This window comes from Modicisalibacter tunisiensis (assembly GCF_020148005.1).
Lineage (GTDB): Bacteria > Pseudomonadota > Gammaproteobacteria > Pseudomonadales > Halomonadaceae > Modicisalibacter > Modicisalibacter tunisiensis.
Genome location: NZ_JAGXFD010000001.1, coordinates 801,212 through 858,882 on the forward strand (window position 1 = coordinate 801,212; position 57,671 = coordinate 858,882).

General features: G+C 67.6%; 47 protein-coding genes, 1 tRNA gene and 1 pseudogene (2 of these 49 running past the window's edge). 21 read left to right on the forward strand and 28 right to left on the reverse strand.

Going from position 1 to position 57,671, the window contains the following annotated elements; genetic code table 11:
• Together KGQ91_RS03695 and KGQ91_RS03700 are read right to left on the reverse strand one after the other, a co-directional pair.
• On the reverse strand, positions 1-411 hold the start of the coding sequence (locus tag KGQ91_RS03695) for an alkaline phosphatase family protein (protein WP_224420295.1). Its footprint begins 414 nt before the window's first position; only the first 411 of its 825 coding nucleotides appear in the window; its start codon is at positions 409-411; its stop codon lies off the left edge, out of view.
• A 55-nt stretch (positions 412-466) separates the two neighbouring features.
• A complete protein-coding gene (locus KGQ91_RS03700) occupies positions 467-1,546 on the reverse strand; it encodes an ABC transporter substrate-binding protein (RefSeq protein WP_224420296.1) in 1,080 nt (359 codons plus the stop codon).
• A 279-nt stretch (positions 1,547-1,825) separates the two neighbouring features.
• Between KGQ91_RS03700 and KGQ91_RS03705 the strand changes: the two genes are divergently transcribed.
• Positions 1,826-2,593, forward strand: a complete 768-nt coding sequence (locus KGQ91_RS03705; RefSeq protein WP_224421370.1) for a UTRA domain-containing protein — start codon at positions 1,826-1,828, stop codon at positions 2,591-2,593.
• Between the two features lie 151 nt (positions 2,594-2,744).
• On the opposite strand, the gene KGQ91_RS03710 is transcribed toward KGQ91_RS03705, so the two are convergent.
• Both KGQ91_RS03710 and KGQ91_RS03715 read right to left on the reverse strand, forming a co-directional pair.
• The gene (locus tag KGQ91_RS03710; RefSeq protein ID WP_224420297.1) at positions 2,745-4,088 is read right to left on the reverse strand and encodes a YjiH family protein; all 1,344 of its coding nucleotides are present in this window, start codon (positions 4,086-4,088) and stop codon (positions 2,745-2,747) included.
• A gap of 104 nt (positions 4,089-4,192) precedes the next feature.
• Positions 4,193-4,990 (reverse strand): annotated as a pseudogene (locus KGQ91_RS03715) (electron transfer flavoprotein subunit alpha/FixB family protein); the annotation flags it as partial.
• An 84-nt stretch (positions 4,991-5,074) separates the two neighbouring features.
• Here KGQ91_RS03715 and KGQ91_RS03720 point away from each other — a divergent pair.
• From KGQ91_RS03720 to KGQ91_RS03745, 6 genes are all read left to right on the forward strand, one after another.
• Positions 5,075-5,383 (forward strand): F0F1 ATP synthase subunit gamma, encoded by a 309-nt coding sequence (locus KGQ91_RS03720; protein ID WP_224420298.1) that lies wholly within the window; start codon positions 5,075-5,077, stop codon positions 5,381-5,383.
• A gap of 94 nt (positions 5,384-5,477) precedes the next feature.
• The gene (locus KGQ91_RS03725; protein ID WP_224420299.1) at positions 5,478-6,650 is read left to right on the forward strand and encodes a glycosyltransferase family 9 protein; all 1,173 of its coding nucleotides are present in this window, start codon (positions 5,478-5,480) and stop codon (positions 6,648-6,650) included.
• Positions 6,651-6,757: 107 nt separating this feature from the next.
• Positions 6,758-7,156: a SirB2 family protein gene (locus KGQ91_RS03730; protein WP_224420300.1), complete on the forward strand. Its 399-nt coding sequence runs from the start codon at positions 6,758-6,760 to the stop codon at positions 7,154-7,156.
• A gap of 97 nt (positions 7,157-7,253) precedes the next feature.
• The gene (locus KGQ91_RS03735) at positions 7,254-7,802 is read left to right on the forward strand and encodes a phosphatase PAP2 family protein (protein ID WP_224420301.1); all 549 of its coding nucleotides are present in this window, start codon (positions 7,254-7,256) and stop codon (positions 7,800-7,802) included.
• Positions 7,803-7,838: 36 nt separating this feature from the next.
• On the forward strand, positions 7,839-9,890 hold the full coding sequence (locus tag KGQ91_RS03740) for a bifunctional DedA family/phosphatase PAP2 family protein (protein WP_224420302.1): 2,052 nt from the start codon (positions 7,839-7,841) through the stop codon (positions 9,888-9,890).
• On the forward strand, positions 9,875-10,246 hold the full coding sequence (locus tag KGQ91_RS03745; RefSeq protein ID WP_224420303.1) for a YkvA family protein: 372 nt from the start codon (positions 9,875-9,877) through the stop codon (positions 10,244-10,246). Before KGQ91_RS03740 ends, KGQ91_RS03745 begins: the two co-directional genes overlap by 16 nt.
• 27 nt (positions 10,247-10,273) lie before the next feature.
• Here the strand turns inward: KGQ91_RS03745 and KGQ91_RS03750 are convergent, their stop codons facing one another.
• From KGQ91_RS03750 to ltnD, 14 genes are all read right to left on the reverse strand, one after another.
• Complete coding sequence (locus tag KGQ91_RS03750) at positions 10,274-11,596, reverse strand: erythromycin esterase family protein (protein WP_224420304.1); 1,323 nt, start codon at positions 11,594-11,596, stop codon at positions 10,274-10,276.
• A gap of 164 nt (positions 11,597-11,760) precedes the next feature.
• Entirely contained in the window at positions 11,761-14,490 is a 2,730-nt protein-coding gene (locus KGQ91_RS03755) for a cation-translocating P-type ATPase (protein ID WP_224420305.1), read from the reverse strand.
• 15 nt (positions 14,491-14,505) lie between these two features.
• Positions 14,506-15,024: a porin family protein gene (locus KGQ91_RS03760; RefSeq protein ID WP_224416226.1), complete on the reverse strand. Its 519-nt coding sequence runs from the start codon at positions 15,022-15,024 to the stop codon at positions 14,506-14,508.
• Between the two features lie 95 nt (positions 15,025-15,119).
• Positions 15,120-17,027: a heavy metal translocating P-type ATPase gene (locus tag KGQ91_RS03765; RefSeq protein ID WP_224416225.1), complete on the reverse strand. Its 1,908-nt coding sequence runs from the start codon at positions 17,025-17,027 to the stop codon at positions 15,120-15,122.
• Positions 17,028-17,136: 109 nt separating this feature from the next.
• Entirely contained in the window at positions 17,137-18,027 is an 891-nt protein-coding gene (locus KGQ91_RS03770; protein WP_224420306.1) for an NAD(P)-dependent oxidoreductase, read from the reverse strand.
• Positions 18,028-18,054: 27 nt separating this feature from the next.
• A complete protein-coding gene (locus KGQ91_RS03775; protein WP_224420307.1) occupies positions 18,055-19,515 on the reverse strand; it encodes an aldehyde dehydrogenase family protein in 1,461 nt (486 codons plus the stop codon).
• 31 nt (positions 19,516-19,546) lie between these two features.
• The gene (locus KGQ91_RS03780; protein WP_224420308.1) at positions 19,547-20,821 is read right to left on the reverse strand and encodes a TRAP transporter large permease; all 1,275 of its coding nucleotides are present in this window, start codon (positions 20,819-20,821) and stop codon (positions 19,547-19,549) included.
• Positions 20,818-21,417, reverse strand: a complete 600-nt coding sequence (locus tag KGQ91_RS03785) for a TRAP transporter small permease (protein WP_163650242.1) — start codon at positions 21,415-21,417, stop codon at positions 20,818-20,820. Before KGQ91_RS03785 ends, KGQ91_RS03780 begins: the two co-directional genes overlap by 4 nt.
• A gap of 56 nt (positions 21,418-21,473) precedes the next feature.
• Positions 21,474-22,487, reverse strand: a complete 1,014-nt coding sequence (locus KGQ91_RS03790; RefSeq protein ID WP_163650241.1) for a TRAP transporter substrate-binding protein — start codon at positions 22,485-22,487, stop codon at positions 21,474-21,476.
• Between the two features lie 104 nt (positions 22,488-22,591).
• The gene (gene denD / locus KGQ91_RS03795; RefSeq protein WP_224416219.1) at positions 22,592-23,554 is read right to left on the reverse strand and encodes a D-erythronate dehydrogenase; all 963 of its coding nucleotides are present in this window, start codon (positions 23,552-23,554) and stop codon (positions 22,592-22,594) included.
• A gap of 34 nt (positions 23,555-23,588) precedes the next feature.
• Positions 23,589-24,401: a 2-oxo-tetronate isomerase gene (gene otnI, locus KGQ91_RS03800; protein WP_224416218.1), complete on the reverse strand. Its 813-nt coding sequence runs from the start codon at positions 24,399-24,401 to the stop codon at positions 23,589-23,591.
• Positions 24,402-24,431: 30 nt separating this feature from the next.
• Positions 24,432-25,079 carry a 3-oxo-tetronate 4-phosphate decarboxylase gene (gene otnC / locus KGQ91_RS03805; RefSeq protein WP_224416217.1) on the reverse strand — a complete coding sequence of 216 codons (648 nt, stop codon included), beginning with the start codon at positions 25,077-25,079 and terminating at the stop codon, positions 24,432-24,434.
• Positions 25,076-26,356: a 3-oxo-tetronate kinase gene (gene otnK / locus KGQ91_RS03810; RefSeq protein ID WP_224420309.1), complete on the reverse strand. Its 1,281-nt coding sequence runs from the start codon at positions 26,354-26,356 to the stop codon at positions 25,076-25,078. The genes otnC and otnK overlap by 4 nt, the downstream gene beginning before the upstream one ends.
• A complete protein-coding gene (ltnD, locus tag KGQ91_RS03815) occupies positions 26,353-27,366 on the reverse strand; it encodes an L-threonate dehydrogenase (RefSeq protein WP_338140526.1) in 1,014 nt (337 codons plus the stop codon). The genes otnK and ltnD overlap by 4 nt, the downstream gene beginning before the upstream one ends.
• A 116-nt stretch (positions 27,367-27,482) precedes the next feature.
• On the opposite strand from ltnD, the gene KGQ91_RS03820 reads away from it, so the two are divergent.
• Entirely contained in the window at positions 27,483-28,511 is a 1,029-nt protein-coding gene (locus KGQ91_RS03820; RefSeq protein WP_224420311.1) for a LacI family DNA-binding transcriptional regulator, read from the forward strand.
• Between the two features lie 6 nt (positions 28,512-28,517).
• Here the strand turns inward: KGQ91_RS03820 and KGQ91_RS03825 are convergent, their stop codons facing one another.
• The 5 genes from KGQ91_RS03825 to ugpB form a co-directional block, all read right to left on the reverse strand.
• Positions 28,518-29,264, reverse strand: coding sequence for a glycerophosphodiester phosphodiesterase family protein (locus KGQ91_RS03825; RefSeq protein ID WP_224420312.1), 747 nt, complete (start codon positions 29,262-29,264; stop codon positions 28,518-28,520).
• A gap of 2 nt (positions 29,265-29,266) precedes the next feature.
• Positions 29,267-30,385, reverse strand: coding sequence for a sn-glycerol-3-phosphate import ATP-binding protein UgpC (locus KGQ91_RS03830; RefSeq protein WP_224416212.1), 1,119 nt, complete (start codon positions 30,383-30,385; stop codon positions 29,267-29,269).
• 107 nt (positions 30,386-30,492) lie between these two features.
• A complete protein-coding gene (gene ugpE, locus KGQ91_RS03835) occupies positions 30,493-31,338 on the reverse strand; it encodes a sn-glycerol-3-phosphate ABC transporter permease UgpE (protein ID WP_163650234.1) in 846 nt (281 codons plus the stop codon).
• Positions 31,338-32,213, reverse strand: a complete 876-nt coding sequence (ugpA, locus tag KGQ91_RS03840) for a sn-glycerol-3-phosphate ABC transporter permease UgpA (protein WP_224416211.1) — start codon at positions 32,211-32,213, stop codon at positions 31,338-31,340. Before ugpA ends, ugpE begins: the two co-directional genes overlap by 1 nt.
• Before the next feature lie 67 nt (positions 32,214-32,280).
• A complete protein-coding gene (gene ugpB / locus KGQ91_RS03845) occupies positions 32,281-33,627 on the reverse strand; it encodes a sn-glycerol-3-phosphate ABC transporter substrate-binding protein UgpB (protein WP_163650232.1) in 1,347 nt (448 codons plus the stop codon).
• Between the two features lie 309 nt (positions 33,628-33,936).
• Between ugpB and hmgA the strand changes: the two genes are divergently transcribed.
• From hmgA to KGQ91_RS03875, 6 genes are all read left to right on the forward strand, one after another.
• Positions 33,937-35,244, forward strand: coding sequence for a homogentisate 1,2-dioxygenase (gene hmgA / locus KGQ91_RS03850; protein WP_224416210.1), 1,308 nt, complete (start codon positions 33,937-33,939; stop codon positions 35,242-35,244).
• Between the two features lie 34 nt (positions 35,245-35,278).
• Positions 35,279-36,298: a fumarylacetoacetate hydrolase family protein gene (locus KGQ91_RS03855; RefSeq protein WP_224416209.1), complete on the forward strand. Its 1,020-nt coding sequence runs from the start codon at positions 35,279-35,281 to the stop codon at positions 36,296-36,298.
• 226 nt (positions 36,299-36,524) lie between these two features.
• Complete coding sequence (locus tag KGQ91_RS03860; protein WP_224416208.1) at positions 36,525-36,869, forward strand: ArsR/SmtB family transcription factor; 345 nt, start codon at positions 36,525-36,527, stop codon at positions 36,867-36,869.
• Complete coding sequence (gene arsC, locus KGQ91_RS03865) at positions 36,866-37,276, forward strand: arsenate reductase (glutaredoxin) (RefSeq protein ID WP_224416207.1); 411 nt, start codon at positions 36,866-36,868, stop codon at positions 37,274-37,276. The genes KGQ91_RS03860 and arsC overlap by 4 nt, the downstream gene beginning before the upstream one ends.
• Positions 37,277-37,292: 16 nt before the next feature.
• Positions 37,293-38,603: an arsenic transporter gene (locus KGQ91_RS03870; RefSeq protein ID WP_224416206.1), complete on the forward strand. Its 1,311-nt coding sequence runs from the start codon at positions 37,293-37,295 to the stop codon at positions 38,601-38,603.
• Between the two features lie 153 nt (positions 38,604-38,756).
• Positions 38,757-40,406 (forward strand): methyl-accepting chemotaxis protein, encoded by a 1,650-nt coding sequence (locus KGQ91_RS03875; protein WP_224416205.1) that lies wholly within the window; start codon positions 38,757-38,759, stop codon positions 40,404-40,406.
• A 102-nt stretch (positions 40,407-40,508) separates the two neighbouring features.
• Here the strand turns inward: KGQ91_RS03875 and KGQ91_RS03880 are convergent, their stop codons facing one another.
• A complete protein-coding gene (locus tag KGQ91_RS03880; protein WP_224416204.1) occupies positions 40,509-40,781 on the reverse strand; it encodes a BrnA antitoxin family protein in 273 nt (90 codons plus the stop codon).
• Positions 40,759-41,151, reverse strand: coding sequence for a BrnT family toxin (locus tag KGQ91_RS03885; protein ID WP_224416203.1), 393 nt, complete (start codon positions 41,149-41,151; stop codon positions 40,759-40,761). The genes KGQ91_RS03880 and KGQ91_RS03885 overlap by 23 nt, the downstream gene beginning before the upstream one ends.
• Before the next feature lie 214 nt (positions 41,152-41,365).
• Here KGQ91_RS03885 and KGQ91_RS03890 point away from each other — a divergent pair, with 214 nt between their 5' ends.
• From KGQ91_RS03890 to KGQ91_RS03920, 7 genes are all read left to right on the forward strand, one after another.
• Positions 41,366-43,345, forward strand: a complete 1,980-nt coding sequence (locus KGQ91_RS03890; protein WP_224416202.1) for a type I restriction-modification system subunit M — start codon at positions 41,366-41,368, stop codon at positions 43,343-43,345.
• A 136-nt stretch (positions 43,346-43,481) separates the two neighbouring features.
• Positions 43,482-44,462, forward strand: coding sequence for an Abi family protein (locus KGQ91_RS03895; protein WP_224416201.1), 981 nt, complete (start codon positions 43,482-43,484; stop codon positions 44,460-44,462).
• Positions 44,459-45,910 carry a restriction endonuclease subunit S gene (locus KGQ91_RS03900; RefSeq protein ID WP_224416200.1) on the forward strand — a complete coding sequence of 484 codons (1,452 nt, stop codon included), beginning with the start codon at positions 44,459-44,461 and terminating at the stop codon, positions 45,908-45,910. The genes KGQ91_RS03895 and KGQ91_RS03900 overlap by 4 nt, the downstream gene beginning before the upstream one ends.
• The gene (locus tag KGQ91_RS03905; protein ID WP_224416199.1) at positions 45,907-46,899 is read left to right on the forward strand and encodes a GIY-YIG nuclease family protein; all 993 of its coding nucleotides are present in this window, start codon (positions 45,907-45,909) and stop codon (positions 46,897-46,899) included. Before KGQ91_RS03900 ends, KGQ91_RS03905 begins: the two co-directional genes overlap by 4 nt.
• Before the next feature lie 64 nt (positions 46,900-46,963).
• Positions 46,964-47,863 carry an Abi family protein gene (locus KGQ91_RS03910; protein ID WP_224416198.1) on the forward strand — a complete coding sequence of 300 codons (900 nt, stop codon included), beginning with the start codon at positions 46,964-46,966 and terminating at the stop codon, positions 47,861-47,863.
• Positions 47,864-47,926: 63 nt separating this feature from the next.
• Positions 47,927-51,151: a type I restriction endonuclease subunit R gene (locus KGQ91_RS03915; RefSeq protein WP_224416197.1), complete on the forward strand. Its 3,225-nt coding sequence runs from the start codon at positions 47,927-47,929 to the stop codon at positions 51,149-51,151.
• A 65-nt stretch (positions 51,152-51,216) separates the two neighbouring features.
• Positions 51,217-56,028 (forward strand): DUF3320 domain-containing protein, encoded by a 4,812-nt coding sequence (locus tag KGQ91_RS03920; protein WP_224416196.1) that lies wholly within the window; start codon positions 51,217-51,219, stop codon positions 56,026-56,028.
• Positions 56,029-56,386: 358 nt separating this feature from the next.
• On the opposite strand, the gene KGQ91_RS03925 is transcribed toward KGQ91_RS03920, so the two are convergent.
• The 3 genes from KGQ91_RS03925 to KGQ91_RS03935 all read right to left on the reverse strand — a co-directional run.
• Positions 56,387-56,463, reverse strand: a tRNA-Arg gene (locus tag KGQ91_RS03925).
• An 85-nt stretch (positions 56,464-56,548) separates the two neighbouring features.
• Complete coding sequence (locus KGQ91_RS03930; RefSeq protein WP_163650225.1) at positions 56,549-57,301, reverse strand: GntR family transcriptional regulator; 753 nt, start codon at positions 57,299-57,301, stop codon at positions 56,549-56,551.
• Positions 57,302-57,433: 132 nt separating this feature from the next.
• Positions 57,434-57,671, reverse strand: partial view of a urate hydroxylase PuuD gene (locus KGQ91_RS03935; protein WP_224416195.1) — the end only. The gene runs 1,055 nt beyond the window's last position; the window shows 238 of its 1,293 coding nt (coding positions 1,056-1,293); the start codon falls outside the window, past its right edge; the stop codon is at positions 57,434-57,436.

The window sequence follows — 57,671 nt, forward strand, 5'->3', positions numbered from 1 at the left end:
GTGGTCATCGGGATAGTGGTCCTGCCAGTAGAACAGCCCGGCCTGAATGGCACTTTCGGGATCCTGATGGAAACGATGGCGTGCCGGCACGAAGGGGGCTTCCAGATAGAGTTCGCTGACCCAGTGATAGGCCGCCGCGGCGGTCCGTCGCCCCTGGCGAACCGCCAGATCGAACAGGCTGGTGCCGGTGGAACGGCGCACCACCTGGTTATGCACCACACCGGAGTCCACCGGGCGGTCCCCCGTCAGCAGGCACTCATAGAGCGGACGCGACATGGCGGGCAGTTCACAATCCAGCGTGTGATAGCTGCCACGGCCCGCCTCACACAGGGCATGCAGGTGGCCCATGGCGTGCTGACCCACGGCATGGTTGAGGCCATCTAGCACCACGAGTATGACGCGATGAGACATGCAAACCTCCTTGCCGCCTCACGGGGAGGCCGCAATCGATGAGAAAGCGGAAGGGTTACTGCTGGTGAATCAGTACCTGAGACTGCCACTGGCGCGGCAGCTGGCGGGCACTCTGTTCCCAAGCCTCGAAATCTTCCACCGGCCGGGCCTTGGCGTATTGCTCGTTGGGCAGCAGCTTGGCGGCGATCTCCTCGGGGAGGGTCAGGTGCTGAGCGCGGATCGGCCGGGCATAGCCTTCTGCCAGGTTGAACTGGCCCTCATCGGAAAGGATGAACTCGCGTGCCAGCTTGGCGGCGTTGGGGTGCGGGGCATGCTTGTTGATGATGGTGGCATAGCCGGAGGTGACCGAGGCATCGGAGGGGATCACCACCTCGAAGGCGTCACGATCGATCTGGTCGCGATAGTTGAGGGCGTTGAAGTCCCACAGCAGGGCCACCTCGACCTCGCCTTTCTCGAGGTTGGCGATGCTGGGATCCGCCAGCGAAAGACGCCCTTGGCGTGCCAGCTCGGCAAACAGCTCCAGCCCCGGGGCCAGATCGCTTTCATCGCCACCGTTGGCAAAGGCCGCCGCCAGCACGGAGCTGTTGGCCTGAGCCGCCTGACCCACAGCGCCTAATGACACGCTGTACTCTCCCTCGGCCAGATCGGCGAAGCTGCGCGGGCGCTCCTCTTCCGGTACCAGCTGCTTGTTGGTCATGAAGGCGATGGTGCCGGTATAGCCGAGCATCCAGTGGCCGTCGTCGTCCTTGGCCCAGTCCGGGATCTCGTCCCAGGTGGTCGGCTTGTAGGGCTGAGTGACGCCCTCCGCCACGGCGATCGGGCCGAAGCTGATGCCCACGTCACCGATGTCGGCGGTCGCGTTCTCGCCTTCCGCCTTGAACTTGGCGATCTCCTCGGCGGAACTCATGTCCGTATCCATGTGCTCCAGGCCGTAATGCTCCTTGAGGTCCGCCCAGGTGTCCTTCCAGTTGGCCCAGGTATCCGGCATGCCGACGCTGTCGACACGGCCCTCCTCCTGGGCGGCAGCGATCAGATCTGACAGATCGGAGGATGCCTGCGCCTGGCCGGCGAACAGCGTGGTGCCCAGGGCAGCGGTCAGAGTGAGGCGAAGCAGCGTCGAACGTGTCGGATTCACGGTGTGGCTCCATGCAGGTGGTCAGGATGAAACCGTCATCTGGTCTAGTTCAGAAGCGGCTGACAGGAGGCACACTAGGCCGACAAGGTGACAGTGGCGTGTCGGTAACATGGCAAATGGATTGCCTGCCGCCGTTCTCGACAAACGTTGGCATCGTTGGTATTCCATGGAACTGCTGTCATCGTGACGACATGGAAGTTTCGCTAGGCTGACACGCAGCATGCCGTTTATAACGGCCGACAACTGAACTAGACCAGAAACGAGACACCATTGACCACGATGCCACCGCCCTCTCCGACGTCAGCACACAGTCCCCCCCCACCCAGCCTGACGCCACCGGCGCATCGACTGCGCCATGCGCTGCTCGACATGTTGGCCGACAAGGCCGTCGGTCACGGAACGCGGCTACCCTCGGAACGGCAGATGATGGCGAGCTTCGGTACTACCCGCATTACCCTGCGAGAAGCGCTGACGCTGCTGGAAGCCGAGGGGCGCATCTATCGGGAGAATCGTCGTGGCTGGTTCGTCTCCCCGCCACGCCTGCGCTATGACCTGCTGGCCTGCCTGCCTTTCCGGGAGATGGTGGAGTCTCAGCAGCGCCGGGCCGACACATACGTATTGGAGGCAACTCGGCGCCCAGCGTCTGCCAGAATTGCTGCCCGCCTGGGGATCATGGAGGCCACACCGGTCTACCATATCGTCAGAGCCCGTCACGTCGATGGTCGCCCCGTACTGCATGTGGAGCACCACCTGCGTACGGATTGCTTCCCGGGGATTCTCGACCACGACCTCGAGAGCCGTTCGCTGACCGAGCTCTATCGTAGCCACTACGGGATCCGCGTTAGTCGCGTGAGCTTCGAGCTCTGCTCCACGGTGCTGGATGAGCGCGCCGCCGATGCTCTACGCGCCGCAGCAGGCGGTCCGGCTCAGCGTGTGACGCGCATCAACTACGACCAGAACGGGCGGGCCATTGATTGCGATGATGAGCTCTGGCGGCACGATGCCATCGAGCTCACGCTATCGGCAGCACCGCAGAGTGGGTCATAAGTGGAGGATTCTGGTTGGTCAATCCGCAACATCGAAGAGCCATCAAATACCATCACCTCAGTTGCCATCACTCATTTCCTATGCTGCTTTTAGTAAATGACGCGGCAGAGTGAACTGCCCTTCCGCGTCATTCCATTGATAAAGCCCTAAATCAGAAGATCAGATGCGTGGCCAACGCCACCAGAGGGATAGCCAACAGAGTGCGGACCAGGAAGATCACCACCAGATCCTTGACGGACAGCGGAATACTGGACTCCAGCATGGCGTTTGCACTCTCGGTAAAGAAGATGATCTGAACCGTGGACAAGGTGCAGACAAAGAAGATCGCCATGGGGCTGACATCGGCACCGGAGATGATGATGGCCGGCAAAGCGATTTCGGCGATGGACACCAGGACCGTAGGCGCAATCGCATGGGCATCCGGCAGCTGCATCAGCTGAATCAGCGGTTCGACCACGACGCCCAGATAGTCGAACACCGGTGTATAAGTGGCCAGCAACAGGGCCAGGGTGGCGATGGACAGGATGAAAGCCACGATCTTTTGGGCAAAGGTGATAGCCTCCCAGAACCCCTGGTAAAGAGCCTCCGGCCGCGTCTGTGCCGCCCGGGCAGCCGCCGCCGAGCAGGCGCGCGCCAGGATATGGCCTTCCGCATCATCACGCAGATCGTCCGCGGTCTGTTCACGCCCCTCATAATAATGATCCTGCTTGCGTGACAGCGGCGGAATGCGTACCACGACAGCAGCCAGGGTGAAATTGATCAAAAAGGAGACGAGGATCATGTGGGGGAGATACTCCATGATCCCGCCGATCGAGGCCAGCAAAGCGAAGAAGCCAAGGCTACAGATACTGAAATTGGTCGCGATACTGGCTGACTCCCGCTCGGTGTAGTACCCCCCCTTGTACAGCTTGTTGGTGATGAAGATCCCCACCGCCGGGGCGGCCACGAAGGAGGCAACGGCATCCACAGCGGAGCGTCCCGGCAGGCGATACAGCGGGCGCATCAGCGGCTCCATCAGGGTGCCGATGAATTCCAGGAAGCCGAACTCAGTCAGAAAAAGCACCAAGAAACCAGCAATGGCGACGGTGAGAAAGACGCTGCCTCCGAGGTACAAGGCTAGACCGCCCACATCATCGTGCAGCAGCCAGTCGGGGCCGATACCGAATACCAGCAGCGTGGCAAAGAAAGCCGCCAGCAGAAAAGCCAGGCCACTCATCACCCCATCCTTGCGATGATAACGACGCAGGGCGGCGTTGCCGGATACTCTGGATACCAGCCAGGTCAGGCACAGAAGGCCGATAATGCCCAGCGTGAGGTAATCGATCGAACCGCCGAGCAGCCCCTTGACATAATCGATGATCATGACCAGAGGTATCTTGCTCTCGCCTTCCCCCACCGGAAGTGGAACGAAGAAGATACCGAGTCCAATGAGGCTGCCAAAAACCGCCTTCAGGGCACCCGCGGCACCGGGCTGAAACACTTCTACTTTGTTCATTGTAATTCTCCAATTGGCAGGTAGTGGGTCGCGACAAGAGACTCGACTACAAGGCCCGACCTGATACAAATACCGGAACCGGTAATAAGCTCGTGAGCTTTCGCCTATAATTGTTGTTCGAGTTCGGGTACGGCCTCGAAGAGATCGGCGACCAATCCATAGTCAGCCACCTGGAAGATCGGCGCCTCCTCGTCCTTGTTGATGGCCACGATCACCTTGGAGTCCTTCATGCCGGCCAGGTGCTGGATGGCACCCGAGATGCCCACGGCGATGTAGAGGTCCGGGGCGACGATCTTGCCGGTCTGGCCCACCTGCATGTCGTTGGGAACGAAGCCGGCGTCCACCGCGGCACGCGAGGCACCGATGGCCGCCCCCAGCTTGTCGGCGATGCCATCCAGCAGCTTGAAGTTTTCGCCGTTACCCATGCCGCGACCACCGGAGATTACCACCTTGGCCGCCCCCAGCTCGGGGCGGTCGGACTGGGCTAGCTCCTCCTTGAGGAAGGTGGACTGGGCGTTGTCGGCCACAAAATCCACCGCCTCAATGGCGGCGCTGCCACCCTCGGCCACCGCATCGAAGCCGGTGGAGCGCACGGTGATCACCTTGAGGGCGTCCTCGCTCTGGACCGTGGCGATGGCGTTGCCGGCGTAGATCGGGCGTTTGAAGGTATCCGGAGATTCGACGGCGATGATCTCGGAGATCTGCGCCACGTCCTTGAGCGCGGCAACCCGGGGCAGCACGTTCTTGCCGGTGGTGGAGGCCGCGGCCAGCACGTGGCTGTAGTCGCCGGCAAGCTCCGCGAGCAGCGCCGCGGTGGGCTCGGCCAGCAGGTGGGCATAGGCGGCATTGTCGGCCACGCGCACCTTGCTGACGCCGTCGAGCTTGGCGGCGGCCTCGGCGAGGCCATCCATGCCCGGCTCGGCGACACGCCGCTGACGGTCAGCCTGCTGCACGCCCGCCCGGGCGACACCGGCGAGCCGCCCCCGGTGACCCGCCGCACCCTGCTGCCCTTCGACTACTCCCGCTTCCCCGTCTCCCGACGCCGCGCGCCCCCGGCCACCCATCTGGATGCCACGACGCTGGTCGAGGCGCTGGCCGACGAGTACCTGCACGCCGAGCTCCACGAGGCAATCCTGCTGGCCTTCGTCGCCGAGAACGAGGCGCGCCTGTCGGCGATGATCGCCGCCCAGAGCCACCTCGACACGCGCCGCGAGACGCTGCTCGGCGACTATCACCGTGCCCGCCAGGAGGCGATCACCGAGGAGATCATCACCCTGGCCGCCTCGCGGCTGTAACCGACTGTTTTCCCGTGCAGCAAAACGCAGCCATTAAGCGACCGTTAAGACACGCTCTCGATAGTGGCCACGTCCCGTTCCCGAGTGGCCCGTCATGTACCTGCTTACCCGCCTACGCCGTCACACCGCCATGCGCCAGCTGGGCAAGCGCCTGGAGAAGCGCGCCAAGGCCTGGCTCTACCGCCGGCTCGCCGTGTCATCCGCTGCGCCTCCCGCGACGCCGCAGACCCTGGAGGGCGTCCGGCGGGTGCTGCTGGTGCGCCCCAACTTCCGCATCGGCAATGCCCTGATCAGCGCCCGGCTGATCCAGGCGCTGGCCGCGGGGCGGCCCGACCTCGAGATCGACTACCTGGCCACCGATACCACCGTCGCCCTGTTCGCGGGCATGCCGCTGACCCACTGTCACGCCCTCGGCCGGGACATGCTGCTTCGCCCGTGGAAACTCGCCGCGCTGTGGCGCACGCTGCGCCGGCGCCGCTACGACCTGGCCATCCAGGTGGCGGACACCTCCCTGACCGGCCGGCTCTGCCTGAAGGCCGCCAGGGCCCGGCGAACCCTGGGCGCCGACTCGCGCCTGGCCGGGCTCTACGATCAGGTCTACCGCCTGCCGCCCGGCCACAATCACGTCTACGACGTGGCGGCGGCCATCGCGCGCACCCTGGGACTGGCGTGCGAGGCGCGACCCTGGATGACGATCTCGGATGCCGAGCGTACCCGGGCGACGACCGGGCTCCGGCAACTGGCCGACCGGCCGTTCGAGGTCGGCGTGTTCGTGGGCGGGCACCTGAACAAGCGCCTGCCGCTGGATTTCTGGCGGGCGCTGTGCGACGAACTCAACGCGCGCGGCCGGCGCTTCGTGCTGCTGATCGGCCCGGAGGAAGCCGCGATGCGCCCGGCCCTGGAGGCCCGCTGCGGCCGGCATGGCCGCGTGGCCCCCGCCATGACTCTGCGTGACTTCGCCGCCACCCTGACGCAGCTGCCGCGCCTGATCACCCCGGACACCGGCCCCATGCACATGGCGGTCGCGCTCGACGTCCCCGTGACCGCCGTGCTCAACACCGCGATGTCCCGCAAGTTCGCCCCCCGCGGCCGGGCCGACCGGGTGCTGCTGTCGCCCGCCCCGGCGGCAGTCGTGGCGTCGCTGGACGGCACGACGCCGTGCAACCCCGACTTGCGGCCCGCCACCTTCACTCGCACGCCACGCGAAACCGTCGAGCCGTCACGGCAGGCGCCGCCCTTCGGCTCGGCAATGTGGGCGCCGCGATAGCGCGGATCGCGCGATGGGACACGACGCGGGCAGTGCGCGTTCGGGTCGCAGGCCGGTCCCCCGCGGTTGACGTACCATGGGCTCGGGTCGGCAAGCGAGCTCCGGGCATGGATTATCTGTTTCTCAAGCACCTGCACATCGCCGCGGCCACGCTCAGCGTGACGCTGTTCCTGCTGCGCGCCGCCTGGTCGGTCACGGCCTCACCGGCACGCCAGCGCCGCTGGGTCAGGGTGGTGCCGCACGTCATCGACACGCTGCTGCTGCTCTCGGGCGTCACGCTGATGGTCACGCTGCGGGCCTGGCCGAGCGAGACCCCCTGGCTGGCGGCCAAGCTGATCGCCCTGGCGGGCTACATCGGGCTGGGCAGCCTGGCCATCCGCCGTGGGCGCACGCCGATCATCCGCGCCGTGGCGGCGCTGGCCGCGCTGGCGGTCTTCCTGTACATCGCGGGAGCGGCCGTCATGCACGATCCGTACTCCTGGCTGGCCGGGCTGTCGCCGGGCTGACAACCGACGCGGGGCATCAGGAAGGCGGCGCTTAAGCCGACCTTAAGGCATTGCGGTCAGCGTAGCGGCACAGTCATCGCCGTCACCGGAGTCGCCCGTGTCACCCGATATCGCCCTGCTGCATGCCATCAACGGCCTGGCCGGCCAGTTTCCCGCCCTCGATACCCTGATGATCGCCGTCACCCGATTCGGCGTGCCGCTGATGGTGCTGGCCGTGGTGCCGCTGTGGTGGGCCCGCTCGCAGCGCGACCGGGCGCGTCATCTGGCGGCCTCGGCGGGCCTGGCGTTTCTCGGCGGGCTGGCGCTCAACCAGCTGGTCCTGCTGTTCGTGCAGCGCGCCCGCCCCTACACCGAGGGCCTGTCGCATCTGCTGATCGCGCCGAGCGCGGACCCGTCGTTTCCCTCCGACCATGCCACCGCCGTCACCGCCATCGCCGCGACCTTCCTGCTGCAACGCCGCTTCCGCGCCGGCGGCGCCTTCGCGCTGGCCGCCCTGCTGGTGATGCTCTCGCGCGTCTACGTCGGCACCCACTACCCGAGCGACGTCCTCGGCGGGCTGGTGACGGGCAGTCTGGCGGCGCTGGTGGTCAGGGGGCTCTATACTCGCGAGGGCTGGCTCAACCGCCGTCTGGTGCGCCTGCTGTAAACTGCCCCCAAACTCCCCGGCCGGAGCCGCTACCCGATGCTGGAATCCCTCGTCACCGACATCACGCAACTGTCGGCGCAGCACAGTGCCATCGCCTATGCCATCGTGGGCCTGTCCGCCATGGCGGAGGCGCTGCCGGTCGCCGGCACCCTGGTGCCGGGCTCGATGCTGATCGTCGGCATCAGTGCCCTGGTCAGCACCGGGTCGCTGGGCACCGTGCCGCTGATCCTCTCCGCCCTGGCGGGCGCGATCGCCGGCGACGGCGTCTCCTTCTGGCTCGGTTACCGCTACGAGGCGCGCATCGCCGGCGTCTGGCCGCTGAGCCGCTATCCGCAATGGGTGGGGCGGGCCGAGGCGTTCTTCCGACGCCACGGCGGCAAGGGCGTGTTCCTGGCGCGCTTCGTGCAGGGCCCCCGCGCCTTCGTGCCGCTGGCGGCGGGCATGAGCGGCATGCCGCCGGGGCGCTTCTATGTCGTCAACATCGCCTCGGCGATCGTCTGGGCTTCCACCCACGTGCTGGCCGGGGTACTGCTCGGCGAGTCGCTTCACGTGGTCGCCCAGGTCGCCGGGCGCCTGGTGCTGCTGCTGGTGCTGGTGGCGCTGCTGGTCTGGCTCGTCGTCTGGCTGACCCGCCGCGTGGTGCTGACTCACGGGCTTCAGGCATTGCAGGCCGGCATGACGCGCCTGGAAGACTGGTGTGCACCCCGGGCGACGACGGCGCAGCGCGGCGTGGCGCGTCTGCTGGCCACCGTGCAGGGCGAGGGGCTGATGCTGACCCTCGCCATTGCGGTGCTTCTGGGTTGCCTGTGGATATTCCTGGGCCTCCTCGAGGACCTGCTCACCGGCGACCCCCTGGTGCAGGCCAACCAGGCGGTCTTCCATGCCCTGCAGGCCCTGCGCACCCACTGGGGCGACACCCTGATGCTGGCGATCACCGAGCTGGGCGACGGCATCGTGACCACCACCCTCACCATCACGGTCGCCGCCTGGCTGCTGCTCCGCCGTGCCTGGCCCAGCGCCCTCTACTGGCTGGCCGCGGTGGGCGGCGCGGCGCTGTTCACGCCGCTGATCAAGGGGCTGGTCCGCTGGCCGCGCCCCACCGCCGGGCTCTACAGCGGCTGGGAGACCTTCTCGTTCCCCAGCGGTCACGCCACCATCAATACCGTGATATACGGTTTCCTGGCCTATCTCGTCGCCCGCGCCCTGCCCGCCCGGCGGCGCGGCTGGGTGGTCGGCGCCGCGGCCCTGACGGTGACCCTGATCGCCGTCTCGCGCCTCTACCTGGGCGCCCACTGGCTGGCCGACGTCAGCGCCGGCATCGCCATCGGCACCGCCTGGGTGATCCTGCTGGCGATCAGCCACCAGCGGCGTCATGCGCCGCTGCGCGAGGCCCGCGGGCTGTCGCTGGTGGTGCTGCTGACCCTGGCCGTGGTCTGGCCGTATCACCTTCATGGGCAGCTGGCCGCCGATCGTGACCGCTACGTGCCCCACCCCACGGTCCAGCAGCTGGCCTGGCAGGACTGGTCTCAGGCGGCCTATCGGCAATTGCCGACACACCGCATCGACCTGGGCGGCGAGGGCGAGGAGCCCATGGTCCTGCAATGGGCGGGAGACCTGGCGGGCCTGCGCCAGCGCCTGAGCGAGGCCGGCTGGCAGGTCGATGTGCCCTGGACCCCGACCAGCGCCCTGCACTGGCTGAGCCCCAGCCATGCCGCCGCGGGGCTGCCGACGCTGCCGCGCCTCAACGACGGCCAGCCTTCCGCCCTGCGCGCCACGCATCCGATCGCCGGCACACCGAACCGCCGCCAGGTCCTGCATGCCTGGCCCACGGATTTCACCCTGACCGGCTCCTGCCAGGCCTCGCCACAGCCGCTGTGGGTCGCCTCGCTGCGGATCCAGAAGCGCCGCGACCTGCTCGGTCTGCTGGCCGTGGAGCGCGACGTCACCAGCGTCAACGACGCGCAGGCCGTGCTCAAGCAGGCCATACAGGCGCCGGATGCGCCCACACGCTTTTTGAGCCCGTCCGCCGCCACCCCGCTGCTGCTGGCCGCCCCCGCGAGTCTCGCCCCGCCATGTGGCAACGGCTGAAGGCCTGGGCCGGCGCCCTCAAGCGCGAGGTCGCCGCCCTCTACCTGGCGACGCGTGACCCGCGCACCCCGGCGGCGGCCCGCTGGCTGGCCCTGGCGGTGATCGCCTACGCGCTGTCGCCCATCGACCTGATTCCCGACTTCATCCCCGTGCTGGGCTATCTGGACGATCTGCTGCTGCTGCCGCTGGGGATCTGGCTGTGCCTGCACCTGATCCCCGACGCGGTCATGCAGGACTGCCGGCGGCAGGCGGCGACGCGCCCGCCCGCCGCACTCGGCCGACGTGGCGCGATTCTGGTGATCGCGCTCTACGGCGCGCTGGTCGCGGCCGGCGTCGGGTGGTGGCTCACGCCCTGACGCGCCGGGCCTCTGACAGGCCCTGCCTCACACCCCGAAGGGGTAGGTCTCGGGCATGCCCTCCCGGTGCCAGGGCCCGCTGCGGTCGAGCGGGTCGACGGCGGTGGTCTCGTCGAGGTGGAACAGCGCATCGAACTGGGCCGGCAGCGAGGCTCGGAAGTAGTGGCTGCCGCGCTCCGTCTCGGGCCGGTAGATCACGCCGATCGCCCGCTCCAGCAGCCGTGAGCGCAGCGGTTCGGCCCGCTCGCCGGTGAGCGGCAGGTAAAAGCGGTCGAGGCCGCTGTCGTGGAACAGCCGCTCGTAGCTGTCCGGGCGTGACGGCCGCACCCAGCGATGCTCCACCGGGGCCTCCCAGTCCCGCGCCGCCGCGACGTAGCCGGTGTGGGTGGTGAAGCCCACCGACAGCACCCGCCGCGCGCCGAAGCGCTGGCGCACCAGCTGGCCTACGTTGTGCTGCGAGCGCGCCCAGCCCATCTCGGTGCCGCGCGCATCGCCGACGTGCGAGTTGTGCGCCCAGACCACGATCCGCCCCTGGCCGCCCTGACGGCGCAGGTGGTCGTGCAGCTCGGCCAGGGTCTCGGCCATGTGGCTGTCGCGCAGGTTCCAGGTATCTACCCGGCTGCCGAACATGCCCCGGTAGTAGGCCTCGGCATTGACCACCACCCGCGCGTTCTGCTCGGCGTGGAACTGGGCATCCGCCGCCCGACGACCGTCGGCGCGCAGGTAGTCCTCGCTCCGGCGCACCAGCTCGGTCAGCAGCGCCACGGCGTCGGCCTCGCAGGAGGGGCTCAGCCCGAAGGCCGCCTGGCGCCCGTAATGGAAGGGGTCGCCATGGTGGTCGAGGCAGGCGTAGCCGCGACGGGCGAGTTCGGCCTGCTCGGGGTCGATGCGGGTCAGGTAGGCGATCACCGCCTCGGCCGAACGATGCAGGCTGTAGAGGTCCAGCCCGTGGAAGCCGACCCGCTCGGCCTCGGGCCGGACGGCGTTGTGGTTGCGCAACCAGGTGATGAACTCGAGCATGACGTCGTTGCGCCACATCCACTGGGGAAAGCGCTGGAAGTCGTCGAAGGCGCTGGCCAGGGTATCGTCGCTCTCGCCGCGGGCGAAGCGGTCGAGCCGCCACGCATCGGGCCAGTCGGCCTCGACCAGCACCGCCTCGAAGCCGCATTCCTCAATCAGCCGGCGGGTGATGGCATCGCGCAGGGCGTAGAACTCCGCCGTGCCGTGGGAGGCCTCGCCGAGCAGCACGAACGGCCGCTCGCCCACCGCCTCGAGCAGGGCATCGTAGTCGCTGTCGCGCTCGTCGAGGCGGCGGCCCAGCTGGCGGACACAGGAAAGCGGCGTCGTCATGATCGGACCCTCCCGAATAGCATCGCCACTCACGAAGTCTAGCTTGTAACGCGGCGGCCCGGTGGCGCCTTCATCGCGACTGAAGTCGCTCCCACACCGGTCAGCCTGACCGGTAGTCTTGTGGGAGGGGATTCATCCCCGACGGCGGCGGTCCGGTGGCGGGGTCAGCCGTCATTGCGGGCGTTGACGCGCCGCACCAGCCACTTCTCCAGCTCCAGCACCCCCAGCGCCGCCACCGCCACACCCGCCAGCCACGCCAGGTCGTCCGCGCCCAGCGGCCGGGTCTCGAACAGCCGCTGCATGACCGGCAGGTAGGTGAAGGCCAGCTGCGCCAGGGCGACCACCGCCAGTCCCGCCAGCACCGCCCGGGTGCCCATCACGCCGTGCCAGGTCAGGGCGGTGGTATGACTGATGCGCACCGAGAAGAGATAGACCACCTCCAGGGCGATCAGGGTGTTGACCACCAGCGTGCGCGCCAGGGCCAGGTCGGCATGCCGCGCCAGGGCGAGGAAGAACATGCCCAGCGCCACCCCCGTGAACAGCAGCGACACGAACACCACCCGCCACACCAGCAGCCGGGTCAGCAGCCCCTGATGGCGGGGGCGCGGCGGGCGAGTCATGACGCCGGGCTCGGCGGGCTCGAAGGCCAGCACCAGGCCCAGCGTCACCGCCGTGACCAGGTTGATCCAGAGGATCTGCACCGCCGACATCGGCAGGGTGAGGCCGAACAGCAGCGCGGCGATCACGGTCATCACCTCGCCGCCGTTGGTGGGCAGCGTCCAGGCCACCACCTTGCGGATGTTGTCGTGTACCACGCGACCCTCGCGCACCGCGGCGACGATCGAGGCGAAGTTGTCGTCGAGCAGCACCATCCGGGCGGCTTCCTTGGCGGCGTCGGTGCCCTTGTGGCCCATGCCGATGCCGACGTCGGCCTGCTTCAGCGCCGGGGCGTCGTTGACCCCGTCACCGGTCATCGCCACCACGGCGTCGCCGGCCTGCAGCGCCTGGACGATGCGCAGCTTGTGGGCCGGCGTGGTGCGCGCGAAGACCTGGACCGCCCCCACCCGCCCGGCGAGCGCCTCGGCCGAGAGCGTCTCGATCTCCTGGCCGGTCAGCGCCCGGGGCTGCTCGGCCAGCCCCAGATCCCGGGCGATGGCCAGGGCCGTGGCCACATGGTCGCCGGTGATCATCTTGACGTCGATGCCGGCCCGGCGACACTCGGCCACCGCCGCCACCGCCTCGTCGCGGGGCGGGTCGATGAAGCCGGCCACGCCGAGGAAGACCAGGCCGTCACCCAGCTCGCGGAAGGGCGAGCCCGGTCGTTCGAGCGGCTTGGCGGCGAAGCCCAGTACCCGTTCGCCGGCCCCGGCGATCGCCTCGATCCGCGCCGCCCAGACGTCGGGATCGAGCGGGCCGTCGCCGTCCGCGCGGGCCTCCCGCCGGCAGAGCGTCAGCAGCGCGTCCGGCGCACCCTTGATGAACAGCCAGTGCCGGCCGTCGGGTGCCTGGTTGACGGTGGCCATGAAGCGGTGCTCGGCGCCGAAGGGGATCTCGTCGAGCCGCGGCCAGTCGGCGCGCAGCGCCTCGGGGTCCTGGCCGGCCTTGTGGGCGAGCATCAGCAGCGCGCCTTCCATCGGATCGCCGACCACCTGCCAGTCGCCGTCGCGGGCCACCAGATCGGCATCGCTGCACAGCACCCCGGCACGGATCAGCAGCGACCAGTCCGCCCCGGCCTCCCCCACCGCCGGCTCGAGCCTGCCCTCGGGGCGATAGCCGCGCCCCGTCACCGTCGCCCGGGCCACGGCGCTCTCCAGCCGACACACGGTCATCTCGTTGCGCGTCAGGGTGCCGGTCTTGTCGGAGGCGATCACCGAGACCGCGCCGAGGGTCTCCACCGCCGGCAGGCGGCGGATCGCCGCATGACGACGCGCCATGCGTCGCACGCCGATGGCCAGGGTGATCGAGATCACCGCCGGCAGCCCCTCGGGCACCGCGCCCACCAGGATGGCGACCACCGCGATCAGCGCCTGCGTCCAGGGATAACCGCGCCAGAGCACGGCGAACAGGAACACCAGCGCCGCGCTGGGCAGCGCCACCCACAGGAAACGCCGGGCGAAGCGATCGAGCTGGTCGAGCAGCGGCGTGGTGGCGACCCGCACGTCGCGCAGCAGGGCGCTGATGCGCCCCACCTCGGAGGCCATGCCGGTGGCCACCACCACGCCGTTGCCGCGCCCCGCCACCACCCAGGTCGCGGCATAGGCCATGCAGTGGCGATCGCCCAGCGCCGCGTCCGCCATCACCGCCCCCGTCTGCTTCTCGGCGACGGCCGACTCGCCAGTGAGGATCGCCTCGTCGATCAGCAGCCCCTGGGCGGTAACCAGCCGCAGGTCCGCCGGCACCCGGTCCCCCGCCTCCAGCAGCACCACATCGCCGGGCACCAGCTCGGCGACCGGCACCGTGAGGCGCCGCCCCGCTCGCACCACCCGCGCCTGCGGCGGGGCCAGCTCGCGGATGGCGCGCAGCGCCGTCTCCGCCCGCCCCTCCTGGATGAAGCCGACCAGCGCATTGATCACCACCACGGCCAGGATGACGGCGGCGTCGACGACGTAGCCGAGCCCCCCGGCCGCCAGCGCCGCGGCCAGCAGCAGGTAGATCAGGGCATTGTGGAACTGGGCGAGAAGGCGTCGCCAGGTCGGCGTGCGCGCGGCCTCCGGCAGCACGTTGGCGCCGTGGGAAGCCAGCCGGTGTGCCGCCTCCTCGGGACTCAGGCCCGCCGACCGGCTGTCGAGCCGCTGCAGCACGCGCTCGGCACTCTCGACGTGCGCCCGCTGCGCCACCGCCTCGGGCTCGGCCGAGTGCGGTGCGGGGAAAGACACGCTCTCGGGTCGCGTCACGCGCTCGACTCCGCCCTAGAAGTGATAGGTCAGGCCGAAACTGACGGCATCGAAGGTGATGTCGTTGTCATCGGCGTAGCGCATGTAATCGGCGCCGATGGCGAGATTGGGCACGATGCCCATCTCCGCACCCAGCCCGCCGGACAGCCCGGTTTCGCTGTTGTCGCCGGCGAAGGTGCCCGACACATGCGCCATGCCGCCCAGAGCGTAGAGATGGATGACGTCGCTGACCGGCAGCATCAGCTTGACGTAGGCGCCGGCCAGCCAGTCCAGCTCGCTGGGTTCCCGGCCATCGTCCTCGCGCCCCCCGCCGCCCAGCTGGACCTCGACACCCAGGTAGTCATTGGCCAGCCAGCCGCCGCGCAGGCGCAGTCCCAGGCTGGAGTCGCTGTCACCTCCCGCCGGATCGTAGGTCCAGAACAGCGTATCGAGGCCCGCATAACCGGCCGGCAAGACACCGTGATAGGCCAGCGCCGGGGTCGCCGGGGCGACGAGCAGCAACAGAGAGAACAGCGTGCGCGAAACGGCAGTCATGAGTCGGACCTCGCAGCGGGATGTCGGTTCGGGCCGGGGGCCGCCCTCCCCTGCGAAGATAGGCCGGGTGCCCGGGACCGGCGAGCCAACCTGACTCAGCCTTGATCGAGCGCAGGTTTCGGGGTCACCTCGTCCGCCAGATCGCGGGAGACCCAGGCCACCCGCAGCGCGTTGGCCACCGCCGCGACGTCGATCAGCTCCTGGACCAGCGCCCCGGCCACCGGCGGCAGGTAGCCCAGCGCGGCCACGCCGACGGCGACCAGGCTCAGCGCCATGCCGCCGACCGCGCTCTGCAGCGCGATGCGCCGCAGCCGGTCGCCGATGTGCAGCACCTCGTCGGCGCGCTGCAGGGCGCTGTCGAGGATCACCACGCTCGCCGCCTCGGCGGTCACGGCGCTGCCCTGGCCGAACGCCACGCCCACGGTCGCCGCCGCCAGGGCCGGAGCATCGTTGATGCCATCGCCCATGAACAGCACGCCGTCGTGGGCGGCGAGCTCGCGGACCAGCGCCAGCTTGGTTTCCGGGCTCTGCCCCGCGCGCACCTCGTCGATTCCCACCTGGTCGGCCAGGTAGCGCACCTCGCTCTCGCGATCCCCCGACACCAGCAGCACCCGCCGGAAGCCGTGGCGCGGCCCCAGATGGGCGATGAACGCTGGCCCCTCGCGCCGCGGCTCGTCGCGGAAACGGCAGGTCGCCGCATAGGCGCCGTCGATGCACACCACGCACTCCAGACCGCCCTGTCCCGGCGGCAGCGGCGCCTCGGGAACGCGCGCGAGCAGCTGGCCGCGGCCGGTCACCGTGACGCGCCGGCCGTCGACGCACCCTTCCAGCCCCTCGCCGGGGGACTCGCGAATCTCGCGGGTCTCCTGCAGGGGAATGTGCTCCGACCGGGCGGCGGCGAGCACCGCCCCGGCCAGCGGATGGCGCGAGTAGCGCTCGAGACTCGCCAGGACGCCGAGCACCGCCTCGCGGGACTGGCCGGGGGCCGGGTCGATGTCGGTCAGGCGGGGTTCGCCGTAGGTCAGGGTCCCGGTCTTGTCGAAGACCGCCACGCGACAGGTGGCGATGCGTTCCAGCGCCGCCGGGTCGCGGATGATGATGCCGCGCCGGGCGGCCAGCGAGATCGCGCCGATGATCGCCACCGGGATGGCGATGATCAGCGGGCAGGGCGTGGCCACCACCAGCACGCTCAAAAAGCGCACCGGGTCCTGGCTGGCCAGGCCCGCCGCCGCGGCGACGAGGACCGCCAGCGGGGTATAGATGGCACCAATGCGATCGCCCAGGCGGCGCAGGCGCGGACGATGCTGCTCGGCATCGCGCATGACCTGCATGATCTGCGCATAGCGCGAGTCCGCGGCACGCCGGTCGGCGCGGATCGTCAGCACGCCCTCGCCGTTGAGCGCCCCGGACAGTACCGCCGAACCGGGTACCTTGGGCAGCAGGAAGGGCTCGCCGGTGAGATAGGCCTCGTTCATGGTGCTGCGCCCCTCGAGTACCGTGCCGTCCACCGGGCAGGCCTCGTGGGGATGCACCTCGAGCCGGTCGCCGACGGCGATCTCGGCCAGCGGGACGTCCGCCGTTCCCGTCTCACCGCAGCGGTGGGCCACCGCCGGCAGCCGCCGCGCCAGCGCCTCCAGGGCGAAGGAGGCACGCCGCACCGCCCAGCTCTCCAGCGCCTGGCCGCCCGCCAGCATCAGCACCACCAGGGCGCCGGCCAGCAGCTCGCCCAGCGCGTAGGCGACGACGATCGACAATCCCGCCAGCACGTCGGCGCCCAGCTGCCCCGCGCGCAGACGCACCAGCAGCTCCGCCAGCAGCGGCAGTCCGGCGATCAGGGCCAGCCACAGCGGCAGCGCCGGCCAGGTCAGCGGCCCGTGGAGCGAGCGATCGCCCACCGCCAGCCGCAGGCCCAGCGAGACGGCGATCGCCCCCAGCACCAGGGCAGCGATGAGTGCGTGGCGCCGCCAGGGGCCTCTCGCGGCGGGAATTGGTTCGGATGGCATCGACGCTCTCCCGGGGTGAACGGCCGAGCGGGGCTTTGCGGCTCGGTCTTCCCAGATATAGAGCGCCGTGGCGGAAAAGGCACGCCGCCGCAGCGGCGCGAGATCAGAATTACGGCGAGTTGCCGGGGGCGAGCAGCGTGATCAGCTCGGGCACCAGGCGCTCGCCGTGGCCGGCCTCGTTGATGCGCCGATACAGCGACTCGATGGCCCCGGCCACCTCGCGCTCGGCGCCGAGGTCGGCGGCCATGGCGTTGTAGTAGCCGATGTCCTTGAAGGTGTTGGCGAGGCTGAAGCGGAAGCCCGAGGCATCCTCGGCGCTGATGAACGGCCGCAGGCGCTCGAGCACCACGCCCGCGCCGCCGCCGTTGCCCAGCACCTCGAGCAGCGCCGCGGCGTCGATGCCTCCCGCCCGGGCCGCGGCCGCCGCCTCGGCCAGCACCGCGCTGAAGCCCAGCGACACGTAGTTGTGCAGCAGCTTGAGGGTGTGCCCCGAGCCCACCGGGCCGCCGTGGGTGATGTTCTCCGCGAAGTCCTCGAGCAGCGGCCGGACCTCGTCGAACAGCGCCTCGGGCGCGCCGACGATCAGGTTCAGCCGCCCTTCGGCGGCCTCCTTGGGGGTGCGCGTCATCGCCGCGTCCATGAAGCGCCCGCCCGCGGCGGCCACCCGCTCGGCGACCGCCTCGGTGGAACTGGGGATCGCCGTGGAGCAGTCAATGACCACGGTCCCTTCATCGAGCCCCTCGAGCACGCCGTCGGCCTCGAACAGCACGCTTTCCACCTGCGGGGTGCCGGTGACGCAGAGGATCACCACCTCGGCGCCCCGGGCCACCTCGCGGGGGGTAGCCATGGGCGTCGCCCCGGCGGCCAGCAGGTCGTCGACCGGCTGGTTGCCGGGGTGCTCGAGAAAGCGCAGCGTGTGGCCGTGGCGCAGCAGGTTGGCGGCGATGCCGTGGCCCATCAGGCCGATGCCGATCATGCCGATCGTGCGGGGCGTGCTCATGGTGTCGTCCTCGTGTCTCGCTGTCCGTCAGCCGTGGCGGATCGCCACGGTCTTGATCTGGGTGAAGCTCCGGAGCCCCTCGAAGCCCTTCTCGCGGCCGTGGCCGGAGCGGCCGACGCCGCCGAAGGGCAGTTCCACCCCGCCGGCCGCGCCGTAGTCGTTGATGAACACCTGGCCGCTGCGGATGCGCTTGGCGAGCCGCAGCTGGCGCCCACCGTCGCGGGTCCAGATGCCCGCGCACAGGCCGTACTCGGTGGCGTTGGCCAGGCGCACGGCCTCCGCCTCGCCGGAAAAGCGCTGCACCGCCAGCACCGGGCCGAACAGCTCCTCGTGCAGCACCGCATGGTCGTCGGGAATGTCGACCAGCACCCGCGGCACCACGAAGTGCCCGCCGGCGGGCGCGCCCTCGGCCAGCTGCCCCTGCGCCAGGGTGCGGATGCCGTCGGCATGGGCCGCGTCGAGCCGGCGCTCCAGCTGCTCGCGCTGGCGGGCGTTGATCAGCGGCCCGCAGTCCGGGTCGCGCTCCCCGGCGTCGCAGCGCAGGGCGGCGAAGCGCTCGGCGAGCCGCGCCAGCACGGCGTCGTGGCAGGCGTCCTCGACCAGCAGGCGGCTGCCCGCCGAGCAGGTCTGTCCGGCATTCTGGATGATCCCGCGCACCACCGCGTCCAGCGCGCTGTCGAGGTCGGCGTCGGCGAACACCACCTGGGGCGACTTGCCGCCCAGCTCCAGGGTCACCGGCACGTGGTTGACCGCCGCCGCCTGGGTGACCCGGGTGCCGGTGGCCGGCGAGCCGGTGAACGACAGGTGCTGGATGCCGGGATGCGCGGCCAGCGCGGCCCCCGCCTCGCTCCCCAGGCCGGTCACCACGTTGAGCGCCCCGGGCGGCAGGCCGCAGTCCACGGCGAGACGCGCCAGGCGCAGCACGCTCAGGCAGGCGTCCTCGGCGGGCTTGAGCACCACGGTGTTGCCCGCGGCCAGGGCGGCGGCCACGCAGCGCCCGAAGATCTGCGCCGGGTAGTTCCAGGGCGTGATCTGCGCGCACACGCCGAACGGCTCGCGCAGGGTCATCACCGCGTAGTCGGCGGCGAACGGAATCGTCTCGCCGTGCAGCTTGTCGGCCGCCCCGGCGTAGAAGTGGAAGTAGCGGGCGCAGGCGGCGATGTCGCCGCGGGCCTGGCGCAGCGGCTTGCCGGTGTCGGCGCATTCCAGCATGGCCAGCGCCTCGGCGTCGGCCTCGATGGCGCGGGCGAAGGTTTCCAGCCATTCGCCGCGGCGCCGCGCCGTCCAGGCCTGCCAGTCGCCCAGCTCGCCGTCGAAGGCCTGCCGGGCGGCGGCGACGGCGCAGTCGACGTGCTCGGCCTCGCAGCGGGCGATGGTGGCGAGGGACTCGCCCCGGGCGGGCGCCTCCACGCTCAGGGTCTGCGGCGTGGCGACCCAATCGCCGCCGATCAGGGCCCGGGGTGGTGGCAGGGCGTCGTTGAGTGTCATGAACGTTTCTCCTCGTCGGGGCACGCCGGGCTCAATACAGCAGCTCGACCAGGCCCATGGAAATCCAGGGCAGATAGGTGATCGCCAGCAGACAGGCCAGCACCACCAGCACGAAGCGCAGCAGCCAGGGCAGCAGCTGGTCGATGGAGAGCTTGGCCACCGCACAGGCGGCGAACAGGTTGACCCCCAGCGGTGGCGTGAACATGCCCAGCGCCAGGTTGACGACGATGATCAGGCCGAAGTGCACCGGGTCGATGCCGTACTGCACGGCGATCGGCGTGAAGATCGGCGCCAGTACCAGGATCGCCGCCGAGGTCTCGATGAACATGCCGACCACCAGCAGCATGACGTTGACCGCCAGCAGGAAGGCGATGGGGCTGTCGAAGACCTGGGTCACCCAGCCGGCCACCTCGCGGGGCAGCCCGGTGCGGCTGATCAGGAAGCTGAACAGCGCCGCCGCGGCAATGATCAGCATGACCGCCGCGGTGGAGACCACGCTGTGGCGCAGGATCGGCCAGAGCTCGGCCAGGCTCAGCTCGCGATACACCAGCCCGCCGACGATCAGCGCGTAGACCACCGCCACCGCCGAGGCCTCGGTGGGCGTAAAGACGCCGCCGTAGATGCCGCCGATCACCACCACCGGCATCAGCAGCGCCACCCAGGCGCGCTTGAGGGCGACGGGGAAGGCGCTGCGCTCCTCGCGGTCGCGCAGGCCGTAGCCGCGGATCTTGCAGAAGATGTACAGGAACAGCAGCAGGGAGCCGCCGATCAGCAGCCCCGGCCCGATGCCGGCGATGAACAGCTTGCCGATCGAGGTGTCGGTGCTCACACCGTAGAGGATCAGCGGGATCGAGGGCGGGATCAGTACCCCCAGTTCGGCCGAGGAGGCCTGGATCGCCGCGGCCAGCGGACGCGGGTAGTCGTGCTTGACCATCGCCGGAATCAGGATCGAGCCGATGGCGAAGGTGGTCGCCACGCTCGAGCCCGACACCGCGGCGAACAGCATGCAGGTCAGCACGCAGGTCATCGCCAGGCCGCCCTGCAGCCCGCCGACCACCGACTTGGCCAGGTCCACCAGGCGCCGCGAGATGCCCCCGGCGGCCATCAGGTTGCCGGCCAGGATGAAGAAGGGAATCGCCATCAGCGGAAACTTGTCGATGCCCACGAACATCTGCTGGGGCACCAGCAGCAGCGGCAACCGCGAGAAGAACTCGATGCCGATGACCGACGCCAGCACGATGGACACGGCGATCGGCACGCCGAGCGCGAAGAACAGGATCAGGGAAAGACCGATGGCCGCATTCATGAGCGCGCCTCCTTGTCGTGGAGGGAAGCGGCATCGGAGGCCGCGGCGGTGGGAGCGGGGGGAACACTGGTCGCCTCGGTGGCATCATCCGCCTCGGCACCGGCGGTCACGCCCACGGCCTCGCGGCCGCTCCACTGCGCCGCCAGGCGCGCCAGCACCGAGAGCAGCGCCAGGGCCGAGCCCACCGGCATGGCCGCATAGGCCCAGGCGATCGAGATGCCCAGCCCCGAGAGCATCTGGGTGCGCACGCGCCAGGTCATCGCCGCGCCGTACTGGATCAGCACCCACAGCGCCACCACGCAGCACAGCGCGATGAGCGTCTCGATCCAGATCAGCCGGCGCTGCGGCAGCAGCTTGTAGATGACTTCCACGGACATCATGAAGCCGCCGCGAAAGCCCGCCGCCGCGCCCAGGAACACGCACCAGATCATCGCCGAACGCGAGATCACCTCGGACCACGTCGAGGGCGCATCGAACACGAAGCGTGTCAGTACCTGATAGAAGCCCAGCAGCACCGACACGATCAGCATGGCGACCGCCCCGATCATCGCCACGCGGGTCGTCCAGCGCTCCAGGCCCAGGAATCGCTCTAGCATAATCGTCACCTTGTCGACACGAGAGGCCCGGCGCCCGCGGGCGCCGGGCCGTCACCTCAGCTGGCCTGGTAGCACTGGCTGCCGTGGATGCGATCGAGCATCTCGCTGCCATACTCGTCGGTGTAGATCTTGTAGGCCGGCTGGACGGCCTCCTGGAAGGGTGCCTTGTCGATGTCGGTCTCGACCTGCATGCCCTTGTCACGCAGCAGCTTGACGCCTTCCTTCTCGAGACGGGTGACCTCGTCGCGGGTCGCCTTGGCCGAGGCCTCGGCGGCCTGCTTGAACCAGCCGCGCTCCTCCTCGGAGAGGCCGTCGAGCAGCACCGGCGAGCCCAGCACCACCGCCGGCGAGTAGACGTGGCCGGTCAGCGAGAGGTGGTTCTGAACCTCCCAGAACTTGGTGGCGACGATCACCGTGATGGGGTTTTCCTGACCGTCGACGGTGCCCTGCTGCAGCGCAGTGAACAGTTCGGGGAAGGCCATCGGTGTGGGATGCGCGCCCATCGCCTTGAAGGCCGCCATGTGGACCTTGTTCTCCATGGTGCGGATCTTCAGTCCCTTGACGTCTTCCGGCGTCTTGACCGCACGCTTGCTGTTGGTCAGGTGGCGGAAGCCGTTCTCGGACCAGGCCAGCCCCACCAGATTGTGCTCGCCCATCTTGTCCAGCAGGTCCTGGCCGATGGGGCCGTCCAGCACGCAGCGCGCCTGCTTGTAGTCCTTGAACAGGAACGGCAGGTCGAGCACGTAGGTCTGGGGCACGAAGTTGCCCAGCGGCCCGGTCGAGGTGATCACCACGTCCACGGTGCCGATCTGCAGGCCTTCGATCATCGCCCGCTCGCCGCCCAGCGAGCCGGAGGGGTGCTCCTCGACCTGGAACTCGCCGTCGCTCAGGCGTTCGAGGGTTTCCTTGAAGGCATCGGCGCCCACCGAGTAGTGGGAGCTGTCGGACAGCGTGTGGCCCAGGGTGATGGTCTGCGCGGCCTCGGCATTGACGGCGGTCAGCGACAGCAGCGAGGCGGTGACACCGGCCACGGCGGCGGCCAGCGAGCGGCGTGAGAGGGTCTTGCTCATTGTTATGTCCTCGATAGGCTTTGACGGTCAGGCTTTGCCTGAAAACTGGCTGCACTCGCCAACTTTTCGGACAAACCCTGGGAGTGGCCCCGAACAGCTCGGGGTCAGCCACGCTCGTCCAGGAAGGCCTGGACGATCTCGTGGAAGTCGGTATCGCCCCGAAAGCCCAGGGCCTCGGCGCGACGGTTGTTGAAACGGGCCGGCCAGCTGGCAACGATGGCCTCGATGCGCGGATCGGGCTCGTGGCGCACGCGCGCAAGCGCCGCCTCGCCACCGCGTTCGCGCAGCACCTCGAGCATGGCGGCGACACTCACCGTGATGCCCGGCAGCATGAAGGCCCGATAGGGGGCCAGCGCCTCGCCGGGCAGCGTCGCGCCGTGCAGCAGCGCGTCGATGACCCGCCGCGGCGACATCACGAACAGCTCGAGATCGGTGGGCACCGGGCAGATCGCCGCCTCGCCGTTGAGCGGCTCGCGCAGGATGCTGGAGGCGAAGCTCGAGGCCGCGGCGTTCGGCCGGCCGGGACGAATGACGATGGTCGGCAGGCGCAGCACGCAGCCGTCGACCAGCCCGCGGCGGCTGTAGTCGTTGATCAACAGCTCGCACATCGCCTTCTGTGCGCCGTAGGAACTCTGCGGCGTCAGCGCCGTCATGTCGTCGAGCACCGCCGGCAGCTCGCCGCCGTAGACCGCCACCGAGCTGGCCATGATCAGGCGGGTGCTCGACAGCCCGGCCTGCCGGCAGCCCTCCAGCAGGGCGCGGGTGGCATCGAAGTTGACGTGCAGGCCCAGGTCGAGGTCCGCCTCGGCGGCCGAGCTGACCACCGCGGCGAGGTGATAGATCACCGCGGGGGCGTCGGCGAGCACGTCGTCGAGCGCCCCGGGGCGGGCGATGTCCAGCGCCCGGCAGTCCAGGGTCACGCCCTCGCGCTCTTCCAGGGTCGGCGCGACCTGATCGACGAGGGTCAGGCGCGTCAGGGGCCGGCCGTTGAGGCTCCCCTGCTCGAGCAGGGCCGCGCTCAGGCGCTGGCCCAGAAAGCCGGCGGCGCCGGTGATCAGAACGTGCATCGTGGTACCTCGATTCCTCGTGTTGTCGTTGTCGTCAGTCGACGTTCGGGGCGCCGGTGGTCAGCCCGTAGGCCGCGCCCCAGCCCAGCCCGGCGCGGGTCTCGCCCGCCGGACGGTACTCGCAGCCGATCCAGCCGTCGTAGCCCAGCGCCTCGAGCCGGTCGAACAGGGCCGGATAGTGAATCTCGCCGACATCCGGCTCGTGGCGACCGGGCACCCCGGCGATCTGCACGTGGCCGATCCGCGGGAACTGGGCCTCCAGCGCGGCGGTGAGGTTCCCCTCGCTCATCTGGCAGTGATAGAGGTCGAACTGGACGCGCAGGTTGGCCGCGCCGACCTGTTCGAGAACCTCACGGGCCTGGGCCTGACGGTTCAGGAAGTAGCCCGGCATGTCGTGCTCGTTGATCGGCTCGATGAGCAGGGTGCGCCCCGCCTTGGCCAGTTCGGCGGCGGCATGGCGCAGGTTGGCGATATAGGTCGCCCGGTGTGCCTCGCGGGTCGCCGCATCGGCCTCCGCCGGCACCACGCCGGCCATGGCGTGCAGGCGCGGGCAGTCCAGCGCCTCGGCGTAGCGCAGCGCCTCGTCGATGCTGTCGCGGAACTCCGCCTCGCGCCCGGGCAAACTGGCCAGGCCGCGTTCACCGGCCGCCCAGTCGCCCGGCGGCAGGTTGAACAGCACCTGCGTCAGGCCGTGGTCGTCGAGCGCCCGGCGCAGCTCGCGCGGCTCGAAGGCATAGGGAAAGAGGTATTCGACCCCGCGGAAGCCGGACTCGGCGGCAGCCGCGAAGCGCGCGAGAAAGTCCCGCTCGGTGAACAGCATGCTGAGATTGGCGGCAAAACGAAGCATCGTGTCTCCTCGTGACGAAAACCGGCCGGGTCAGTCCCGGGGGAAGCGCGCCTCGAGGGCGGCGACCTGGTCCGGGGTCAGCGTGCGGGGGTTGTGCCCGCGCAGCAGCAGGTAGAGCTTGGCGGTTTCCTCGAGCTCCTCGGTGGCGTACACCGCCGCTTCCAGCGACTTGCCCGCCACCACCGGGCCGTGGTTGGCCAGCAGCACCGCGCTGTGGCGACCGGCCAGACCCTTCACCGCGTCGCCCAGCGCGGCGTCGCCGGGCATGTGATAGGGCACCAGCGGCAGCCGGCCCACGCGCATCACGTAGTAGGCGGTCAGTGGCGGCAGGCAGTCGTCGTGATCGATCTCGGGCAGGCACGACACCGCCACCGAATGGGTGGAGTGCAGGTGGACGATGGCACCGGACTGCGGGCGCTCGGCGTACATCGCCATGTGCAGGAAGCTTTCCTTGGTGGGCCTGTCGCCGTCGAGGCAGTTGCCCTCGCCGTCCAGCCGCGAGATGCGGGCCGGATCGAGCCGGCCGAGGCAGGCATTGGTGGGCGTCATCAACCAGCCGCCGTCGTCGGTGCGCACGCTGATGTTGCCGCTCGAGCCCATGGTCAGGCCGCGGTCGAACAGCGAGCGGCCGAGGGTGGCGATCTGCTCGCGCAGGCGATTGTCGTCGTGGCGGCTCATGACAGCACCTCGAAGGCTCGCGTGAAGAAGTCGGTGCCGCCGAAGTTGCCCGACTTGAGCGCCACGGACAGCGGCGCCTCGCGCCCGGCGACGGCGGTCTGCATCCAGGGCACGCCGGGGTCGATCTGCTCGCCGATGCGCAGGGTCTCCACGCCCAGCGCCGAGATCACCGCCCCGGAGGTCTCGCCGCCGGCGACCACCAGCCGCCCCACGCCCTCGGCCACCAGCCGCCGCGCCAGCTCGGCCAGCGCGCGCTCGACCAGCTCGCCGGCCCGCACCACGCCCAGACACTGCTGGGCGGCGCGCACCTGCTCCGGCGCCGCCGAGGCGGCGATCAGCACCGGGTGCGTCTCGCTCAGGCGCTCGCGGGCGAAGTCGAGCGCCGCCTCGAGGGTGGCATCGCCCTCGGCCAGGGCCAGCGGATCGAGCTCGAAGACGGCGTGGTCGTGGCGGAAATGCGCGATCTGGGCGAGCGTGGCCCGCGAGCAGCTGCCGGCCAGCACCAGCGCCGCGCCCTCGGCGGGCGCCAGGCGCCCGGCATCGTCGATCGGCGCCAGCCAGCCACGCCGGCGGTAGACCTCGGGCAGGCTCTGGCCCAGCCCCGAGCCGCCGGTGACCAGGGCATGATCGGCCACCGCCTCGGCCAGCACGGCCAGGTCGTGCTCGTCGAGGGCGTCGCAGATCACGTGACGCACGCCTTCATTGGCCAGCGCGCCCAGCCGCTCCCCGGCCGCCGCCGCCCCGCGGGACAGGGTGGCATGGGCGAGCAGCCCCACCGGATGCGGGGTCTGCCGCCCCAGCACGCGCACCAGGTCGGCATCGGTCATGGGGTTGAGCGGATGGTGCTCCATGCCGCTTTCGTTGAGCAGGCGATCGCCGACGAACAGGTGGCCCTGATAGACGGTGCGAGCGTTGACGGGAAACGCCGGCACCATCACCGTCTGCGACGCCCCCAGACGCTCGATCAGCGCATCGGCGACCGGGCCGATATTGCCGGCATCCGTGGAGTCGAACGTCGAGCAGTACTTGAAGAAGATCTGCCGGGCACCCAGCCCGCGCAGCCAGTCGAGCGCGGCCTGCGAGGTCTCGACGGCCTGCTCCGCCGGGCAGGAGCGCGACTTCAGCGCCACCACCACGGCATCGACATCGCCGACATCCAGCGGTTCGCGCGGCACGCCGATGGTCTGCACGCAGCGCATGCCCGCCCGCACCAGATTGTTGGCCAGGTCGCTGGCCCCGGTGAAGTCGTCGGCGATCGCGCCCAGCACCACGCTCATGACGGCGCCTCCGCGTCGTTGGCCGCCCCCGGCAGCGCGAGCCCGGCGAGACGCTGGTAGACCTTGATCACCGCCGCGTCGTCCTCGCGGCCATAGCCCGCGCCGCTGGCGGCGGTGAACTGCTGCAGGGCGCTGGCGGCCAGCGGCGTGGGGAACGTCAGCTCGCGTCCGGTCTGGTGCACCAGGTTGAGATCCTTGACGAAGATGTCGACGGCGGAGAGCGGCGTGTAGTCGCCCTCGAGGATGTGCGGCACGCGATTCTCGAACATCCAGGAGTTGCCCGCCGAGCGGGTGATCACCCCGTAGAGCGCCTCGGGATCGATGCCCATGCGGATCCCCAGCGCCATGGCCTCGGCGGCGGCGGCGATGTGCACGCCGGCGAGCAGCTGGTTGACCAGCTTGACCCGCGAGCCCATGCCTGCGGCGTCACCGAGGCGGTGCACCGTCTCGGCCATGGCGTCCAGCACCGGCGCGGCGCGCTCGAAGGCCTCGGCGCTGCCCGAGGCCATCACCGACAGCCGCCCCTGACGCGACTTGGCGGCCCCGCCGCTGATCGGCGCGTCCAGCAGGAACAGGCCCGCCGCGTCCAGCCGCGCCCCCAGTGACTCGGCATAGCTCGGTGCCACCGTGGCGCACTGGATCACCAGGCCCGTACGACCCGGCGCGGCCGTCAGCCCCGCCTCGCCGAACAGCACCGCCTCGACCTGATCGGCGTTGACCACCACCACGACCACCACGTCGCAGTGCTCGCCCAGCTCGCGGGGGGAGTCGACGCAGCGACCGCCGGCGGTCACGAAGGTCTCCCGGGCGGCGGCGGAGACGTCGCAGCCGATCACCGACAGCCCCGCTTCCCGCATGGCCAGGGCGGTTCCCAGCCCCATGGCCCCCAGGCCGATGACACCGACGGTAACCGGTTGTGGATGAGACACTCGCGACCTCCTCGTGCTGGGCGCCGGCCACCGCGAAACGGGTTCGGGGCTGTCGACGCGGTTCAATGTTAGCGCTAACATCCATTGTTAGATGAGCCGTTCCACGGGCACAAGTGCGTTTGCGCCCGGCACGACCAATGTCTAAGCATTGACGGTCGCCCTACCCTCCCCCTGCCGCACAGGAGATTGCTCCGGTCATGGCCGACACCTCGTCCCGCCGCCCCCGCCGGCGCGCCAAGCAGCCCACCATCGCCGAGGTGGCCCGGGAGGCCGGTGTCTCGGCGATCACCGTCTCGCGCGTGCTCAACACGCCCGAGTCCGTGCGCGAGACCACCCGCCGCCGGGTCGAGGCGGCCATCGAGACGGTCGGCTACGTGCCCAACCGTCTCGCCGGCAGCCTGGCCTCGGCGCAGTCGCGCTTCATCGCGGTGATCGTGCCGTCGCTGTCCAACATCGTGTTCACCGAGGTGATCCAGGGGCTGCAGGCCACCTTCGAGGCGCGCGGCTACCAGATCCTGCTCGGCAACACCGACTACGACCTGCAGCGCGAGGACCAGCTGGTCAGCACCTTCCTCGGCTGGTCGCCCGCCGCCCTCGTCATCACCGGCCTGCGCCACAGCGAGGCCTGCGGGCGGCGCCTGCGCCAGTGGGAGGGGCCGATCGTCGAGATCATGGAGCTGGGCACGGCGATCGACCTCAACGTCGGCCTCGACCACCTCAAGGCGGGGCGCTGCATGGCCGGGCATCTGCGCGAGCGCGGCTATCGCCGCGTGGTCTACGTGGGCGCGCAGATGGCGCGCGACTATCGCGCCCGGCTGCGCTACGAGGGGCATTGCGAGGTGCTGGCCGCGGCGGGACTCGAGGCGCCGCTGCTGGACATGGATCAACTGGGGCAGTTCGAGACCGGCGCCCGGGCCCTGGATCAGGTGCTCGCGACGCACCCCGAAGCCGAGGCCATCCACTTCGCCAACGACGACCTGGCCACCGGCGCCCTGCTCCACGCCAACCGCCTCGGCATCGCGGTACCGCAGCGCATCGCCATCGCCGGCTTCAACGGCCTGGCGATCGGCCAGCACGTGACGCCGCGCCTGACCAGCATCGCCTCGCCCCGGGAGCGCATCGGCCGGCGCGCCGCCCAGGCGGTGCTGGCGCGGCTCGACGGCGAGGCCGCCGTCGACGGCCCGCTCGACGTGGGCTTCACGCTGATGGCCGGCGAGAGTACCTGACCCCGCTCAGGCCGGGCGGACGCCGAAGCGCGCCGGGTCGTCGCTGATCACGGCGTCCACGCCCCATTCCCAGCAGGGCGCGAAGGCCTCGGGGTCGTTGGCGGTGTAGCACAGCAGATGCAGGCCGGCGGCCTTCACCGCCGCGGCATCGTCGCGGGTCAGCCGCTGCCAGTCGAGGTTGATGCTGAAGGCGTCGAGGCTGCGACAGCGCGCCAGCCAGCCGTCGGGCAACGCCTCGGCCAGCCAGCCCAGCACGGCCTCGGGATGGTCGCGACGCACCTGCGCCAGCAACGTGTCGTCGAACGAGGAGATCAGCAGCCGCTCGGGCGGCAGGGCCGCCAGGGCACGTCCCGCCACCGCGGCCAGGGCGGTGGCGTCGTGGCCGGGGCTGAGCTTGAGCTCGAGGTTGAGGCCCATGCCGTGCCCGGCGAGCCGTGCCAGGGCGTCGTCGAGGCTGGCCATGCGCTCGCCGGCGAAGCGCGCGTCGAACCAGCGCCCCACGTCGAGCCCCTGGGCGGCGGCCCAGTCCAGCTCGCGCAGCCGGGCATGGCCGTCGGAGCAGCGGCTCACGTCGGCGTCGTGCCAGATCACCGGCATGCCATCGCCGAGGCGCTGCACGTCGAGCTCGACCCAGCGGCAGCCCGCGGCGTGGGCGGCATCGATAGCGGCCAGGGTGTTCTCGGGTGCCCGTGCGGCATAGCCGCGATGGGCGATGAGCGCCGGCAACGCCGGCGTCGGGCGATGGGGTGACATGCTCATCCTCGCGATCCGGTGACGGGCGTGGCGCGGTGCGCCTCGATGCGACGGTCGTCGTCGCCGAACAGGTGGCTGCGCTCGGGCGACAGCCACAGCCGCAGGACGCTGCCCTCGCCGGCGGCGTGCTCGCCGTGCAGGCGTACCACCAGCAGCTCGTCGAGGCCCTCCATGCGGGCATAGGCCAGGGTATCGGCGCCCAGCGGCTCGATCATCTCCACCGTGGCCTGGATGACCGCGCCCCCCTCCGGTGTCGCGTCGCCCTCGTCCAGAGCGACGAGATGCTCGGGGCGCACCCCCAGCGTCAGCGCGCTGCCGGCCTCGAGCCCGGCGGCCAGTGTGAGTTCGCCGCCGTCGGGCAGGCGCAGGCGCTCGCCGTGGACCGTCACCGGCAGGAAGTTCATCGCCGGCGAGCCGATGAAGCCGGCCACGAAGCGGGTCGCCGGGCGCTCGTAGAGGGCCATCGGCGTGCCGCACTGCTCGACCCGGCCGGCGTTCATCACCACCAGCCGGTCGGCCAGGGTCATCGCCTCGGTCTGGTCATGGGTCACGTAGACCGAGGTGACCTTGAGGCGCTTCTGCAGGCGCCGGATCTCCAGGCGCATCTGCACGCGCAGCTTGGCGTCGAGGTTGGACAGCGGCTCGTCGAACAGGAACACCTGGGGTTCGCGGACGATCGCCCGGCCCATGGCCACGCGCTGGCGCTGGCCGCCCGAGAGCTGGCGCGGACGGCGGTCGAGCAGCGCGCCGAGGTCGAGCAGCTCGGCGGTGGCATTGACCCGGCGGCGGATGTCGTCCTTGGGCACGCCGCGATTCTTGAGCCCGTAGGCCATGTTGTCGAACACGCTCATGTGCGGATAGAGCGCGTAGTTCTGGAAGACCATGGCGATGTCACGCTCGGCGGGCTCCAGTTCGTTGACGCGCCGGCCATTGATGGTCAGCTCGCCCGAGGTGATCGATTCCAGCCCGGCCAGGGTGCGCAGCAGGGTCGACTTGCCGCAGCCCGAGGGGCCGACGATCACGATCAGTTCACCGTCCTCGACGGCCAGGTCGACCCCGTGCAGGGCGACGAAGCCGTTGGCATAGCGTTTCTGGAGGGCGCTCAGTTGCAGGGTTGCCATAACAGTTGTCTCGTCAGCATTCTTCGAGGGCGCCCGGGCTTTGCACGGAAACGGCCTGCGCTCGCCGACGTTTCGTACAAATCCTCTCGCGCCCGTAGAGTAACCGCTTACTTTTCCGTCTCGACCAGGCCTTTGACGAAGTAGCGCTGCATCAGCAGGATCACCAGCACCGGCGGCCCCATGGCCAGCATCGCGGTGGCCGTGACGTCCTGCCAGGGCACCAGCGCATCGCCGGTGGTCAGCAGGCGCTTGAGGCTCACCACCACGGTCAGGTAGTCGGCGTTGGTGGTGATCAGCAGCGGCCACAGGTACTGGTTCCAGCCGTAGATGAACATGATCACGAACAGCGCGGCGATGTTGGTCTTCGACAGCGGCAGCAGGATGTCGCGCAGGAAGCGCCAGGGGCCGGCGCCGTCGATGCGCGCAGCCTCGACCAGCTCCGGCGGGATGGTCAGGTAGAACTGGCGCAGCAGGAAGGTCGCCGTGGCGCTGGCGATCAGCGGCAGGATCAGGCCGGGGTAGCTGTCGAGCAGGTGCAGGTCGGCGACCACCTCGTAGGTGGGCAGGATGCGCACCTCCACCGGCAGCATCAGGGTGATGAAGATCAGCCAGAAGCACAGCCGACGCAGCGGGAAGCGGAAGAACACGATGGCGTAGGCGGCCAGCAGCGAAATGGCGATCTTGCCCACGGCGATGCCCAGCGCCATCACCATCGAGTTGGCGAGCAGCCGCAGCACGTCGGTGCCCAGGCCGCTCACCGGATCATGGATCAGCCGCGCGTAGTTGGACAGTCCGGCATCGCCCACCCACAGCGGCGCGACGTTGGCGTAGAGGTCGCTCATGGAGTGGGTGCTGGCGGTGAAGGCCAGCCACACCGGCAGGAAGAACAGGCCGCAACCCACGGCCAGCAGCAGGTGGCTGGCCAGATCCAGCCCGGGTCGTTGGTAGCGCATCAGTACTGGACTCGACGTTCGACGAAACGGAACTGGATCAGCGTCAGCAGACCCACGAGGATCATCAGCAGCACCGACTGGGCGGCACTCGCCCCGAGGTCCTGGCCGATGAAGCCATCCTGGTAGACCTTGTAGACCAGGGTGGTGGTGGCACCGCCCGGGCCACCGCCGGTGACGGTGTCGATGGTGCCGAAGGTCTCGAAGAAGGCGTAGACGCTGTTCATCACCAGCAGGAAGAAGCTGGTCGGCGACAGCAGCGGAAAGGTCACCGTCCAGAAACGCCGCCAGGGGCCGGCGCCGTCGATGGCGGCCGCCTCCAGCAGGCTCTTGGGAATGGCCTGCAGCCCGGCCAGGAAGAACACGAAGTTGTAGCTCATCTGCTTCCAGATCGAGGCCAGGATCACCAGCAGCAGCGCCTGGCTGCCGTCGAGGTTGTGGTTCCAGTCGACGCCCAGCGCCTTGAGCGCGGCACTCACCAGTCCCAGGGTCGGATCGAAGAGGAACAGCCACAGCACGCCGGCCACCGCCGGCGCCACGGCATAGGGCCAGATCAGCAGCGTCTTGTAGGCGTTGGCGCCCTTGAGGACGCGGTCGGCCTGCACCGCCAGCAGCAGGGCGATGGCCATGGCCCCCAGCGCCACCGACAGCGAGAAGACCACGGTGGTGCCCAGCGCCTGGTAGTAGTCGGGCTCCTGCAGCACGGCCACGAAGTTGGCCAGCCCGGCGAACTGCCGCGACAGGCCGAAGGCGTCCTCGACGTAGAAGGCCTGCTCGACCGCCTGCAGCGCCGGCCAGAAGAAGAACACCCCGACGATGATCAGCTGCGGCGCCATCAGCAGCCAGGGGGTGAAGCGATAACGTTGAAAGTGGGTCATTCAGGGTCTCCGCAACGCACGCCGGCCCGCCACCGGCTCACGGTGGCGGGCCGGACCTGCCGGGCAATCAGCTGTTGGCGCGCTGGAACTTGGCCAGCAGTGCATTGCCCTTCTCGGCGGCCTCGTCGAGCCCGGCCTGGGCACTGACGTCGCCGGAGAAGATCTTCTCCAGGGCCTCGTTGATCACGTCACGGATCTGCACCATGTTGCCCAGCCGCAGCCCCTTGGAGTTCTCGGTGGGCGCGGAGCCGGTCATCTGCTTGATCGCCACGTCGGTGCCCGGGTTCTTGTCATAGAACCCCTGCTCGCGGGTCAGGTCGGCGGCCGCGGTGGTGATCGGCAGGTAGCCGGTGAACTGGTGCCAGTCGGCCTGCACCTCGGGCGAGGAGAGGTACTTGAAGAACGCCGCGACGCCTTCCTTCTGCGCCTTGCTGGCGCCGTTGAGCACCCACAGCGAGGCACCGCCGATGATGGTGTTGTTGGGCGTGTCGACGACGTCGGCATCGTAGGGCAGCGGCGCGACACCGAAGTTGAAGTCGGCGTTGTCACGCACCCCGGCGTAGGAGGCCGAGGAACCCATCATCATCGCGCACTCGCCGGAGTAGAACTTGGGCGCCGCCTGGTCCTTGCGACCGCCGTAGACGAAGCGCCCGTCCTTCTGCCACTGGTTCAGGCGCTGGATATGATCGACCGCCGCGGTCTTGTTGAACTGCAGGCGGGCATCCAGCCCCTTGAAGCCGTTGGCCTCGCTGGCGAAGGGAATGTCGTTGCGCGCCGAGTAGTTCTCGAGCATCACCCACGACGGCCAGGTGGTGGTCAGGCCGCACTCCGCGGCGCCGGAATCGACCACCTTCTCGAGCGCCTTGCCGAGCCCCTGCCAGGTGGTCGGCACCTCGTCGACGCCGGCCTTGTCGAGGATGTCGCGGTTGACGTAGGTCACCGGCGTGGAGGAGTTGAACGGCAGCGAGAGCATCTTGCCGTCGGTGGTGGTGTAGTAACCGGCGACCGCCGGCAGGTAGGCGTTCGGATCGAAGTCGACGTCGGCGTCCGCCATCAGCTGGTAGACCGGCACGATGGCGCCCTTGGCGTGCATCATGGTCGCGGTGCCGACCTCGTAGATCTGCACGATCTGCGGTGCCTTGCCGGCACGGAAGGCGGCGATCGCCGAGGTCATGGTCTCGGTGTAGTTGCCCTTGAACACCGGCTTGACCACGTACTCGTCCTGGCTGGCGTTGAAGTCGTCGGCGATCTCGTTGACCTTCTCGCCGAGCCCGCCGCCCATGGCGTGCCACCATTCGATCTGTGTTTCGGCCTGAGCCGAGCCCAGGCTCAAGAGTGTCGCGGCCAGGGTACCGGCCAGCCCCAGGGCGGGGCGGCGCCACGCGAGGGAGGGAGTCAACGGTGAACGAGACATGCAAGGCTCCTGTACAAGATTGGGGTCGTCGGACACGGAACTACCCGTACCGCGACTCGCTGATCGAACGATCAGGTATTGTTATCGGGTCCGTCGTTCGAAAGACGACAGCGATCTTAAAGGTGGCCGCGTTTCAGAATCCTGACCATTAGATGTTCGTTTGATGACACCTCGCCGCCTGAAATTTTCGGTTGCGCGCCTTGCACACGAAGCCCTTGACCGCGACCGCCGCTTCTCTCTACGATTTAGTTTCAAATGAAACTAACAACACCCACGGTCACGCCCGCGACCGGTCGAGAGAGGTCCACGATGCGTCCTGCCCAGCCTTCCTATCAGAGCGGTTTCGCCAATCACCATGCCAGCGAGGCCCTGCCGGGCGCCCTCCCCGAGGGCCAGAATTCGCCGCAGCGCTGCCCCTATGGCCTGTATGCCGAGCAGCTCTCCGGCTCGGCCTTCACCGCACCGCGCCAGCGCAACCTGCGCAGCTGGCTGTATCGCATCCGCCCCTCGGTGGTGCAGAGCGCCTACCACCCGCTGGCCGACAGCGACTGGGTCACGGCGCCCTCGGCCGACGCCGCCGCCGACCCCAATCAGATGCGCTGGGACCCGCGGCCGCTGCCCGAGGGCGGCGTCGACTTCATCGACGGCCTGCTGACCCTGGCCGTCAACGGCGACGCGAGCGCCCAGCAGGGCTGCGGCGTGCATGTCTACGCCATCAACCGCAGCATGGAGCAGCGCTTCCTGTACGATGCCGACGGCGAGCTGCTGATCGTGCCCCAGCAGGGCGCCCTGCGGCTGCGCACCGAACTCGGCGAGCTGCGCGTCGCTCCCGGCGAGATCGGCCTGATCCCGCGCGGCGTCAAGTTCCAGGTCCGCCTCGAGGACGATGCCGCGGCGCGCGGCTATGTCTGCGAGAACTACGGCGCGCCCTTCGAGCTGCCCGGCCTGGGGCCGATCGGTGCCAACGGTCTGGCCAATCCGCGCGACTTCCTGACCCCGGTGGCGGCCTACGAGGACATCGACGGCGACTTCGAGCTCGTCGCGCGGTTCGCGGGCCGGCTGTGGGCAAGCCGGCTTGCGCACTCGCCGCTCGACGTGGTGGCCTGGCACGGCAACTATGCGCCCTTCAAGTACGACCTGGCCCGCTTCAACACCATCAACACGGTCAGCTTCGACCATCCGGACCCGTCGATCTTCACCGTGCTGACCTCGCCCTCGGACACCCCGGGGACGGCCAACATCGACTTCGTGATCTTCCCGCCGCGCTGGATGGTCGCCGAGGACACCTTCCGCCCGCCCTACTTCCATCGCAACCTGATGAGCGAGTTCATGGGCCTGGTCCACGGCGAGTACGACGCCAAGGCGGAAGGCTTCCTGCCCGGCGGGGCCAGCCTGCACAACGCCATGTCGCCCCACGGGCCGGACGCCGAGACCTTCGAGCAGGCCAGCCATGCCGAGCTCGCGCCGCAGTACCAGGGCAACACCCTGGCGTTCATGTTCGAAAGCCGCTACGTCTTCCGGACCACGTCCGCCGCGCGGCAGGCGCCGTTCCGCCAGGCCGACTACGTCGATGTCTGGGCGGGGCTGGCGTCGCACTTCACCCCGGAACACCGCTGATTGCACATTCCCGACGACAACCAAGGATCGATCCATGAAACTCGCTTCTCTCAAGCACGGCCGTGACGGCCAACTGGTGGTGGTCTCCCGCGACCTGACGCGCGCCGTGCGCGTGCCGCAGATCGCCGCCACCCTGCAGCAGGCCATCGAGGACTGGGACACCCTGGCCCCGCGGCTCGAGGCCGTCTATGCCGAGCTCAACGCCGGCCGAGCCGACGAGGCCTTCGACCTGGACATGAGCGCGCTGCATTCGCCGCTGCCGCGCAGCTACCACTGGGCCGATGGCTCGGCGTACCTCAATCACGTCCAGCTGGTGCGCCAGGCGCGTGGCGCCGAGATGCCCGAGACCTTCTGGACCGACCCGCTGATGTACCAGGGCGGCGGCGACAGTTTCCTGGCGCCCACCGAGGACATCGAGGCGGTCAGCGAGGAGCACGGCATCGACCTGGAAGGCGAGATCGCGGTGATCACCGACGACGTGCCCATGGCGGTGACGCCGGAACAGGCCGCCGGGCACATCAAGCTGATCATGCTGGTCAACGACGTCAGCCTGCGCGGCCTGATCCCCGGCGAGCTGGCCAAGGGCTTCGGCTTCTTCCAGGCCAAGCCGGCGTCGAGCTTCTCGCCGATCGCCGTGACCCCCGACGAGCTGGGGGACGCCTGGCGCGACGGCCGGGTCCATCGGCCGCTGACCGTGCACCTCAACGGCGAGACGTTCGGCGAGCCCGAGGCCGGACCGGACATGATCTTCAACTTTCCCCAGCTCGTCGCCCACGCCGCGCGGACCCGCCGTCTCGAGGCCGGCGCGATCATCGGCTCGGGCACCGTCTCCAACCCCGGCAAGGACGGCGGCCCCGGCAAGCCGATCGCCGAGGGCGGCGTCGGCTACAGCTGCCTGGCCGAGGTGCGCATGGTCGAGAAAATCCTCCACGGCGAGATGAAGACCCCTTTCCTGCGCTTCGGCGACCGGGTACGCATCGAGATGTTCGACCGCGAGGGCAACAGCCTCTTCGGCGCCATCGACCAGAAGGTCGTGCCCTACTCGGCGGCGTGACGCGCTAGCCTCCCAGCTCCGCACGCGGCCGCCGTCGATACGGTGGCCGCGCCTCTTTGCACCATTCAGCGATAATGTCGCGCCGGTTCGGATCGACGCCGCCATCCCCGGGCTAGTGCAGATAGCTCTCCTCTCCAGCCGGCCCCTGCGCCCTCGTCAAAGCCCACTGCGATTACTTTGGTCGCCATCCCTTGCGCCTATCCATCATGTCTGTAATTCTCGACATATGGACGATACAAACCTCATCGAGACCTTCACGGCGCTCTCCCAGCCCACCCGGCTGGCGGCCTTCCGACTGCTGGTCCGCCACGAACCGGACGGCCTGCCCGCCGGCGAGATCGCCCGGCGCCTGGACGTGCCCCACAACACCCTGTCCACCCACCTGGGCGTGCTGTCACGCGCCGGCCTGGTGATCGCGCAGCGCCGCAGCCGATCGATCGTCTACCGCGCCGACCTGGCCGCGATGCGCGACACGCTCGGCTTCCTGGTCAACGACTGCTGCGCCGGCCGCCCCGAGCTGTGCGAGGCCCTGCAACCCGCCTGCCCCACCGATACGGAGACCCCGTCATGATCAGCGTGATCTACCACAACCCGGACTGCGGCACGTCGCGCAATACGCTGGCGATGATGCGCCAGTCCGGCGAGGAGCCCCATGTCATCGAGTACCTGAAGACGCCACCTTCGCGGGCGAAGTTGCGTGAGCTGCTCGCGGCGATGGGCATGGCCCCGCGGGAACTGCTGCGCCGCAAGGGCACGCCCTACGCCGAACTGGGTCTGGATGACCCGGCGCTGACCGACGAGCAGCTGATCGACGCCATGCTGGCGCACCCCCTCCTGATCAACCGCCCCATCGTGGTGACGGAAAAGGGAACCCGCCTGTGCCGGCCGTCGGAAACGGTCCTCGAGCTGCTGCCCGGCCCCGTGGCGACTTTCACCAAGGAGGATGGGGAGGTCGTGCGCCATTCTCCCGCCTCCTGAGACCCCGGAGATACGCATGCTGGCTTTCGCCATCTTTCTGATCACGCTGGTGCTGGTCATCTGGCAGCCCCGCGGGCTGGGCATCGGCTGGAGCGCGCTGGGCGGCGCCGCGCTGGCGCTGGCCACCGGGGTCGTCGGCTGGGGCGACGTGGGTGTCGTCTGGCACATCGTCTGGGATGCCACCTTCACCTTCGTGGCGCTGATCATCATCTCGCTGATCCTCGACGAGGCCGGGTTCTTCGCCTGGGCGGCGCTGCACATCGCCCGCTGGGGCGACGGCCGGGGGCGCCGGCTGTTTCCGCTGATCGTGGTGCTGGGGGCGCTGATCTCGGCGGTGTTCGCCAACGACGGCACGGCGCTGCTGCTGACGCCGATCGTCGTCGCCATCCTGGCGCGGCTCGAGTTCAGCACCGGCGCCGCGCTGGCCTTCATCATCGCCACCGGCTTCGTCGCCGACTCGACCAGCCTGCCGCTGGTCATCTCGAACCTGGTCAACATCGTCAGCGCCAACTTCTTCGACGTCGGCTTCACGCGCTACGCCCAGGTGATGGTGCCGGTCGACCTGGTCTCGCTGGCCGCCACGCTGCTGGTGCTGGGCTGGTACTTTCGCCGCGAGGTACCCCGGACCTATGACGTCGAGCGGCTCGAGCCCCCGGCCCGGGCGATCCGCGACCCGCAGGTCTTCCGCGCGGCCTTTCCGCTGCTGGCCGTGCTGCTGGTCGCGCTGTTTTTGACCACCCGCTGGCAGCTGCCGTTTTCCGTGATCATGGGCACGGCGGCCCTGGTGCTGATGGCCATCGCCGGGCGCTGGTTCACGCCGGGCCACGTCCACGTCATCTCTCTCGCCCGGGTGCTGCGCAACGCCCCCTGGCAGATCGTGCTGTTCTCGCTGGGCATGTACCTGGTGGTCTATGGGTTGGGCAACGCCTGGCTCACCGCCGGCGCATCGCGGGTGCTGGTCTGGCTGGGCGGCCAGGGCGATCTCGTCGCCACCGTGGGCACCGGCTTTCTCTCGGCGCTGCTCGCTTCGCTGATGAACAACATGCCCTCGACCCTGGTGGGCGCGCTGGCCATCGACCAGGCCACGGTCTCGGACACCACCCGGGAGCTGATGGTCTATGCCAACGTCATCGGCAACGACCTGGGCCCCAAGTTCACCCCCATCGGCAGCCTGGCCACCCTGCTGTGGCTGCACGTGCTGGCCGGCAAGGGCTATCGTATCGGCTGGGGGCAGTACATGAAGGTGGGGCTGCTCATCACCCCGCCGGTACTGCTGGCCGCCCTGCTCGCGCTGGCGTTCTGGCTGCCCGCCGTCACGGCGCCCTGAACCGCCGCACCGGGCCGGACGCCGCGTCCGGCCCGCCCTGTCATCGTTCTGTTACCTGTTTCTTACATACTCGGCGCCACCGTCCGGCGCCGGCTCGAGGCCGGCTTCCTTGAAACGGCCACCAGAGCCGCACCGACGCAGGGTAGGAACACCATGAAAACGATGACGTTGCGCACCGGCATGATCGGCATGCTGCTGCTCTTCACGCTGCTGCTCATGCTGGTCGGCGGCGCCGGCTACGTCGCGCTGAGCCGCGCCAAGACCTCCTTCGACACCCTCGACCGCCTGAACGTCCATCAGATCGGCGCCGCCGAGCGCGCCTACGGCGCCCTGATGAGCACGCGCCTGCAGCTCGACACCTTCCAGACCCTCTACAACCGCCTCAAGGTCAAGCAGTCGCAGCAGGCCTGGGACAAGGCCGAGGCGGAACTCGCCCGGGCGAAGGCGGCGCTGACGCGTTTCGACGCCACCGCGGCGAGCGGCGACGAGAAGGCGCTGCTCGAGACCACCCAGCAGGCCTTCCAGGCGCTGATCGCCGAGGGCATCGAGCCGAGCTTCACCGCCCTCGACGCCTGGGACATGTCGGCCTACACCCAGGCCAAGCTGACGGCCAACCGGCTGACCGGCCAGCTCGACGACGCCCTGCAGCAGCTCGTCGCCCATGCCGGAAGCCAGGGCACCCGGGCGGCGGCGGAGATGACCCGCAGCGTGACCTGGATGCGTCTGGGCATGCCCGCCACACTGGGCCTGGCCCTGATGCTGGTCGGACTCAGCTACCTGATCACGCAGCGCCGGCTGTTTCGCCGCCTGAACCAGGCCCGGCAGCACTTCGAGCGCATCGCCGACGGCGATCTGGCCACCCCGGTCGAGGCCGGGCGCGCCGACGAGATCGGCCGCCTGTTCGACGAGCTGGGCCGGATGCAGGCGGCGCTGCGCCAGATGGTCAACACGATGGCGACGAGCAGCGACGATGTCCGCGACAACGCCGGCGCCCTGGCCGAAACCAGCGACGCCCTCGCCATCCGGGCCGAGCGCCAGGCCGGCGCCGTTCATCAGACCACGGCCAGCATGCAGGCGCTGACCACCACGGTCACGAGCAACACCGACCATGCCGAGCAGGGGCTCGCGCTGTCCCGGCAGGCCGTGCAGGTGATCGACCAGGGCGGGCAGCAGACCCGCGAGGCGATCGCCGCGATGCACGAGGCCACGCAGCGCTCGGACCAGGCCTTCACGATCATCGCGATGATCGACGACATCGCCTTCCAGACCAACCTGCTGGCGCTCAACGCCTCGGTGGAAGCGGCGCGCGCCGGCGAGCGGGGCCGCGGCTTCGCGGTGGTGGCCGGCGAGGTACGCAACCTCGCCCAGCGCTGCGGCTCGGCGGCCGGCGACATCCGCCGCCTGATCGAGGATACCCACGCCTGCGTGGACCGGGGCACCCGACGCATCGAGACGGCGGGCACCACCATGGAGGAGGTCGAGAGCATGAGCCAGCGCATCACCTCGCGGCTCGAGGCGATCGCCCGCGGCTCGCGGGAGCAGAGCCACGGCATCAGCGAGATTCACCAGGCGATCACCGATATCGACGAGACCACGCGGAGCAACGCCGATCTCGCCCGGCACGCCGTCTCCGCCGCCCGCACGCTGTATCGGCAGTCCGAACGGCTCGACGACTACGTGTCGCGGTTCACCACGGTACAAGCCGCCGAGGACGGGGAAGACGCCTCGCCCGTGCCGGGGGATGACCGCTCCGCCGGCACGCTCGCCGTCACCGACGAGCGCGACACCGCCTGCGCGGCATAGGCGGCAACCACGCACGAAAAGGGGCCTGCGATTGCTCGCAGGCCCCTTTTGTATCTGGCCCGCCCTATAGGATTCGAACCACTTCTTCGCGGGACCATACACCTAGCCATGCTCCCTGATGTACTCGCGCAGCGCTTGGTCGATCCGGCGTTGCCAGCCCGGCCCCTGAGCCTTGAAATGATCCACCACATCAGGCGACAGCCGCATGGTCGTCTTCACCTTGGTCGGGGCCTGTTGTGGGCCACGCTGACCCTGTTGCCGGATGGTGCGCTGGAGATCGGCGGGCAGCACGTCAGACATGGGACGCATCTGCTTAACGTCCTGGTCGGTCAGCTCCCTGACTTCGCCTTCCTTATCCGTCAGTCGCTTGCTCATAGCGCCTTACCTCTCGTGCATTGGCTTTGCGAAAGCTGATGACCCGAATCCCGCCATCGACCGGCGTGAAGCACACCACATGGACGCGCTGGCCAATCAGCCCCAGGGCAACGAAGCGCCGCTCGGGGTAGTCATGCCGCGTGTCTTCCGTGTACAGCGCCCCTTCCCAATCTAAGCGCTCGACTGCCGTGAAGGGCAGCCCCCGCTCGCGTTCGTTGCGTGCGCTCTTGTCAGGATCGAAGTCTATTCGCATGGCTTTAATTGTATGGACAAAAAGAAGCCGGGGATAGTTCGTCGTTTGCCGTGTTGCTTTGGGTGGTCCTGAGATACCAGCACGAAATCGCCTTTCCTGACCTGCTGAAAGCCGCACTTCATCGTTCCTTCATATTCCTACGATACTGCACCTCAGGGGTGCCTTGGGTAACTCTGCCTTGATCCCGGCCGGCCGGATAAAGGCGGCGCACGGCTATCTGCACGGGCAGGCCGCGCTCTCAAGGCCGGTTAGCCAGCTTGCCGTTAAGCAGCCTTGGCCCTGTATCATGGCGTTATCGCAAGGCACCTGCATCGACACCGGGGAACAGTCAGTGAGCATCGAAAGCCATTCTCAGACGGCCGCCTTCATCTGGTCCGTCGCGGACCTGCTGCGCGGCGATTTCAAGCAGTCCCAGTATGGGCGGGTGATCCTGCCGTTTACCCTGCTGCGGCGCCTGGAGTGCGTGCTGGCGCCGACCAAGGCGGCCGTGCTGGGCGCCGCCCGGGAACACGCCAGCAAACCCGAGGCAGTGCGCGAGAAGCTGCTGCTGCGGGCGGCCGGGCAGCAGTTCTTCAACGCTTCGCCACTGTCGCTGGGCACCCTCTCGGATACCCAGACCGCCGACGACCTGATGAGCTACGTGCAGGCGTTCAGCCAGGATGCCCGCGAGATCTTCGATCACTTCCACTTCGAGGACTTCGTCCAGCAGCTGGCCGCCAACGACCTGCTCTACCAGGTGGTGCAGCGGGTCGCCAGCATCGACCTGAGCCCGGCGCGGATCAGCAACTACGGCATGGGGGTTATCTTCGAGGAGCTGATCCGCAAGTTCGCCGAGAGCTCCAACGAGACCGCCGGTGAGCACTTCACGCCCCGCGACATCGTGCACCTGACCACCTCGCTGGTGCTGACCGGCCAGGACGAGACCCTGCACCCGCACCGCATCGCCACCGTCTACGACCCCACGGCGGGCACCGGCGGCTTCCTCTCCGAAAGCGACGAGTACATCCAGCAGGTCAGCGATAGGGTCACGGTGTCGCTGCACGGCCAGGAGTTGAACCCGGAGTCCTACGCCATCTGCAAGGCGGACATGCTGATCAAGGGCCAGGACGTGGCCCAGATCAAGCTCGGCAACACCCTCTCCGACGACCAGCTGCCCACCGAGCGCTTCGACTTCATGCTCGCCAATCCGCCGTTCGGGGTCGAGTGGAAGAAGGTCCAGAAGCAGGTCACCGACGAGCACAAGCAGAAGGGCTACGACGGCCGCTTCGGCCCGGGCCTGCCGCGCGTCTCCGATGGCTCGCTGCTGTTTTTGATGCACCTGGTCAGCAAGATGCGCCGCCCTAAGGACGGCGGCTCGCGGATCGGCATCATCCTCAACGGCTCGCCGCTGTTCACCGGCGGGGCCGGCAGCGGCGAGTCCGAGATCCGCCGCTACCTGCTGCAGCACGACCTGGTCGAGGCGATCGTCGCCCTGCCCACGGACCTGTTCTACAACACCGGCATCGCCACCTACGTATGGGTGCTCTCCAACCACAAGCCGGCCGAGCGGCGTGGCAAGGTGCAGCTGATCAACGCCACCGAGCGCTACACCAAGATGCGCAAGTCGCTGGGCAGCAAGCGCCAGTACGTGACCGATCGGGACATCGACGAGATCGTGCGCAGCTACGGCGCCTTCCAGGAAACCGAGGAGAGCAAGGTCTTCCCGGTGGAGGCCTTCGGCTACCGGCGCATCACCGTCGAGCGCCCGCTGCGCCTGAACTTCCAGGCGAGCCACGAGCGCCTCGCCAAACTTGATGACGAGAAGACCCTGCAGAAGCTCCCGGCGGCCGATAGGGAGGCGATCAGGGCCGCCTGTGCCACCCTGGATGCCGAGCGCCGCTACACCAATCGCGACGCCTTCACCAAGGACCTGAAGGCCGTGCTCAAGCCCACCGGGCTCAAAATCGGCGCCCCGGTCCTCAAGGTCATCCTCAACGCCCTGTCCGAGCGCGACAGTGAAGCCGACATCTGCACCGACAGGAAGGGCAACCCCGAGCCCGACACCGGCCTGCGCGACTTCGAGAACGTTCCGCTGGATGAGTCGGTGTTCGACTATTTAGCGCGGGAGGTAACGCCTCACGTGCCCGATGCCTGGATCGACGAGGACAAGCGCGACCCGCTGGACGGCCGCATCGGCATCGTCGGCTTCGAGATCCCCTTCAACCGGCACTTTTATAAGTTCACGCCGCCGCGTCCGCTGGAGGAAATCGACGCCGACCTCAAGGCCTGCACCGATCGGATCAAGCAGATGATCGAGGAGCTGTCGGCATGAGGAAGGGGGCCGGCCAGTCTTGTCTTGCACAGGCATTGACAGTGAAAGGGACATGCCACATCATGGCGACCAACATACCCGCCATGCCTCTCACCGAAGCACACTTTGGCGGGTTTTTTGTGTCTGGAGGTCGGGCATGAGCGACTTCCACAAGCCTGCACACAGTATTGACGAGCAGATCGCCACGCTAGGCAGCCGGGGCCTGGCGATACTCGACGAGGCTCGGGTGCGTCACTACCTGGCCAATATCAGCTATTTCCGTCTTTCAGCCTACACGCGGCCCTTCTACCAGCCAGGATTCCAGGAGCATCGTTTTCTGGAGGGCACCGCCTTCGAGGATGTGCTGAGGCTCTATGTGTTCGACCGTGAGCTCCGCCTGCTGCTGCTGGATGCCATCGAGCGACTCGAAGTCGCGCTGCGCGCCCAGTTGACCAACACCCTGGCCGAGCACCATGGCCCTCATGGCTACCTGGATCCCGGCATCTTCGACACCCGCTACAACCATGATTGGTTACTGGACAGGCTGGAAAACGCGGCCAAGGGGCGCGAGACCGAGACCTTTCTGGCGCACTACCGCAAGAAGTACCGATCGGCCCCCGATCAGCCGCCGATCTGGATGGCCGTGGAGCTTCTGACCTTCAAGGAGGTCTCGACCCTGTTGGCCAACTTGCGGCTCCCTAAGGACACCCAGCGTATCGAGTGCCATTTCGGCTGGAAGATGCGGGTGCTGAGATCCTGGTTCCGTAGTCTATCCGACCTGCGCAACGTCTGTGCTCACCATGGCCGAGTCTGGAACCGCGAATTCGGTAGCCGCCCCGAGATGCCGAGAAAGGTGCCGGCCGGCTGGCCGAGTATCCCCGGCACCATCGAGACAGGGTCTCATGAGCACCCCGAGCAGCGCCTCGACCCGCGAAGGCGCCTGTATCTCCAGCTCGTGGTGATCGAGTCGCTGATGCAGGTCGTGTCGCCTACCAGCCAGTGGGCCGAGCGGCTAGTGACACTGCTGGATCATTATCCGCAGGTTTCACGTCCGCACATGGGCTTCCCTGGGCACTGGGACACTGAGCCGTTCTGGCGAGAAGCAGTGATGAATGCAAGGGAGGGGGCAAAGGCATGACAAATTTGACGGGACCAAATTTGAACAGACGCGAAGCGGCTGGCCCGAAGGGCGAGGGCAAGGAAAGCCCGAGTACCTTTCCCGCGTACCCCGAATACAAGGACTCCGGCGTCGAGTGGCTGGGCGAGGTGCCGGCGCATTGGGAAGTTCTGCCATTGAAGGCACGGTTTCAGGTCGTCGGAGGCTCAACACCGAGCGCAGATGAAGAGCACTGGGGTGGTCAGATTACTTGGGTCACGCCAGCGGATCTAAGCTCATTGCCATCACTTAAAGTAGGCACTTCTGCTCGGCAGATCACCCAGAAAGGTCTTGACTCATGTGGCGCAACAATGGTCCCTCCAGGCAGTCTCGTTCTTTCAACACGCGCACCGATTGGTTCATTGGCGATTGCCTCCGTGCCGCTTTCTACCAACCAAGGGTGTAAATCGCTGGTTCCTGACAAAGAAAAAGATTCACGCTTCTTTGCGTACTTGCTAAAGAATAGCACCGAGGCGCTGAATGTTCGAGGAAAAGGAACGACGTTTCTTGAGCTATCCGGTGATGAGCTTTCCTCATTCAAGGTAACTGTCCCACCACAGGACGAACAATCGAACGTGGCGCACTTCCTCGACCACGAAACCGCCCGCATCGACGCCCTGGTGGAAGAGCAGCAACGCCTGATCGAGCTGCTCAAGGAGAAACGCCAGGCGGTGATCTCTCATGCCGTGACCAAGGGCCTCGACCCCGACGTGCCGATGAAAGACTCCGGCGTCGAGTGGCTGGGCAAGGTGCCCGCGCATTGGGAAGTTTTTCCCATCAAGCGCGACTTGGAGTTTCTCACAAGTGGGTCTCGGGGATGGGCATCACATTACTCAGATAATGGGGCAGCATTCATCCGCATTGGGAATTTGACACGCGACCATATTAATCTCGATTTGACGGACCTTCAGCGCGTCAGTGTCCCCAAGGGATCGGAAGGTGAGCGCACAAAAGTTAAAGAGAACGATGTGCTATTTTCGATCACTGCTTACCTCGGCTCAGTTGCTGTGGTCCCGGAAGAGCTCGAGACAGCCTATGTCAGCCAGCATGTAGCCTTGGTGCGACTCTTCAAGAAAAAACTTTTACCGAGTTGGGTTGCTTATGTGACGCTCTCCGATGTCGGAAAGAACTACTTGTCTTCCCAGGGTTATGGCGGGACTAAGATTCAGCTTTCTCTTGAGGATGTAGCTGAGCTACTGGTGACAGCGCCTCCACTCGATGAGCAAGCTGCCATCATTTCCTTTCTCGACCACGAAACCGCCCGCATTGACGCCTTGGCGGAGGAGGGGGACTCCGTTATCACGCTGCTCCAAGAACGCCGCTCGGCCCTGATCTCAGCCGCCGTCACCGGCAAGATCGACGTGCGGGGCTGGACGCCGCCGGCCGACACGGCGCCAGCTGATCGAGAAACTCGCATGGAGACGGTATGACCCAGGGACGCAGCATCCGATTGTTTCTGGTGGACGGCACACCCAACGGCCTGCTGACCGCTGAGATCATGAACTGGACGGGACATGTGCTGACCGGACCGCGCAGCAAGCTCAGCGAGCTGGTGCAGCGCCCGGAGTGCGGCCGCACCGGCATCTACTTCCTGGTCGGGCCAGACCCCGAGAACAGCCTGCGCCCGCTGGTCTACATCGGCGAGAGCGACGACGTAGCCACGCGCCTGAAGCAGCACAACCGCCCCGAAGACAAGGGCGGCAAGGACTTCTGGGAGAAGGTCTGCCTGGTCACCAGCAAGGACCAGAACCTGACCAAGGCCCACGTGAAGTACCTTGAGAGCTTGCTGATCCAGAATGCCGGAGAGGTCGGTCGCAGCCGGCTGATCAACGGCACCGCTCACGAGTACATCGGCCTGCCCGAGTCCGACCGCGCCGACATGGCGTTCTTCATGGAGCAGGTGCGCACCGTGCTGCCGGTGCTGGGGTTCGACTTCCTACGCGACCGCCCGATGCCCTCCAGCTCCGCATCCAAACCAGCCGAGCCTGAGCGCCAGCCCTCACCCCGCTTCGTGGCCGAGGTTCCCCGTTTCGGTATCAAGGCCTTTGGCCAGGAGATCGACGGCGAGTTCTACGTACTGAAAGACTCCCTGGCCCGTGGCAGCTGGACCGGTGCCGATGGCGGCTACCAGGGCCTCTACCGGCAACTCTGCGACGACGGGGTGCTGGTGGAGGCCGAAGAAGACTTGAGGCGCTTCGCCAGCGACTACGCATTCTCGAGCCCCAGTGCCGCGGCCGCCGTGGTCTCCGGCCGCAGTGCCAACGGTCGCGAGCACTGGAAGGTCGAAGGTACCGGCCAGACCTACGCCGCCTGGCAGGATCAGCAGGTCAGCTTCGCCGCCAGCGATCAGGGTACGATGATTGATAAATCCGCAGGGGGGCTTGGCGAGAGCCGCTCGTCTCCCTATACTGCGTCGTAACAACACCCCCCACGCCTCTCCCTGAAGCGCACCTTGGGGGGTTACTTTTTTCTGGAGCCTGGCCTTGCGGTTCAACAAGCCTCCGCTGACCCACGACGCCCAGCTCGACCTGCTGATCCAGCGCGGCCTGACGGTCCCGGATCGCCAGCGAGCCCTCCATTACCTGCGGCACCTCAACTACTATCGCCTCGGCGCCTACTGGCTGCCCTTCGAGGCCGACCACCAGACGCATCTCTTCCGGCCCGGCACCGCCCTGGACGACGTCCTGAACCTTTACATCTTCGACCGGGAGTTCCGGCTGCTGGTCATGGATGCCATCGAGCGGATCGAGGTGTCGATCAGGACCGACTGGGCCTATCACATGGCCCATACCCATGGCCCGCACTGCCACCTCGACCGTTCACTGTTCAAGCCGGCCTGGCGCTACGAGGAGCGCCGCCACTCGCTGGAGAAAGAGGTCCAGCGCAGCCAGGAGACCTTCATTCGCCACCTGCGCGAGAAGTATGACGAGCCCCTGCCGCCGATCTGGGCACTGGTGGAGGTGATGACCTTCGGCCAACTTTCACAGTGGCTTGCCAACACACGCCAGCGCCGGGATCGCAATGCCGTAGCGCGTGAGTATGACTTCGATGAAAGCGTCCTCTGCTCGGTACTGCACCACCTGAGCACAGTGCGCAACCTGTGCGCCCACCATGCCCGACTGTGGAACCGGGAGTTCACCCTGTTACCCAAGCTGCCCAGCAAACGCCCCCAGCCCCTGGTTGGCAGCCTGCACAACGGCGATAACAGGAAAATCTACAACACTCTGACTCTGATGGCGTACCTGATGGACGCGGTCAACCCCCGACATCACTGGCGCGAACGGCTGATTCAATTGATCGACCAACACGGGGTAGATACCTCGGCGATGGGGTTTCCCGATGACTGGCGAGCTCGACAGCTGTGGATGGCACGTCCTCACTGACCTTCTGGTTTTGCACCCGCCACGGTAGGCTGAGGCAAAACATCGCCAACAGCAGGAAAAAACATGGCGGACAGCAGGGAACTCCAGTTTCAGCAGGACATCATCGACGCCATGGCCGCCAATGGCTGGCGCGAGGGCCAGGCCAGCGGCTATGACCGGGTCAATGCCGTCTATCCCGAGGACCTGATCGGGTACTTCCAGGAGGCCTATCCGGAGCGCTGGGACAAGTTCGCCAAGGCGCACCCCAAGGCCCCCGAGACGGCGCTGATCAAGGCGGTGGTGCGCCAGCTGGAGCGCGTCGGCACCCTCGAGGTACTTCGCCACGGCTTCAAGGTGCCGGGCAACCGGATCGAGCTGTGCAGCTTTCAGCCCGATCATGGCATGAATCCGGATGCCCAGGCGCGCTATCGGGCGAACCGACTGCGGGTGGTGCCCGAGGTCTCCTATTCGCCCCACGCCCGCGAGCACGGCTCCGAGGCGGCTCAGGATACGGGCAAGAGCTATAACCCGCGCCTCGACCTGGTTCTGTTCGTCAACGGCCTGCCGGTGGCCACGCTGGAGCTCAAGAGCGCCTTCAAGCAGTCTGTCGAGAACGCCAAGCGCCAGTATTGCTACGACCGCCCGGTGAAGGATCCGGTGACCCGCAAGCCCGAGCCGCTGCTGACCTTCAAGCGCGGCGCCCTGGTGCATTTCGCGGTCAGCCAGGACGAGGTGGCGATGACCACCAAGCTCGCCGGCAAGGACACCGTCTTTCTACCCTTCAACCAGGGCACCAAAGACGGCGGCGCCGGTAATCCGCCCGCCCCGGACGAGAATACTTATGCCACCTCCTACCTGTGGGATCGGGTGTTCCAGCCCGATGCCTGGCTGAAGATCCTGGGCCGCTTCCTGCACCTGGAGCAGGTGACCAAGGAAGACTTCGACGGCCGCCGCCAGACCCAGGAGACGCTGATCTTCCCCCGCTTCCATCAGTGGGACGTGGTCAACCGGCTGGTCGAGACCACTCGCGAGGAGGGGCCGGGGCGCCGTTATCTGGTGCAGCACAGCGCCGGTTCGGGCAAGTCGAACTCGATCGCCTGGACGGCCCACCAGCTGGCGAACCTCTACGACGGAAACGGCCACAAGCAGTTCAACTCGGTGATCGTGGTCACCGACCGCACGGTGCTCGACAGCCAGCTGCAGGACACCATCTACCAGTTCGAGCATGCCCATGGTGTGGTCTGCCCGATCACCCGCGACATTGGCAACCAGAGCAAGTCCGAGCAGCTCGCGGTGGCGCTGGCCAGCAACACTCGTATCATTATCGTCACCCTCCAGACCTTCCCGGCACTGTTCGATGCCCTCGACAGGCGCCCGCAGCTGGCCGAGGGCAGTTACGCGGTGATCGCCGACGAGGCGCACTCCTCCCAGACCGGCTCCTCGGCCAGCAAGCTCAAGGCGCTGCTGGCCGCCGCCGGGGAGACCACGGAAGACGAGGAGGAAGTGAGCGCCGAGGCGCTGATGGATGCCGCCGTGAGCGCGCGCCAGCCAAGCAAGAAGATCAGCTACTACGCCTTCACCGCCACCCCCAAGGCCAAGACCCTGGAGCTGTTCGGCCGAGCGCCCGACCCCGAGCTGCCGCCCGGCAGCGACAACAAACCCGAGCCCTTCCACCTGTACTCGATGCGCCAGGCCATCGAGGAGGGCTTCATCCTCGATGTGCTCACGAACTACGTCACCTACAGCACCGCCTGGCGCCTCGCTCACCCGGACGGCGACGATCAGGAAGTGGATTCCAAGAAGGCCTCGAGAACCCTGGCCAAGTGGGTACGACTGCATCCCCACAACATCGGCCAGAAGGTGGAGGTGATCGTCGAGCACTACCGGGCCAACGTGAAGCACCTGCTGGACGGTCAGGCCAAGGCCATGGTGGTCACCGCCAGCCGTCAGGAAGCCGTGCGCTATGCGCTCTCCATGCGCCACTACGTGAAGGAGAAGGGCTACCAGGACGTGCATCCGCTGGTGGCCTTTTCGGGCAGCGTGCTGCCGGATGAGGTGATCGAGGAGGAGGTCACCGAGACCAACGCCAAGCTCAACCCGGGCCTCAAGGGGCGCGATCTGGCCGAGGCTTTCGATACCGACGACTACAACGTTATGATCGCGGCCAACAAATTCCAGACCGGCTTCGATCAGCCCAAGCTGTGCGCCATGTACGTGGACAAGAAGCTGCAGGGCGTGGACTGCGTGCAGACCCTCTCACGGCTCAACCGCATCTTCCCGGGCAAGGAAACCTTCATCCTCGACTTCTTCAACGACCCCGAGGAAATCCTTGGCGCCTTCGCTCCCTACTACCGCAAGGCCGAGCTGGCCGATGTCTCCGACGTCAACGTGGTCTACGACCTGCAGCAGACCCTGGATGCCAGCGGAATCTATCACTGGGAGGAGGTCGAGGCTTTCGCTAAGGCCTTCTTCGATCCCAAGGCACCCGCCACCCAACTGAGCTACTACTGCAAGCCGGCCAGGGAACGCTTCACCACGCGCTACAAGGCGATCGTCGATCAGATCCAGACCTGGCAGGCGGCGCGACAGCAGGCCGAGCAACAAGGCGATCAGGCGGGCGTGCACCGCGCCGATCAGGAGCTCAAGGACGCCGGCACCACCCGCGACGAGCTGGACCTGTTCCGCAAGAACCTCGCCAGCTTCGTGCGCACCTATGAGTTCCTGTCGCAGATCGTGCACTTCGACGACCGCGAACTGGAGCAGCTCTGCGTGTTCGCCAAGCACCTCCAGCCGCTGCTGCGTACCGATCGGAGCGAGGAAGACACCATCGACGTCAGCGAACTCGAGCTGACCCACTACCGGTTGACCAAACGCGCCGAGCACCAGCTTCGCCTGGAAGAGAAGCAGGGCGATTATGGCCTTCAGCCGATCAGCGAGGTCGGCTCCGGTAAGCCCCATGATCCCGAGAAGAAGCGCCTGGACGAGATCATCGACAAGTTGAACGACCTCTATGGAGCCGAAGTCAGCGACGACGACAAGCTGCACTTCGCCAATGGCATCGCCGATCGCATCGAGCGGGACGAAGCGGTGATGGCCCAGATCCGGCACCACGACGAGGATCAGGTCATGCACGGCCTCTTCCCCAAGCGGGTCACCGACGCCGTGCTGGACGCCATGAGCGATCACGAGAAACTGTCGATGCCGCTGCTGGAGGACGAGAAGACCGGTCGCGAGTTCGCGTTGCTGATCCTCAAGCTGCTGGCGGGGCGTGAGCGGTCGCAGCAGCAAGGAGGCGATGATCGTCGATGAGACTGCCTTCCCAAGATAATACCCTTTGAATTTCAGAGACGTGGCCCACGCAGGGAGCGCGCAACATGCATAACTCTTCACTTCAGCAGAAGCTCGAGCTCGCCCGGCATGAGCTCCTCGACATGGGGCTGCGTGGCAATCCGCTGCTGCATGTGCCCAACAACAAGCGCTTCCTCGACATCGTGGACGAGCGATCGACCGAGATCGCCAACATTCTGGTCGAGGAAAAGAAGGCCATGCGCTTTCTGCCGCTGCCGGAGGCTTACGAGAAGGACGAATCCGACTCGGATGACGAGCTGGCTGCGGAGCAGGACGAGGAGCAGGAGCCTCTTCCTCCCCTGGAGGCGTATCTCGAGCAGGAGCAGGGCGAGGAGCGGTTCAGCGACCTCTATCTGCAGACGCGCCTACCGGCTCGCGAGCTGGATACGCGACTGATCAAGCTGGAAAACGAAGCTCATACCCTGCTTCAGGAGCAGGGCATCGAGGTGCTGTATCTGGCGCTGGGGTTCCTGGAGTGGTACGAGGATGAGAACGCCCATACACCGCGTCATGCGCCACTGATCCTGCTGCCGGTGGAGCTTCAGCGGGAGTCGGCTCGCGCCGGCTTTACGCTGTCGTTCACCAATGCCGAGATGGGCGGCAACCTGGCTTTGGCCGCCAGGCTGAAACAGGACTTCCGTCTGACGCTTCCCGAGTTCGACGAAGAGACATCGCTGGTGGATTACTTCGGCCAGGTCCAGCAGATGATCGCCGATCGCCCTCGCTGGAAGGTGCATGTCGATCAGATACGGCTGGGGCTCTTCTCGTTCGGCAAGTTCCAGATGTATACCGATCTGGATCCGAACAACTGGCCAGACTCTCATCCACTGCTGGAACACCCTCAGCTCGAGAAACTGTTCGAGACCGGATACCGCGAGGATGCCGAGCGTCTCGAGGCGTCTTCCGGCCATGACCTGCTCAAGACCCCCGAGTCCCTTCACCTGGTCAAGGACGCCGACTCCAGCCAGCTCGAGGCCATTCTCGCGGTGATGGAAGGCGCCAGCCTGGTGGTCCAGGGGCCGCCGGGAACCGGCAAGTCGCAGACGATCAGCAACCTCATCGGAGAGGCGCTGGCGCGCGGCAAGAAGGTCCTGTTCGTCGCCCAGAAGATGGCGGCCCTGGACGTCGTGAAGTCACGCCTGGATGAGTGTCATCTCGGCGATGCCGTGCTGGAACTGCACAGCCACAAGAGCAACAAGAAGGCGGTCCTCGATTCGCTGCGCCGCGTGTTCGATAACGGGCGCCCCAGGGTACCGGATCGCTCAAGCGCGTATCAGCGTCTCGGCGAGGTGCGCGAGTCACTGGATAGCTATGTGGAAGAGCTCCGGGCACCCATCCTGGCCTCGCAGACCGACTACGTGACGGCACTGGGGAAGATGCTGCAGCTCCAGCGTGATGAACGCTTGCAGGCATTGCAGCGGATCGACTTCGAGCGTCTCCGCCACTGGGGCCCCCAGGAGCTGGCGCGAGGGCAGCGTGCCATGGATGCCATGGGTGATTATCTGGCCGAGTACGGGCCGCCCTCCGAGAATCCTTACCGTGACTCGCGGCGCCATGACCTGTCGCCCGGCGAAGAACAAGAGCTTCGCAAGCGGGTTCAGCAGGCCGCCGACCAGCTGACGGAACTGAACGACAATGCCGTCAGCCTCGCCCAGGCCATGCAGCTGCCGATTCCGCAGGACTTCGATGACATTGCCATCCTTCAGCGGGCCGGCAAGCGAGCGCTCAATGCCCCGCACCTGGCCGGGGTAAAGGTAAATACCGAGCAGTGGCAGGCCCGTCGTGACGAGGTGCATCAGGCCATCGCTGCCGGTCAGGCGCTGTCGCGTACCCGTGACGCCATGCAGCCACACTTCATCGAGGCGGTGTATGACGCCGACCTGCTGCCGATTCGCACCGGGCTCGCCGGACGGGCCGACAAGTGGTGGCGCATCTTTTCCGGCGAGTATCGGCGTGCCGCTTCCACCTTGAAAGGCTATGCCCGCGGGCAGCTGACGGGCACGCCGGTAGACTGGCTGGGCTGGGTGGATGAGCTGCTGGAAGCCCAGCAACACCGCAAGACGCTGGAGCGCCTGTCCCCCACCTGTCAGACCCTGTTCGGGGCACAGTGGCAGGGCGAGGAAAGTGACTGGTCGGTGCTGGCGCAGCTCGCCGAGTGGATCATCGACCTGTACGAGGCGATCGGCAAGGGAGAGTTGCCGGCGGGGCTGGCGGCCTTCCTGGATGGCAATCCGGACCTGCGTGAATACACAAACCAGGTCGAGGCACTGCAATCCCAGTCGGAGCGCGTCCGGGGAATGCTTCAGGATTTGTGCCGGCAGATTGAATGGGACGAGGAAGTCTCGGCGTTGACGCTGGACACCTGGCATCAGCGGCTTGCCGGCTGGCGGGACACCGCTCAACTGTATGCCGTGGTCCGCTTCAATCAGCTGAGCGAAGATATCGAGAAAGCCGAGCTGGGGCACCTGACGGCAACCCTGGCCAGCTGGTCTCATGCGCCGCGTGCCCTGAGCGCATGGCTGGAACTGAGCTATTTCGGCGGCCTGGTGGATCATGCCTATGTCGAGCGTCCGCGCCTGGCGCGTTTCGACCGGCTGACTCACGAGCGCCTCATTCAGGAATTCAATCAGCTGGATGGGGCCAGCTTCCAGTACGCCCAGGAATCGCTGGTCGAGCGGCTGCATGCCAACCTCCCGTCCAAGTATGCGCCGGGGGAAATGGATATCCTGCGCCGGGAGTTCACCAAGAAGCGCCGCCACCTGCCCATTCGCAAATTGCTGCGTGAAGCCGGGGCCGTCATCCAGCAGGCCAAGCCGGTATTCATGATGAGTCCGATGTCGGTGGCGGGTTATCTCGCTCAAGGGAATCTGGACTTCGACCTGGTGATCTTCGACGAGGCGAGTCAGATCCCGGCCCCCGAGGCCCTGGGCGCCATCCTGCGTGGCCGTCAGGTCGTCGTGGTCGGCGACAGCAAGCAGATGCCTCCTACCAACTTCTTCGGGCAGTCTGTCGAGCTCAGTGACGAGGAGGCCGAAGAGAGCGCCACGGCCGACGTGGAGAGCATCCTTGGCATGATGAAGGCGCAAGGCATGCCGGAACGCATGCTGCGCTGGCACTACCGCAGTCGCCACCACTCCCTGATTGCCGTCTCGAACGATCAGTTCTACGACAATCAGTTACTGATCTTCCCCAGTCCGGGCGTCCACCCGGAGGCCAGGGGCCTGCATTTTCGCCACCTGCCGGAAACCCATTACGACCGGGGCGGTTCACGGACCAACGCCGGTGAAGCCCGAGCCATTGCCGAGGCAGTGATCCAGCACGCCCGACAGTCGCCCCAGCTGTCGCTCGGGGTGGTGGCTTTCAGTACCGCGCAACGCGAAGCCATTCTGCTGGAGGTGGAGCGCCTGCGCCGCGAGCACGAGGAGCTCGAACACTTCTTCCGCCACCACGATGGTGGTGACGAATTTTTCATCAAGAACCTGGAAAACGTCCAGGGTGATGAGCGTGATGTGATCTTCATCAGTGTGGGGTACGGCCGGACGTCGGCGGGTCGCCTGGGGCAAAACTTCGGCCCGATCAACAAGACGGGCGGCGAGCGACGCCTGAACGTGCTGATTTCTCGCGCACGGCTGGCCATGGACGTCTTTGCCAACTTCCAGGCCGATGAGTTGAAGGTCACCGAGTCATCGCCATTCGGGGTCCGTGCCTTGCACGCCTTCCTCAAGTACGCCGAGACGGGAGAGTTGCCGACCCACGAGATGACGGACAGGGAACCGGATTCGCCCTTTGAGTGGGAGGTGATGCGAGCCATCCAGGACCTGGGTTACGAGGTCCAGCCGCAGGTGGGGAGTCAGGGCTTCTTCATCGATCTGGCGGTACGGGATCCCGAGGCACCGGGACGCTTCCTGCTGGCCGTGGAATGTGATGGAGCCAGCTATCACAGCAGCGCCGTGGCCAGGGATCGGGACCGGTTACGGCAGTCGGTGCTGGAGGGTCTGGGCTGGCGATTCCACCGCATCTGGAGCACCGAGTGGTTCCGTAATGCCGCGACCGAGACCCAGCGCCTGAAGGAGGCCATCGAGGCCGCTCAGCGCCATCAGAGAGCGCTTGAAGCAACGAGCTCCGGCGCCGAGGAGGCCATCTCTGGCGAAAATTCTCAAGACACCCCGGGCCTCCCCGTGGATACCGACGACGAAGCGGCTGAGCCACCGGTGATTTCGGCCAGCATCGAGCGAGAGACTGCCTCCCAGGCGGCGCCCCGTATCCCGGCCTACGCGCCTGTGAACACGGACACCCTGGGGCTTTCGCCCGCTGATAGCCAGTTCGAGGAAATCCCCCGTGACCGACTTCAACAGGCCATTCACCGGGTGGTGGCACACGAAGGCCCCATGCACATCAAGATGCTGCTCTCGAGGCTGACCGACGCGACAGGCCTGCAGCGGGCCGGGGCGCGGATCCAGCGTCGGGTCGAGGCCGAGAGTCAGTCGCTGGAGCGTCAGGGACGTTTACAGCGTCAGGGGGACTTCCTGAATACGCCGGAACGGGCGGTACCGCCTCGGCGCGACTGGAGCAGCCTGCCTGCCAGCGAGCGCAAGTTTGAGCTCGTGCCGCCCAGTGAACTGGAGCAGGCGCTCATGCTCACCCTGAAGAACAGTGTCTCGATCGAGCCAGTGGATGCGATGGGAGCGGCCATCAACCTGCTTGGCTTCAAGCGCCTGACCAAGCCGATCCGCCAGCGTGTCGAAACCGTGCTTCATGAGCTACATGACCGGGGTGAGGTGCAGGAGCGCAATGGGCGTTTGCAGCTGGCCGACCCCACGGTTCACGGGCACGTCTAGCCGCTTTTCGCCTGTACCGAAGGAATGGCTTGGGCAGGGCCTGCAGGAGTGAGCGAGTCGCCGAAGCCAGCTGTCTTCCTTCGGTGGCAGCCGATGAGCAGATGGATGGGCGGCCGGCTTCCTGTTTCGTCTTGTGACGGTGAGGCGCCGATCTCGATCAGGCGCCCTCCAGGCAGCCGAATTGGCGACCCCGGGCGCCGCCGTGGTTATCAGGACACGGCCCCGTACACGCATGGCTTGCGGGGCTTGCCTGATCGGCCCGCCCGGACGCGTGTCACCTATATGTCACCCAGCGCACCCACCAACGAAAAACCGCCACCCGGACTCGTCCGTAAGTGGCGGTTTTTGCAGTAACTTTTGGCCCGCCCTATAGGATTCGAACCTATGACCTTTGCCTCCGGAGGGCAACGCTCTATCCAGCTGAGCTAAGGGCGGATGGCCGACACGTTCGACGTATCGACGCGCCGTATCCTAACCGCTGCGCCGCGAGGTGTCCAGCGCCGTGCCACACGGCTCTCCGTTACAGGGCGAAGATCTGGCGCAGGTCCGGAGTCTCCTCCTGCTCCTCCTCGATCGACAGCGAGGCCTCGATCGCCTTGAGGTGGCGGCCCATGAAGGCGGTGGCCCGTTCGCCGCGCCCAGCCTCGAGGTGGTTGATCAACTCGTCGTGATCGTGGGACTCGCAGCCCAGATGGCCGGCGCTGCCGTAGACGGCCAGGATCAGCGACGAACGCGAGCACAGCCGGCCGATGAACTCGGCCAGCGTGGCGTTGCCGGACAATTGGGCCAGGTGCTCGTGAAAGGCGGCGGAGAGCTTGATGGCGCTGCTCTGCTCGCCCTCGCGGAGCGCCTGACGCTCGCGGCCGGCCAGCTCGCGCAGCTCGCGCACGTCGGCAGGGGTGATGCGCCGGGCCACGGCCTCCATGATGCCGCACTCGACCATCTGCCGGGCGGCAAAGACGTCGCGGGCTTCCTCCGCGGTGGGGCGGGTGACGCTGGCGCCGCGCCGGGGCGTGAGGGTCACCAGGTGCTCATGGGCGAGGCGCTGGAGAATCTTGCGGATGCCGGTCCGGCTGATCCCGAAGACATCGGCCAGCGCATCCTCGCGCAGCCGGGCGCCGGGACGCAGGCGATGCTCGATGATGGCATCGCTGATGGTGCGGTAGATGGCATCGTGGCGCTGGGCGCCGTCACCGTTCTTGCCGCGGCGACGCTTTGCCGGCTCGCCGCGAGCCGGTACCTGGCTGCCCTCCGACGATGGCTGCTCGGTCATGATCGGGTCCCCGTATCGGCTGTCATCGATACGGCCCATTGTATACGGATATGACCGCGAGCGACGACTTACCCGCCACACGCACGCGACGGCGGCCCGCCGCAGACCGGCGGACCGCCTGACGCGATCGACTCACTCACCCCAGGCGGCGATCGCCTGACGCTCCTCGTCGGTCATGTGGGTCATGTTGCCCAGCGGCATGTAGCCACTGCCGACGACCTGCTTGATCTGCGCCATCTGGCGCTCGATCTCGGCGCGGGTATCGAACATGACCCCGGCCGGGGCCGCCGTGAAGGCGGCGTGCGACGGGTTCTTCGAGTGGCAGACCGTGCAGCGCTCCTCGATGATCGGCTGGATGCGCGCCAGCGCC

Excerpts from the sequence above, each read along its gene's own strand:
- KGQ91_RS03705 (WP_224421370.1), top strand. The coding sequence starts at position 1,826 with ATGCCACCGCCCTCTCCGACGTCAGCACACAGTCCCCCCCCACCCAGC.
- KGQ91_RS03710 (WP_224420297.1), bottom strand. The coding sequence starts at position 4,088 with ATGAACAAAGTAGAAGTGTTTCAGCCCGGTGCCGCGGGTGCCCTGAAG.
- KGQ91_RS03725 (WP_224420299.1), top strand. The coding sequence starts at position 5,478 with ATGTACCTGCTTACCCGCCTACGCCGTCACACCGCCATGCGCCAGCTG.
- KGQ91_RS03730 (WP_224420300.1), top strand. The coding sequence starts at position 6,758 with ATGGATTATCTGTTTCTCAAGCACCTGCACATCGCCGCGGCCACGCTC.
- KGQ91_RS03740 (WP_224420302.1), top strand. The coding sequence starts at position 7,839 with ATGCTGGAATCCCTCGTCACCGACATCACGCAACTGTCGGCGCAGCAC.
- KGQ91_RS03745 (WP_224420303.1), top strand. The coding sequence starts at position 9,875 with ATGTGGCAACGGCTGAAGGCCTGGGCCGGCGCCCTCAAGCGCGAGGTC.
- KGQ91_RS03750 (WP_224420304.1), bottom strand. The coding sequence starts at position 11,596 with ATGACGACGCCGCTTTCCTGTGTCCGCCAGCTGGGCCGCCGCCTCGAC.
- KGQ91_RS03760 (WP_224416226.1), bottom strand. The coding sequence starts at position 15,024 with ATGACTGCCGTTTCGCGCACGCTGTTCTCTCTGTTGCTGCTCGTCGCC.
- KGQ91_RS03765 (WP_224416225.1), bottom strand. The coding sequence starts at position 17,027 with ATGCCATCCGAACCAATTCCCGCCGCGAGAGGCCCCTGGCGGCGCCAC.
- KGQ91_RS03770 (WP_224420306.1), bottom strand. The coding sequence starts at position 18,027 with ATGAGCACGCCCCGCACGATCGGCATGATCGGCATCGGCCTGATGGGC.
- KGQ91_RS03775 (WP_224420307.1), bottom strand. The coding sequence starts at position 19,515 with ATGACACTCAACGACGCCCTGCCACCACCCCGGGCCCTGATCGGCGGC.
- KGQ91_RS03780 (WP_224420308.1), bottom strand. The coding sequence starts at position 20,821 with ATGAATGCGGCCATCGGTCTTTCCCTGATCCTGTTCTTCGCGCTCGGC.
- KGQ91_RS03785 (WP_163650242.1), bottom strand. The coding sequence starts at position 21,417 with ATGCTAGAGCGATTCCTGGGCCTGGAGCGCTGGACGACCCGCGTGGCG.
- KGQ91_RS03790 (WP_163650241.1), bottom strand. The coding sequence starts at position 22,487 with ATGAGCAAGACCCTCTCACGCCGCTCGCTGGCCGCCGCCGTGGCCGGT.
- denD (WP_224416219.1), bottom strand. The coding sequence starts at position 23,554 with ATGCACGTTCTGATCACCGGCGCCGCCGGCTTTCTGGGCCAGCGCCTG.
- otnI (WP_224416218.1), bottom strand. The coding sequence starts at position 24,401 with ATGCTTCGTTTTGCCGCCAATCTCAGCATGCTGTTCACCGAGCGGGAC.
- otnC (WP_224416217.1), bottom strand. The coding sequence starts at position 25,079 with ATGAGCCGCCACGACGACAATCGCCTGCGCGAGCAGATCGCCACCCTC.
- otnK (WP_224420309.1), bottom strand. The coding sequence starts at position 26,356 with ATGAGCGTGGTGCTGGGCGCGATCGCCGACGACTTCACCGGGGCCAGC.
- ltnD (WP_338140526.1), bottom strand. The coding sequence starts at position 27,366 with ATGTTAGCGCTAACATTGAACCGCGTCGACAGCCCCGAACCCGTTTCG.
- KGQ91_RS03820 (WP_224420311.1), top strand. The coding sequence starts at position 27,483 with ATGGCCGACACCTCGTCCCGCCGCCCCCGCCGGCGCGCCAAGCAGCCC.
- KGQ91_RS03825 (WP_224420312.1), bottom strand. The coding sequence starts at position 29,264 with ATGTCACCCCATCGCCCGACGCCGGCGTTGCCGGCGCTCATCGCCCAT.
- KGQ91_RS03830 (WP_224416212.1), bottom strand. The coding sequence starts at position 30,385 with ATGGCAACCCTGCAACTGAGCGCCCTCCAGAAACGCTATGCCAACGGC.
- ugpE (WP_163650234.1), bottom strand. The coding sequence starts at position 31,338 with ATGCGCTACCAACGACCCGGGCTGGATCTGGCCAGCCACCTGCTGCTG.
- ugpA (WP_224416211.1), bottom strand. The coding sequence starts at position 32,213 with ATGACCCACTTTCAACGTTATCGCTTCACCCCCTGGCTGCTGATGGCG.
- ugpB (WP_163650232.1), bottom strand. The coding sequence starts at position 33,627 with ATGTCTCGTTCACCGTTGACTCCCTCCCTCGCGTGGCGCCGCCCCGCC.
- hmgA (WP_224416210.1), top strand. The coding sequence starts at position 33,937 with ATGCGTCCTGCCCAGCCTTCCTATCAGAGCGGTTTCGCCAATCACCAT.
- KGQ91_RS03855 (WP_224416209.1), top strand. The coding sequence starts at position 35,279 with ATGAAACTCGCTTCTCTCAAGCACGGCCGTGACGGCCAACTGGTGGTG.
- KGQ91_RS03860 (WP_224416208.1), top strand. The coding sequence starts at position 36,525 with ATGGACGATACAAACCTCATCGAGACCTTCACGGCGCTCTCCCAGCCC.
- arsC (WP_224416207.1), top strand. The coding sequence starts at position 36,866 with ATGATCAGCGTGATCTACCACAACCCGGACTGCGGCACGTCGCGCAAT.
- KGQ91_RS03870 (WP_224416206.1), top strand. The coding sequence starts at position 37,293 with ATGCTGGCTTTCGCCATCTTTCTGATCACGCTGGTGCTGGTCATCTGG.
- KGQ91_RS03875 (WP_224416205.1), top strand. The coding sequence starts at position 38,757 with ATGAAAACGATGACGTTGCGCACCGGCATGATCGGCATGCTGCTGCTC.
- KGQ91_RS03880 (WP_224416204.1), bottom strand. The coding sequence starts at position 40,781 with ATGAGCAAGCGACTGACGGATAAGGAAGGCGAAGTCAGGGAGCTGACC.
- KGQ91_RS03895 (WP_224416201.1), top strand. The coding sequence starts at position 43,482 with ATGAGCGACTTCCACAAGCCTGCACACAGTATTGACGAGCAGATCGCC.
- KGQ91_RS03900 (WP_224416200.1), top strand. The coding sequence starts at position 44,459 with ATGACAAATTTGACGGGACCAAATTTGAACAGACGCGAAGCGGCTGGC.
- KGQ91_RS03905 (WP_224416199.1), top strand. The coding sequence starts at position 45,907 with ATGACCCAGGGACGCAGCATCCGATTGTTTCTGGTGGACGGCACACCC.
- KGQ91_RS03915 (WP_224416197.1), top strand. The coding sequence starts at position 47,927 with ATGGCGGACAGCAGGGAACTCCAGTTTCAGCAGGACATCATCGACGCC.
- KGQ91_RS03920 (WP_224416196.1), top strand. The coding sequence starts at position 51,217 with ATGCATAACTCTTCACTTCAGCAGAAGCTCGAGCTCGCCCGGCATGAG.
- KGQ91_RS03930 (WP_163650225.1), bottom strand. The coding sequence starts at position 57,301 with ATGACCGAGCAGCCATCGTCGGAGGGCAGCCAGGTACCGGCTCGCGGC.